Here is a 53,767-nt window from a genome sequence, read left to right as displayed (position 1 = left end):
AAACACATCGTCATTCCAGCACGCTTCTCAAGTTCGCGTTTGCCAGGTAAACCATTGTTGCTTATTCATAATCGCCCTATGATTTTACGTGTAGTAGATCAGGCAAAAAAAGTCGAAGGTTTTGATGATTTGTGCGTGGCAACAGATGATGAACGTATTGCTGAGATCTGCCGCGCAGATGGAATTGATGTAGTTCTTACCAGTGCTGATCATCCTTCAGGTACAGACCGTTTAAGTGAGGTGGCTCGCATTAAGGGCTGGGATGCAGATGATATTATTGTAAATGTTCAAGGTGATGAACCTTTATTACCAGCTCAACTTGTTCAGCAAGTTGCAAAACTTTTGGTTGATAAACCCAATTGTTCAATGTCTACATTGTGTGAGCCGATTCATACTTTAGATGAGTTCCAGCGTGACAGTATTGTAAAAGTAGTCATGTCTAAACAAAATGAAGCTTTATATTTTAGTCGGGCTACCATTCCTTATGATCGAGATGGGGCTAAGCATGATGAACAGACTTTACATTCACAAGCATTTCGCCATTTAGGTTTATATGCTTATCGAGTGAACTTATTGCAAGAATATGTAACATGGGATATGGGGAAGCTTGAAAAGCTAGAGAGCCTTGAACAATTGCGTGTTTTGGAAAATGGTCATCGAATTGCAATTGCTGTAGCCGAAGCCAATTTGCCACCAGGTGTGGATACTCAAGCTGATCTTGATCGCTTAAATAATATGCCTGTTGAATCTTTTGAATAAGCGTTAATTTTTAATGAATCCGAATGTAACTTCAAAGGTTTATCCTTGGCAGCAAACAACATGGGAGACTTTAACAACAAGGTTTCCCAATATTGGACACGGCTTACTATTTTACGGCAAGCAAGGGTGTGGAAAGCATGCTTTCGCAAAACATTTTTTGGCTTGGGTCCTTTGTTTAAATAAGCAGCCGCAGGGCCCTTGTGGTGAGTGCAGCAGTTGCCAATGGTTAAAATCAGATACTCATCCCAATTATGTCCATATCACAACGGATGAAGAAAATAAAAAGCAGAATGCAAAAATCAAAATTGAAAAGATTCGTGACCTACTGCCTTTTGTGCAACAAACTGGAGAAGGTTGGCGCGTTATTCTGATTGAGCCTGCTGAAGCGCTTAACTTGGCGTCATCAAATGCTTTGCTAAAGACATTAGAAGAACCAGGTGAACGTGTTGTTTTAATTTTATTGGCAGATCACTATCTTAAATTACCAGCTACTATTCGTAGCCGATTGCAACATTTTGCTTTAGATCGTATCTCATATGAGCAAGCTACATCATACTTGAATGCGCATTTATCTGAACTTGCCGAAGTACAGCCTGATTTATTGCTTGCCTTATCTAATGATATGCCTTTACAAGCAATGGAAATTGCTAAAAGTGACTGGTTTGTGAAAAGACAGATTTTCTTAAATGATTGGCTTAAAATTGTTGCTCAAAAAAATATGCCTCTATTTTTCTCGGGAAAGTGGCAAAAAGAGTTAAGTTTTAATGATTTTATCGTACTTTTTGAATACTTGTTGGGTGATTTAATTTGTATCAAGCTTAATCAACCACAAAAAAATACTGATATAGATTTTGAGCAGTTAAGTCCATATTATGATTTAGAAAGCTTATTTAATATTTATAATGAATTGCAACAGGCAAAAAAACTTGTTGAACAAAATGTTCAAACTCAACTTATTATAGATCAATTATTTGTAACATTAATGAATATTTAAGGGGAAAATTATGCAAACGCAAATGGGGGGGATTATTCAGGTAAATATTCCTGATAGAGCTACTTTGCAAGCAAGTTATATGGGATATGTGCAAGGTGGAGGCCTTTTTGTGCCGTCAAAACAAAAGGTGAAAATGGGACAAGAAATTTTCATTTTGGCTACTTTACCTGAGCAGTCTCAGAAAATTCCTTTAACTGGTAAAGTGATTTGGATATCACATAAGCAAAGTGGATTTAAACCTCAGGGTTTTGCTATTCAATTAAGCGGAGATAAGGGAATTTACTATAAAACTGAGGCAGAACGAGTTTTGGCTGGTAGTATGTCTCTAGATCGTCCAAGTTATACCATGTAATTAGATAGGAAATAAAAGTGTTTGTTGATACGCATTGCCATTTAACGATGTTAGATTTGACACCTTATAACGGTGATCTGGATCTTGCGCTTGCAGCAGCGCGAGCCGAAGGGGTGTCCAAATTTATGGCAATTTCCGTTGATCTTGATGACCATATTGCACTAGCTGAAATTGCAAATAAACATGCAGATGTTGGTTATACGGTAGGTGTACATCCTTGTGAGGATGTAGACACAATGGCACGTGCAACAACAGAACATTTGATTGAATTGGCTCAATCAAAAAAAGTATGGGCTTTAGGTGAAACTGGACTAGATTATTATCACAGTACAGATTTTATTGAGGAGCAAAAGACATGTTTTGCAAGACATATCCAAGCTTCAAAAATTGTAAAAAAACCAGTTGTCGTTCATACCCGATCAGCAAAGCATGATACGGTAGATATTATCCGCGCTGAACACTCAACACATGGGATTCTGCATTGTTTTACTGAGGATTGGGAAACTGCTAAAGCTGTACTGGATTGTGGTTATTACATTTCTTTTTCCGGTATTGTGTCATTTAAAAATGCACAGGATTTAAGGGATGTAGCTAAACAGGTTCCACTAGATCGCCTTTTAATTGAAACAGATAGCCCGTATTTAGCACCCGTTCCATATCGTGGTAAAACAAATGAACCAAAATATGTGCCTTATGTAGCCAAAGCGCTCAGTGATGTATATGATAAATCGGTTGAGGAAATTGCAATGATCACCTCACAAAATTTTGAGAACTTGCTAAAAGCGATTTAGGTCATAGAAACTATATAAGAGAGTAATTGCGTGAAGATGGATCGTCAGGCTCAGTTCCGAGCAAGAGAAGTATTAATATTTCAGGTTGCGGAACAATTATTGCTAGAAAATGGCGAAGCCGGAATGACACTTGATGTCTTGGCTGCTGAGCTTGATCTAGCAAAAGGAACTTTGTACAAACACTTTCAAAGTAAAGATGAGTTGTACATGCTGTTGATCATTCGTAATGAGCGTATGTTACTTGAAATGGTTCAAGATACTGAAAAGGCCTTTCCGGAACATTTAGCCTTTTTCATGTTGCATCATTTGCATCATCCTGAGCGAACAGTTTTATTTCATCAAATTGAGGAAAAACTCTCAATCACTGCTCAAGGCGTACATCATCTTTTTCACGAACTTTATCAGGTACGTAAACAGAGATTGCGAATTATCATTCGCATGACAGACCATTATTTAGAATCTATTCAAAGCAATATGCCTACGCGAGATTATCTTGCTTCTATTTGGTCATTAACTCATGGTGCAGCAGCTATTCTCAATTCAAGTTTTTATCAACGATATTTAGGTTCAAGAGACACTTTAAGAGTGGCTTATATTGATCAGGCTTTGGCCCTACCTAAACAAGCTGTTGAGCAATATGCTTAGGTCGATATGAAATCCCAATCATCACTTAAATCCCAAAAAGGTTTTACTCTCATAGAAGTGATGGTGGTGATTGTTATTATGACGATTATGACCTCTTTAGTTGTACTCAATATAGGTGGGGTTGACCAAAAGAAAGCGATGCAAGCAAGAGAGTTATTTTTGCTTGATATGCATAAAATTGGTAAAGAGTCGCTTGATCAGTCTCGTGTTTTAGCTTTATCTACTCTGAGTGAAACAGATGTTTCACCATTTTCTTATGAATTGTATGAGTATCATGACCAGAGTAAATTACAGGTCCAAGATTTAAAAAATCGCTGGCAGAAATATTCTGAGTTTAATACACGCCACTTACCTAAACATGTATCGTTCACAATACAACCTTTAGATGAGCAAAACTATTCAAAAGCTACAAATAGCGATTTAATTGGAGGGCAGGCTCCACAGTTAATCTGGTTCGGTAACGGTGAAGCTAAAACTGTGAAAATACAGTTTTACTTTGAACAAAAACCAATTGGTTCAGAAATACAAATTGATCATTTGGGTAAAATAAATGAAATCTAAAGGCTTTACTCTATTAGAAGTAATGGTTGCTTTAGCAATTTTTGCAGTGGCGGCTGTCGCGTTAACTAAAGTAGCCATGCAATATACTCAATCTACCTCAAATGCAATTCTTAGAACAAAAGCGCAGTTTGTGGCAATGAATGAAGTTGCTTTAATGGAGATAAATCAGGAATGGCTTGAAGGTACTCAAAGTAAGCAAATTACTTCTCAAGGCGAAACTTGGCAGATTGACAAATCTGCACAATCTACAATTAGCCCGAATGTTCAGAAAGTAGATTTACAAATTAGCTTATATGATTCTGATAAGGGCAAAGTTCAAAATGGTATTACTCACTTGGTATTTTTTAATTACCCAATGAAAGCAAAATAATGATAAAGAATAAAAGTTTTCGCTCTCCAAACTCAGCTTCACGTCTTGCGGTACGATCGGAGCAGATGATGAGGGGTTACTCCGAGCAAAGCTCTTCGTCTTGCGCTCAGACAAAGCGTTGCTTTAAAGACTCTCACACTCGAAACACAGTTTCTCATCTTGCGGCACGATCGAGCAGTGCTCGATTAACTCGTGCCTCAGGATTTACTTTAGTTGAGCTTTTAGTTTCAATTGCAATTTTTGCTATTTTATCTTTGTTGGGGTGGAAGGTTTTTGACTATTTATTAAAAGTTCGTGATCGTAATACTCAACATGAAGTGCAGTTATTTGAATTACAAGATGCTTATCAACAAGTTTTGCGTGATACATTGCAAATTATACCTTTATCAGCCAATCAAGGCGGGCAATTACGTCCAGCTTTAGAAGTTGATAATCAAGTTCTTCGCTTTAGTAAGGCGGGTGTTACTGATCCATTAAAGCAAGGATTATCACCTTTTGAGCGTATCGAATATCGATATGATCCTGATCAAAAAAAGCTTTATCGTCTTAAATATAGTAACTTAAATACTTCAAATAGAGAGCAACCTTTATCCAGTACGCTGTTGAGCCAAGTTGAACAATTTCAAATTATGGTGTTGACACCTCAAGAAGTGACAAAGTGGCCAGAAGTTAATATTGATCCCACAAAACCTGATGAATTTAGGAAGTTGCCAAAAGGAATAAAAATGCAACTCACGGTTGCAGGTGTAAGTTATGAGTGGATTTATAGCTTAAACCAAGGTGACTTATCGCTCTCCAAACAGGGTGGTCAATAAATGTTACTCTATAAAAAAAATCAGCAAGGTGTAGCGTTACTCACAATTTTGATAATGGTTGCTTTGGCTACAATTTTAGCTGCCTCAATTGCAAAGCATCAAACTAATACAATGGAAAATACGGGTTATTTGATGCGTCAAAATCAGTCGTTACTCTATGCAAAAAGTGCAGAAGCTTTTTTTTCTGAATTATTAATTCAAGATGCAAACAATGCTGGTGGCATCGATCATTTAAAGGAAAGTTGGGCTCAGCCAATGCCACCTTTCCCAATAGAAGATGGAATTGTATCGGGGCGCTTACTAGATGAGTCAGGAAAATTTAATCTAAACAATTTAACGACCAATGAAGGCAAGGTAAACGAAGCTGCTAAAAATTGGTTTGAGCGATTGCTTGTGCGTGTAGGATTGCCAGCAGAGTTAAGTCAAGCAGTTATTGATTGGCAAGACCCAGATGATGAACCATCTGGACCTATGGGGGCAGAAAGTAATTATTATGAAGGTCTTGATCCTGGTTATTTAGTTTCAAATGCTAAATTTCATCGTATAGAAGAGTTGAAATTGGTAAGAGGTTTTGAAGGTAAGAAATATGATTTAATTGCACCATACATTTCTGCATTACCTGAAAATACAAAAGTGAATATTAATACCGCAGCACCATTAGTATTAGCGAGTATTGATCAAAAATTAGATTTAGGGACTATAGAAAAAGAACTTCAATTACGCCAACAGAATTTAAAGTTCTTTCAAAATATTGATGAATTATGGCAATTGAATGCTTTTTCAACAGTTGATCCACAAAAGAAAACTGAGGTTAGTAGCCTTTTAGATGTGAAGTCGAACTTTTTTCAAGCACAAATTGAGGTTGTGTTGAATAATAGAAAAAGACAGATTACAAGTGCCTTGATGCGGAGTGATAAGCAGGTTTATGTATATTCTAGAAATATGGCACCATTTAACTAATTGAAAATTTATGATTTATTTGCTTTGGATGTTTTTTGAAGTTTGTAATTATAAATTTTTCTCAGGTTAAGCGTTAAAGTAAATATAAACTTTCTATATGTGTATCTCCAATGTTTCTTCATAAGTCTTATCATACTTTTTGCTAATTGTTTCTAATTGAAAAGTGGTGCGAAATTTTCGTCTTTTGCTTTATAATAATGTTCTTAGAAGGAATGATCGATTTGGCACATGTTAATTCGTAAGTTATTTAAGTTTGAAAATGCACATGTTGTACGTAACTGTACATCGGATCGTTGTAAGCGATCAATTCATGGACATAGCTATAAAGTTGAGTTATTGCTTAAAGCTTCGAAATTAGATCATGGGCAAATGGTTTATGATTTTGGACTCCTAAAGGGAGTAATAAAAGACCTGTTCGATAGCTTTGATCATGCAATCTGTTTTTGGGAAAAAGATGATTCTCAATATATTGATGCATGCCAGACTTTTAGTGCTCGTTGGATTTCTTTACCTGTTTCACCGTCGGCCGAACAGTTTTCACGTATTTTCTTTTATTTAGCTCAGCAAGTTTTACAATCAACAGTCACTCAAAATGGGGAAGGTGACGTTGAGGTATATTCTGTTATTGTTCATGAGACTGATACTGGATATGCTCAGAGCTTTATTGAAGATATTCAAAACGAACAAATGGGTATTTTAAGTCTTGATGGAATTGTTTTTTCAGAACAAATTCAGATAGAGTGGGCAAATCCACAAATGTATGAAGACTTGAAAAAAGGGGTTAAATTTAATAATCCTCAAGTTGATTTGCAAGTCGAAGTATAAATCGAATTACTTATTTTATTTGTAGAATTGAAAATTGATCTAGGATGACATTAATGCAATTAACTGAGCAACAGCAAGATAAACTCAGTAAAGTTCAATTAGAAGAAAGTTGGAAAAGATCTTTAGCACCTTTTCTATTAAGTCCTCAGATGGATAGTTTGCGCGATTTCTTATTTCAACAGAAACAAGCTCAGAAAATAATATATCCGCCTAGTAAACAGATCTTTAATGCTTTAAATACCACACCATTCGCTAATGTAAAAGTTGTGATTTTAGGGCAAGACCCATATCACGGGCCAAACCAAGCGAATGGATTAAGCTTCTCTGTTCAAAAAGGTATTGCATTACCACCATCTTTGCGCAATATTTTTCATGAACTACATACAGATTTGGGTATTCCGGCTCCTCGCCATGGTGACTTAACAAAATGGGCTAAACAAGGCGTACTTTTACTCAACAGTGTGCTTACGGTTGAGGCTGGACAGCCGACTTCACATCAAAAGCAGGGTTGGGAAGCCTTTACTGATGAAGTTATTGATGTTCTAAATGAACATAGACAACATATAGTATTTATTTTGTGGGGTGCTTATGCACAGCGCAAAGGACAACGTATAAATAGAGATAAACACTTGGTTTTAACAGCCGCACATCCATCACCTCTTGCTGCAAATAGAGGAGGGTTTTTTGGATGCAAAGTGTTTTCAAAAACAAATCAATATTTGAAACAACATGGCATTGAGCCCATAGACTGGCAATTGGACGCATGATGAACTCTCCCAATGTAAATAACTATCACCCGGACTTGGTGGTTGAAGAAGCAAAAAACGGCTGGCGTATAGTACGTTTGAATCGCCCTAAATCGTTACATGCTTTAGACGAATCAATCGTAACGGCATTATTGCGTGTATTTGAAGATTTCCGTCACGATGAACAGGTTAAAGCAATTTGGTTAGACTCAACTACACCAAAAGCTTTTTGTGCAGGTGGTGATGTTCGAAAATTACGCCAACTTGTTATAAATCAAGAAGTCGATACCGCGAATAAGTTTTTTCAGCAAGAATATGCTTTAGATCTACTTTTACATAATTATGCTAAACCGGTCGTAGTTTGGGGAGAAGGTTATGTAATGGGCGGTGGTTTAGGCTTGTTTATGGCTGCACCATTCCGTCTAGTGACGCCGTATTCACGTTTAGCAATGCCTGAAATTAATATTGGTTTATATCCTGACGTTGGTGCGAGCCGTTTCTTGGCAGATCGTGGTCCAATTGGTTTGTTTACGGGTTTAACTGGTTCAATCATGACTGCTGCTGGAGCATATAGCATCGGTTGGGCAACACATATTTGTGAAGCACAGCGTGATAATGTTCTGCAAAAAGTTTTAAATATTAATTGGGCTCATTATCCTGCAGGAGATTTTCGAGCAATTGATGATACTTTAAATAGCTTGCACCGTCCTGTTGCGGCAGGCCCATTGCAGAACTCACTTGATGTAATTCATAGTGTTTGCCGTGGTTTTAATTTTGAACAGGACTATCAAGCTATTGTTAGCTTGCGTGATGCGAGCAGTGATTGGTTACGCCAAGCGAGTGAAAACTTGCAAAAAGGATCTCCTAGTACTGCGGCAATTACTTGGTTATTGTGGCAATGGGGTAAACAAATTCACTCATGGGATGAAGTCTTTGATCTAGAGGCTCAGATTTCTGAGTGGAAAATACGTCATCCTGACTTTGTGGAAGGTGTTCGCGCACGCTTGGTTGATAAGGATTTATCACCTGAATGGAAACCATGTGACGATCTAAGCTTGAGAGGTATATTGGCTGATTGTCCACCAGTAACTTCAATTGATAGCTGGAATGCCTTACTTAGACAACACGGTGTGATCACCTAAAATAAATGACTGAATATAGTGATGAATACTGGATGCAGCTTGCTTACGAGCAAGCTGAATTGGCTGCTCAGCAGGGGGAGATTCCTGTTGGAGCGGTTCTGGTGAGCCAAAATCGAGTAATTGGATCTGGTTATAATGCTCCAATTACTTTATTAGATCCAACTGCACATGCAGAAATTCAAGCTATTCGTGCAGCGTGTTCCTCTCTAGAAAACTATCGATTACCTGAAGACACAACTTTATATGTCACTCTTGAGCCATGTACTATGTGTGTAGGTGCACTTGTACATGCAAGAATTAAACATGTGGTTTTTGGTACACCAGAACCTAAAGCAGGTTCTTTGGTGAGTGCACGTCAGTTATTACAACAAGGCTATTATAATCATAGGTTTACATTTCAGAATGGCTGTCTACAAGAAAAATGTGCTCAACAACTTAGCCACTTTTTTAAACAAAGACGTGAGCAGAAGAAACAAGAGAAACAACAAAAAACGTCCTTAAATGATTAAAAATTAACTTACTCTTATGGCAAACTAACGCGGTTTTAATGCCATGATTCCATGTAATAAGGACGATCCAATGCGTAATGTAATTACCGTAAAAAAAGAATTTAATGCTCCTCTTACTGATGTATTTAACTTGCTCTCTAAGCATTCAACTTACAATACTGCTTTTGCACCTTTACAAGTTGTACGTGTTAAAGACTCCGCAGATTCTAAAAGACCTGATGGTTTAGGCTCAATTCGACGTATGGGATTTGGTCCAATTAAGCCAATTAAAGAAGAAATTACATTGTTGGAAGAAAATAAAAGTATTGAGTATAAATTAATAGATAATCCTTTGATTAAACATCATTTAGGCAGAATCGAGTTTTCTGAGATTACCCCATACATTACATTAGTTACATACCGCATTGAGTTAACGGCAAAAGCGCCAGTGGTCAGTAAATTAATCCTTGCACAGCTAAAACTAGCCATTACACTAGGCTTTTCGAGATTAGCTAAAGCATTTGCTTCTTAGTGAGAGTTCAATGACAGTTCAAATTATTACTATTGATGGTCCGAGTGGTTCGGGTAAAGGAACATTAGCTGCAAAACTTGCAGAACATTATCAATATCATTTACTCGATTCGGGTGCCTTATATCGTTTATTAGGGTTGTCATTACATAAACACGATTTATTAGAGAAATTAGACAGTCAGCTTGATGAATGCATCCAATATGCACGTCAACTGGACATTAAATTCGAAACGTCTACCTCAGGGATTTTGGTCTTCTTGGATGGCGAAGATGTATCTCAAACAATCCGTACAGAACGAGTTGGTGAGTACGCATCAAAAGTTGCAGTGGTTCCAGAGCTTAGACAGGCACTATTTGAAAGACAAAGAGCTTTTGCGCAAAGTCCCGGTTTAGTTGCAGATGGCCGTGATATGGCAACATCTATTTTTCCGGAAGCTAAAGCCAAAATTTATCTGACAGCTTCAGCTGAGTCACGCGCTGAGCGAAGAGTAAAACAGTTGCAGGGTATGGGGCTAGATGCTAAAATAAACGACATTTTAGCTAATATACAGGCACGAGACAAAAGAGATATGGAGCGAGAAGTTGCTCCGCTCAAGCCAGCCAAAGATGCTTATATCATTGATAGTTCGGAATTAACGATCGATCAGGTATTTAAGTTAATGGTTGATTATGTCGATAGCCGTACTATTTAGTAAATAGAATTATCAGTTGAAGCATAGCTTGATCAGTCTATAAAGACTATGTTGATACTTAACTAAACCGGCCTTGTCTGATCCAAGACCGCTGAATTTATCAGGTATATCATGACCGAATCTTTTGCAGCCCTCTTTGAAGAAAGTGAATTAAACCTCAACGTTGAAAAGGGTGCAGTCATCCAAGGTGTTGTTGTAAACATCGATAGCGACTGGGTAACTGTTGACACTGGCCTAAAGTCTGAAGGCATTGTTGACCGTGCTGAATTTTTAAATGAACAACGTGAACTTGAAGTTCAGGTTGGTGATACTGTTGACGTAGTTGTTGAAGCTCTTGACAACGGTATGGGTCAAACAGTTTTATCACGTGAAAAAGCTAAGCGTGCTGAAACTTGGACTAAACTTGAAAAAATCTTTGAAGATGGCGAAATCGTTACTGGTGTTATCTCTGGTAAAGTTAAAGGCGGTTTCACTGTTGACATCGGTCCTGTTCGTGCATTCTTACCAGGTTCATTAGTTGACACTCGTCCTATCCGTGACACTACTCACCTTGAAGGTAAAGAGTTAGAGTTCAAAGTAATCAAACTTGATGCTAAACGTAATAACGTTGTTGTATCTCGTCGTGCTGTTATGGAAGCTGAATCTTCTGCTGACCGTGAAGCATTACTTGCTCAACTTGAAGAAGGTCAAACAGTTACAGGTACAATCAAAAACCTTACTGATTACGGTGCATTCGTTGATCTTGGCGGTATTGATGGTCTTCTACATATCACAGATATGGCTTGGAAGCGTATCAAGCACCCTTCAGAAGTTGTTGAAGTTGGTCAAGAAGTTACTGTTAAAGTACTTAAATTTGACCGTGAACGTAACCGCGTATCTTTAGGCCTTAAACAATTAGGCGAAGATCCATGGTTAGCGATCATGAGCCGTTACCCTAAAGGTTCTATCGTTAAAGCTCGCGTAACTAACTTAACGGACTACGGTTGTTTCGCTGAAATCGCTGAAGGCGTTGAAGGTTTAGTTCACGTTTCTGAAATGGACCACACTAACAAAAACATCCACCCATCTAAAGTTGTTCAGATTGGTGATGAAGTTGATGTTATGGTTCTTGAAGTTGATGAAGAACGTCGTCGTATTAGCCTTGGTATCAAACAAACTCGTGCTAACCCATGGGAAGAGTTTGCTAAAGCTCATGAGAAAGGCGAAAAAGTATCTGGTACTATCAAGTCTATCACTGACTTTGGTATCTTCATTGGCTTGAACGGTGGTATCGACGGTTTAGTACACTTGTCTGATATTTCTTGGAACGAGCAAGGTGAAGAAGCTATTCGTCGTTACAAGAAAGGTGACACTGTTGAAGCTGTTATCTTGTCTGTAGACGCTGAAGGTAACCGTATCAGCCTTGGTATCAAGCAATTGAACAGCGATCCGTTCAATGACTTCTTAGCTGCTAACGAACGTGGTGCTTTAGTTAAAGGTACTGTAACTGCAGTTGATGCTCGTGGCGCAACTGTTAAGTTAGCTGACGAAGTTGAAGCAACTCTTAAAGCTTCTGAAATCAATCGCGACCGCGTAGAAGATGCGACTAAATTCTTAGAAGTTGGTCAAGAAGTTGAAGCGAAGATCATTAACGTTGATCGTAAATCTCGCTCTATCAACTTGTCTATCAAAGCGAAAGACGAAGCTGAAGAGAAAGAAGCAGTTGCTAGCTTGCGTACAGCAACAACAAGTCAAGACAATGGTCCTAAGACTATTGGTGACTTGATCAAAGCACAAATGAAGTAATAAGTTAACAAAGTACAGTTTCATGTAACGGAATTGTACTTTTTATACAAATTACTGTAAACGGTAGCCTAGTATTCAACATACTGCGCTACCGTTTTGTATTTAAACAGGTTATTATCGAACGACATAGAGTAGCAATAAATAACGAGGTCGTAGATGACTACTGAAGCTCTTAATAAGTCTGATTTGATTGAACGCATTGCGCTAAAAAACCCACACTTAGCTGAACCTTTGGTGGAAGAGGCGGTTAAAATTATGATTGATCAAATGATAGAAGCACTATCAACTGATAATCGAATTGAAATCCGTGGTTTTGGTAGCTTTGCTTTACACCACCGTGATCCAAGAGTTGGTCGCAATCCTAAAACAGGAAAATCAGTTGAAGTTGCAGCTAAAGCTGTTCCACATTTTAAACCCGGAAAAGCCCTTCGTGATGCAGTAAACGAATCTGGGAAATAAATAAAATTTATAAGTCGGGGTGTCTATGCGTTATATTTTAATTGCATTGCTTATTGTTGTATTTGGCTATTCTTTAGCACTTGTTTTGCAGAATCCAACAGAACTTTCTGTTGATTTGTTATTTACTCAAGTTCCAGCTATGCGTTTAGGCTTATTATTGCTACTCACATTAGTACTAGGAACTGTGGTTGGTCTTTTATTAGGTGTGCAAGTTTTCAGGGTATTCCAAAAAAGTTGGGAAATTAAACGCCTGCGTAAAGATATTGACCATTTAAGAAAAGAACAAATCCAAAGTGCTCAATTAGCGGCAGCTGAAGCAGCTGCAAATGTAAGACATGAAAAAACCGTTGTAGATATTTATCCGCAAGATAAAAACTCTACTCCGCTATAATCCCCATACTACTCTTTATTAATGAGTAAAGAGTAGTATCTTTCTAAATTTTATCTCTTCTTTTATTCTTCTAAATATAAACGCTTTTGTTCTTATCGCTTTAATTTTAGAAAGCAGTTCTCTACATTCCTTTATTCCTTCATGAGTTGTCTATTATAATAATGCTGATTTTATATGATGGAAGAAAGTCTCTTGAGTATCATTGTTGCGTTAGATGCAAAAAGCCAATATGACGCTTTAAAAATTGTTGAACAGCTTGATCCTGCTTTATGTCGTGTAAAAGTGGGTAAAGAGCTTTTTACTCATGAAGGCCCATCTGTTGTAAAAAAACTGCAAGAACAAAATTTTGAAGTTTTTCTTGATCTTAAATTTCATGATATTCCTAATACTACAGCCCAAGCAGTATGTGCAGCAGCTGATTTAGGAGTATGGATGGTAAATGTTCATGCGTCAGGTGGACGTAAAATGATGGAAACCTGTGTGGAGCGTTTAAAAGCAGGTAACTATCAAACCCAACTTATTGCTGTGACAGTACTCACATCAATGGGACGTGAAGATCTAAGAGATATTGGTCTAGATATTGAACCTGTTGAACATGTAAAGCGCTTAGCTAAATTAACTCAGGAAAGTGGCTTGGATGGTGTAGTTTGTTCAGCTCAGGAAGCTAAGATTCTTCGTGAATTAATTGGGCAAGACTTCTCTTTAGTAACACCAGGTATTCGTCCAGAGGGTTCTAATGCAGACGACCAAAAACGTATTGTAACTCCGAAGCAAGCTATGCTTGATGGTTCCACACATCTGGTTATTGGTCGACCGATTACTAAAGCAGAAAACCCAACAGAAATGTTGAAATCTATTCTGGCTTCAATTGCCTAAAAATTTAGAAATAAGCTAATTAATAGCGGCGCGAGTAGGCTTAATAATAAGCCACTCATCATGGCATGTGGTACATAATGTGTACCGCATGACTGTTTTACCATGGCTAAGGTAGCATCCATTGACGTTGCGCCAGCACTTGAGATAGCCGGGCGTGGAAAACGCCATCCCATCGTATACATTAGAAAAATAGCAACGATTTCCCTAAATAAATCAGTTAATAAGGCAATTCCACCTAGTTCTGCCGAGTGTAATTGTGTAAATAAAATCCCTGACATTGAATACCAGCCATAACCTTGTGCTAAAGCTAAAGTTTCATTAAGTGTAAAATGTTTGTGAAGTAAATAGTAATTCAAAAAGCCCGCTATACATGACCCTATAAAAGCAGCTAACGGTACAATTAAAATCTTCCAGCTTAACCAAGTGCGGTTAAAGTGGGTAAAGGCAAGTTCAATACCAATTAAGAAAATAAAAAGTAATAATAAATACCAGCTATTAAATGCGATATGTGAGGTGAATTGAGTAATGATAGCGCCGAATAAAACACCGACACCTAATGCAAAAAAAGCCTTCGCAATATTCTTTAAAGCATTTACAAAAAGTTGTAGAGAGATTTTTCCTTTGATGCTTTGTTTATCAAAAATTGTATAAGCTAATAAACACGTAAAGAACGAACCAAAAGATGTTGTAAGCGCAATGATAATAGCGGGTGGAAGTATGGTAGAAGGATTCTCGATTTGATCAAGTGCTAAGGTTAATTCCAAAGCGACACTCGCTAAGAGAATATAAGAAAAATAGGGCAGTATTTTAAATATAAAGTGTCGGATATTTAGAGATAGTTTGGGTGCTAGGAAATAACCGGAAGCAAGTGCTAAAAAGATTTGAATAATGAGATAAAAAGATTGCATATAATAGGTAGATTGTTATTAACCTACCTATTATGTCTTGAACATTTTAAGCTGCATAGCTCTGTGAGCTTTTATTTAAAAGTAAGTAGTCATTGGGCTTAACTTTACGAGTTTCTAACCAATACTTCCATGTGTAAGTTGGCCATAGTGAAAAGTTTCTACCATCGGTAGATTGATACCAGCTACTACACCCACCAGCTTGCCATACAGTTCCTTGAAGCTGCTTTTGAACACGTTCGTTAAAAGCATCTTGAACATCTGGTTTGATCTCAATTGCTTTTTGACCAGACTCTTCTACTAACTGAATAAGCTGTAAAATGTAATTTACTTGAGATTCAATCATAAAAATAATCGAATTATGGCCTAGAACTGTATTAGGACCTACCAATTGGAATAGGTTAGGAAAGTTTTTGGTCATAATGCCGTAATAGCTTTCAGCACCATCTTTCCATGCTTGTTTTAACTCGATTTGATTACGTCCGATACATGTGAAATGTTTTAAATAAATACGTGGGTCAGTAATAAAACCTGTACCGTAAATTAAACAATCAATAGGGCGTTCTCGTCCATCTTTGGTAACAATACTGTTTTCTTTAATCTCTTGAATACTATCAGTGACTAGCTCAACATTTTTTCGGTTAAAAGTAGGAAAGTATTTATTTGAGATAAGAATACGTTTACATCCCATAACGAAATCAGGTGTAAGTTTTTTTGCTAAATCTTTATCTTTAACTTGAAAACGTATGAATGCTTCTGCCAATTTTTGGCCATACTTCATGATTTGAGGTTGAACAATGGGTACAACGCGAGATTCATTACTCCAGTAAAGTCGACTACGATGAAGCTGGCGATAAATATTAGAAGATTTGAATAATGCTTTACTTAAGCTTGAATATTTACGCTCATCTCGTGGTATTACCCATGCGGCTGTTCTTTGAAATACATAGAGCTGTTTAACATCTTTGGCTATTTCAGGAATATATTGAATTGCGCTACCACCTGTACCAATAGATGCGACTGACTTTCCGTTTAAGTCATAGTCATGTGCCCATTGTGAGGAATGAAATACTTTTCCTTTGAATTTCTCTATCCCCTTGATAGGAGGAATTTGTGGGATGTGTAGGGGGCCAGATGCAAAAACTATAAATTGCGCTTCTATAGAAGGTTGGTTGTTAAAATCTAGAGTCCACACATGACGTGTTTCATCATATTCGACATGAGTTACGTCATGGTTAAACTTGCAGTAATCTTTAATTTTATATTTCTGTGTAATGTCTTGAATATAATTAAAGATCTCTGGCCCCTCAGCATAGCGTTTTGTCCAATCTGTTTTTGGTGCAAAAGATAATGAATACATATGAGATTGAACATCACATGCTGCACCTGGATAACGATTTTCTCGCCAAGTTCCGCCGACATCGTTTGATTTTTCTAAAATAACAAAATCTTGCTGTTGATTTTGTAGTAAACGGATTGCCATTGCTAGGCCACCAAAGCCAGCACCAATAATAGCGATTTTAGTTTTTTGAATAGCATCTTGCTTTGTGTTTAGCATTGGAAACCCTGCATAAGCTGAAAAGAGGATTGCTCGCAAGACTAACGCTTTTTAATCAGTTTAAACATGATTGTAACGACGTGAAAATTGATAGATTCGGCAATTAATTTTCTTGCTTCTTTATAGTAAAACATTTCAGTCTAGGGAAATTGATAGAAGAATGAAACGGTCGATACTTGGTTTAATTTATTTAATTCAAGGAATGCGGAATGCTGGCATTGATGTCGACTCACGTTTGGCTGATATAGGTATTAAAGTTGATGCTTTAGACCCGAGTTCTACAATTCATGATCGCCTTGAATGGGACATTCAACAAATAATTAGTAAAAATGTAGAGCCTGAAAAGGGTTTATTTATTGGACAGCATTATGCTTTAGCCGGTTACGGCCCATTGCTTATGCTACTTGTCACAAGTAATGATATTCAAACTGCTTTAAATAAGGGTATAAAATATCAAAAGCTTACGCATTTATTTGGTAGCTTAGCTTTATACGAAACTGATGAGCGGACGATTTTAAATTATTTGCCTGTTGATTTAAAAACGGAAATTGGGCAGTTACGGGCACAATGTGAAGTCTCTGGAACTTATAAGTTTATTCAAGATATTTATACGATGATGGGATTACAAATGCCTACGATGCGTATAGAACTTCCATTTGAAAAACCTACTGATATAGAAACTTTGTCACGCTATTTTGCATATTATGGCGAAGATGTGCATTTTAATGGTAAATATGCGGCATTTAGCCTAAGTAAGGATGTACTTGAAATTCAAATTCCTTCTGCCGATATCATTACACATCGTATTTATGAATCAAAATGTATTGCAGAAATAACAAGATTAAATCAACAAGATCATCAAACTCCACATATCATACAATGTGTGCAAGATTATCTTGAATTGCAACAAGGAATTATCCCGAGCATGGCGGAAACGGCTTTTGCATTGAAAATGCCTGAAAGGACATTAAGGCATCAACTGCAACAGCTAAATACGAGTTATAAGCAAATTCGTGAACAAATTATCAAGAATAAGGCATTGAAGCTTATGGAATATAGGGAATACTCAATAGAAGTTGTTGCCGAATTACTCGGCTATTCTGAACCAGCGGCATTTAATCATGCATTTAAACGATGGTTTGGACAGAGTCCTCGACAATATGCAAAAGAGTCATCGTCGTAACTCTTGATGCTAAAAGCTAATGTGGTTGAACAAAATGTTCGCTATACTCTCATCAGTTAAAATTGAAATAAAACGATATGTTAAATTTAAAATCTTCTCATAGTACTGCATTCACACCTTCTTCCCCAGCAGAACGCTATGCTGAGGCTTTAGCTTCAGGTCAATTTATGGCAGATGAAGCGCAAGCACAGGCAGTGCAAGAATTAGATCGCGTATGGAAAGAACTTTTAAACCGTTATAAAGCTTCAAAAAAAGCTTTCCGTCGTTTTCGTCGCCAAACTTCACCTAAAGGTGTATATATGTGGGGCGGAGTAGGCCGTGGTAAAACTTGGCTTATGGATCAATTTTACGAGTCTGTGCCATTTCGCCGTAAAACGCGTATGCATTTTCATCATTTCATGCAACATGTTCATAAAGAACTAAATAAGCTTTCGGGCCAACGTAATCCACTTGAAATCGTAGCTGACCAAATCTATAAAGATGCTGTCGTTATTTGTTTTGATGAATTCTTTGTCTCAAACGTAACAGATGCAATGATTTTGAGCGATTTATTCCAAAAATTATTTGTGCGTGGTGTGACATTAATTGCAACATCAAACATTGCACCCGATGGCTTATATAAAAACGGTATTCACCGTGATCGTTTCTTGCCAACCATCGAAATGGTTAAAAAGAACTGTGCTGTTTTAAATGTAGATGCAGGTGTGGATTATCGTTTGCGTGTACTAAAACAAGCTCAATTATTCAAATCGCCATTAACGAATGAAGCACAAAGCTGGATGGCCGAACGTTTTAGTGCATTAACTCATACACAAGCTCATTCTCAAGAGCCGATTGTGATTAATAATCGTGTTGTCGAAACTCTGGGGCATACAGAAGATGTGTTGTGGTGTGAGTTTTCTGAACTCTGCTTTAAACCACGTAGCCCAGCAGATTTCATTGAAATTGCAAATATTTATAATACGGTTCTAGTCAGTAATGTTCCTCATTTGACAGATTTCTTGTCAGAAGGTACTCGTCGCTTTATTTATCTAGTCGATGAATTCTATGATCGTGGAGTGAAATTACTTTTAACGTCTCAAGATAGTATTATTGATATCTATCAAGGTGAAAAATTAGCATTTGAAATTGAACGTACGCGCTCACGTTTGCTAGAAATGCAATCTGATGAATATTTACACTCTGAACATCGTCATATTGATGCTACTAAAACTTCTTAAGAAAGTGGATATGAAAAGCGCTCTAAATTGAGCGCTTTTTATTAAATTTAATCAAATTTCATTTGTTTAATAATTATAAAAAACAATGACTTATAAATTATATTTAATTTGCTTGCAATTCAATTTGCATAGAATTTAAAATCAAGTGCAACAAAAGTGCAGCAAGATTTTAAACAATGGCGACCTTTCAAAAACGCAATGGTAGAGTGACAGCTACCGTTAGAATTAAGCCGCATCCGGCTAAATCAAAAACATTTGATACTTTGCGTGATGCAAAGAAGTGGGCGCAAGAAACAGAAGTAAGATTAAAGAATGAAAAGTTAGAGATTTTCGACCATATTATATTTAAAGATGCCTTAATTGAGTACCGTGATACTGTCTCTATTAATAAACGTGGCTATGAAAAAGAACGAAGAAAAATAAACTTTTTATTAAAAGCCATGTATGTAGATCAGCCGCTCATTCAAGTTAATAAAGACTTCTTAACAGAATGGCGTGAGCAAAGGCTTTTAAATGTTAAAGGTGCCACGATTAGGCGTGAGTTTATTTTGCTGTCAGCTTTTTTCACTTGGTGCATTGAGGTCAAGCGATGGCTATCAGTGAACCCTCTACGTGAAATTAAGTTCCCTTCAGAATCACCGCATCGAGAACGTGTAATTAGTGATGAAGAAATAGAAATTTTATTACCTTTCTTATCTACTGAGATGCGCTATATCTTTTTAATCGCTTTACAAACTGGAATGAGACTTTCAGAAATTTGCAATCTGAAATGGGAAAAAATTAGATTGAGTAAAAGCTATTTAATTTTAGACCTTACAAAAAATGGTCGTGCAAGGGAAGTGCCTTTAAGTTCCCAAGCGGTTGAAATCTTTAAATCCATTGGCCCAAAAAAGCAAGGGTATGTATTTAGTATAACTAGTGATGATGCAACCGATGAATTTCGGGATGCTAAATTAGAAGCGGGTTTAGAAGGTTTTACTTTCCATGATAGTCGCCATACTGCAGCAACAAAAATCGCTTTAAAAATCCCGCTGCTTGATCTGTGTAAAATGTTTGGGTGGAGTAATCCACGGCGTGCGATGATTTACTACAATCCCACTTCTAGTGAGATTGCAGCGCGGCTTTCACAGCCGTAAGCGAATAACGGCCTTTAATATCTTTGAATCTATGTTCTTTGGCTAACTTCTTAAATGAATGGTAGGATAAGCCCGGTATACGTTCACATAATTGCGTAATGTTAAGCAGCTCATCGCCTTGGGCTGCTAAAACTTTAGTTACTGCATTCTCACATGCCTTTTCGATGACCTGAGCCAATTCGGATGCAGGCATAGAAACAAATTTAACTTCTGTCATGCAGCATCTCCTCCCTTATGTTTACAGCTATTCACCAACTCAGTAATTTTTGTTAACCCATAAGCTGTGATTCGCATATGTAAATGAACTTTCTCCTCACCAGTATTTTTATTTATGATTACTGGTGATGGGCGATTGATAAATATTCCTGCCTCTCGTTTTGTTGAGTACGGTTGTAGACGTCCATGCTCTTCTCGATAAATCCATTTTTTATCAATTAATAGACTTATTAGTTTGCGTTCACCGATATTAATAGTTTTTGCACATTCGCGTATAGTGTATGTGCCATCAGTATTAGCTATAGTTTCAAGTGCTTGCGCTTTTGGCTCTAATAACTCAACCTTTGACTTTGCTGCCGCTAACTCTTTTGTTTTTGACTCTAAAATATTGTTTGCAACTTGAAGTGCCTTAGCCATCAATATTTCTGGTGAATTAACTTCTTGTCCAACAATATACCCACCATTTTTACGAATGCTTGGCAATACATCAGAAGTAACCCATTTCTTAAATTGCTTAGCTTCAGGTTTACGGCTTGTTAGAACTAAAGAATAAAGACCAGATTCATTAACTAAATTAGTTGGTCTGTGGTTACCCTCGATAGTATCGAGGGTAACTTCATCATTATCTAATCTACGTGCTGCATCACTTGGATTGCCAATCTCTAAAACATTACAAACATCAGAAAGAACAAACCAAATTTCACCATCCTCTTTTACAATGGTGCGGACTTCGTTTTGATTGAAGTTAAAAACAGATACATTGTTCATCACTTAATCTCCTCAACCTTTTCAGCAATTTCCTCCAGGATTCTCCACCCATCCAATCTGTGAAGCGGTTCCTGTACTCCACTGGCATCACATTGCTGCTGAACTATCTTTTCAATTGCCACTACAACTTCTCTAGTTCTTGGTACAACAATGTGATTCTCTGGCACCGTCTGAGCTTTGGCTTTTTCTAGCTCTGCATCACGATGCTTTGCACATCTAAGCCAAGCATCCCAACGGCTATTCATGTTGCTTATTTCTTTCTGAGCAATTTCAGAAGGATTGTTTGATCTAGTCATAAACAGTTCATGCTCATGACTAAAAATAATGTCTCTTCTTCCTTTGTAATATTGGAAGGTATCCAGAAAAGCCTCTCTTTCCTTATTCAAATCAATCATTCACGCCACCATTCTATAAATACGTTTAACTTCATGATCCAGCTCATCCATTGCAGAGCGACCTTCTTTGAAATATTTCAAAAGCATTAGCTTGTATCGCTCTTGAGCTGCTTTGTTCATCACACCTTCGTTGCTTACTGAAAGGGTGGCTTTATTACCTTTAATCAAGTTCACGCCGAGCGGTGTACCTTTCCCGCGATACCCAGCATTTACGTTGAACACAATGAACTTTTCGAAAAGCTGCATTGGTAGCAGCTTTGGCTCGAAAAGAAACTCTGGAGTAATTTGTTTCGACATTAGAAAGGTTCCTCCAGTAAATAATCTGGTTCGTTTGATGCCGCATTTTCTAATTCAAAGCGGCGTTTCTTAACAAAATCCATGAGTCGTGATTGAATCTGTGGATCTCGTGCAGCCACATCTATTTCCAAAGCATCTAACGTTGTAAGGTCCGGTGCAGTTTGGATCTGAACCATTAGTGAAGGTGGTTCATTTGCAGGTGCCTTAGATTTTTCTAGCTCTTCAAGTCGTTTGTGAGTGGCAAGGAGGAGAGGTTCCATTTGTTTGTCATTCCACGTACGGGTATATCGATAAACAGCATTTACCTCTTCAGGTGTTTTTGATTCTTTTACACGCTGAAGAAGAGCATCTAATGCCTTCTGATATTCAGGATCTACTTTAGGCTCGTTAGTTTCTGGAACTAACAGATCCTCAGATGTGGTGACATTTGTTTGTTCGGTAATAACAATTGTTGGTTGAGTTTCTGCAGAAATAACTTCACTAGGCTTTTCTGCTTTTGATTTTTTGCCTCTCTGTTTTTTGGGTTCCTCACCAAGACGAATAACACTTAATTCATTGTTGATTTCAAAACCGAGTGCTTTTGAAAAAGCTTTTAATTGAAGCTTGGCGTTTTCTGCATCACGTTGAACAAAGCCGCTATTAATAGATTCAATTAATGCGGTGGTTCTAAAATTCACGACGTAAATAGAAGGCGAATATGTAGTAATTACAAAAACATCCTGTCCTTCCTCATATTCATCAATAGTTAATGGCTTTGTGAATGTAATGCCAGCCAGCTCAATAGTTTCGATTTTGATGCAGAATTCAAAACCCGGTTTACCAAAAACAGAAGCGGGGAATTGATCTAAGTCAGAAAAGTCCAACATGTCTCCAATAGGACGACATAGAACAGTTTTACCTTTTTGAAGTGCTGCAAATGCTTCTTGAGCAGTTAAAATATTTTTCATGCTGTCATCCCAGTTTTAGCCAAAGTTTCAATGTCTTGTTTAACTGCTGTTAGCTTTGCCGCTTCAATTTGAATAAGGGCATCTATGCCGAAGTGCTCACAAACTGTTTTTACATCGAGGCCCCGTTCAGCAATAAAGTTTTGAAGTTCATCTCTTTGTTGATCTGAGATACCGTTAAATTCAGGTGGACTAATCCAAGTGCCACGTTGCTTATCAAACGTGCAATTCAATGCTTTAGCCCTCATTAACATTGCTTGGCGCATGTTCTGGTAATACATGTGTTCTTTATCAAGCGACTCGGTTAATTGATTAAGGTCACCTACATGTTCAGCTTCTTCACAGCTTTGTTTCCAGTTTTCTAGTTCTTCTTGGGCTTTAGCTGCTGCAAGTTGTGCAGGCGTTAAGGTGTTAATGTGATCTTTAGCTTGAGTAATCAGGTCAGCCAAGAAAGTAGGGTGTGCTTTAAGATCAGGTACCCATACTTCACCGGTTTCACCGCCTAAAGCACCTGAGTTTTTCGCATGATGTGTAGGCGAAGGTTTGAAATTAATAACGCGGGCATTTTTACCTTCACCAGTAGTAACAGTTGTTAGATAACCCATGACATCTGCGATACGGTAAAGCTCGTTACGGTTTTTACCACCTAGATCTGGGCGGTAAATAATTTGATCACCGTTTTGATCTTCTGATGCGTGTGCAATGAAAACAACATCTTTACCTAAACTGATCAAAGTATTGATGTATTGCTTGAAGGTTTGGTTCGCTAGACCTTGAGCCTTTAACTTTAAAGAACCATCTTTTTGACGGTTATTTGCCGTAAGTAACAGGTGGGTTTTAATGCATTCAAGCATTGCACCCACGGTATCAATGACAACAGTTTTATATGGTGCTAAGTCCTGCGGAGTAAGGTTTGCAACATCACTCCATTGTTGAACCTGTACAACCGCACCACGACGTAATTCACCAGTACGGTGAGCACCACGGTCAAAGTCAAAAGAAATTGCTTTTTCCGCAGTAAAGCCCATCGATGATTTACCTAAACCCGGATCAGCGTATAGGTACACAATAATTGCTTGAACCAATAAAGTTTGGTCAGCAGTAATAATCGGTAGAGCCATTTTTCTTATCCTTATCTTGAGCCAGTGAAGCCGCGCTTAGTTTTATAAGCTTTGCGGTCATAAGTAGGGATGTTTGTTTCACGTAGCTTTATAGCGAGCTGCTTTCTGCGTTGGAAATCAATTTCTTGTGTGAGTTCATTCCAAACTTTTGGATAGTCAGTTTGGAACCTGAACACATTTAATGGTGTCTTAAATCCGTCTTTAACTTTGTAAAGAACTGAGCCATTAGCATTAGATGCGTACACTTGCCAGCCAATGCGAACTGAATACAGCCCTTTATCATCACGGCCTAAATAAGACTTATAGCCGTCAGGGTGATGCTTAACTTTTTGCATGATTAAGCCACTCCCATAGATTCTTGATAGATCCAAATTTTAGGATTGCTATCAAGTTTTGCAGAAAACACACCTGTGCCTTTAGTGCGAATAATCACGCTTAGATCATAACCACACTGTTTTTCGGTAATTTGGTGGCCTTTAATGCCCATGCGCCTAGCCACTTGCCATGTATAAGGTCGATAACCTTCCTTATTGAGTTCGATCACTGTTTCCAAAACGGCTTGTTGGCGTTCAGATAGATTTAGAGTTGAATTAGCCATGATTAAGCCTCCACCAACTTGTTACGTTCGATGAAGCCTTTTAAAAGGCCATTGATGTTTCGGATGTCTTCAAATTCGGTGAAATCGTTATATGACTTACCGTTAATATCAGTGATTTCATTTACTGTGAGTTGAGTAATATCGACAGCGGTGAATTCAGAACCCGGAACGCCGTAACTGTCTGGATGAGCTTCAAAATCAAAGCTAACGTTTAAACGGAAGCTATCTAATTTAATTACAGCAACGCCAGAATGTTTACCTGTGATTTTTGCGGTTAAAACCCCGTAAGTACTTGGTTGGATTTTTGGAGTAAAAGAAGTATAAGAATCTTTTGCTTCAGCTGGTGGTTGAAATTGGCAAGCAACTAAAGTGCCACCTGATAATGCAAGGGCAGCTATACTGCCAATTGCAAATAAGTTGAAAGGATTTGTTTTTACGTTCATAATTGATCTCGCAGTTTGCAAAGCACATCGAATCTGGGGAGAGGCGGTGTGCTTTTTTGTTATTTACGAGATAAAATTATCAAAAGATAATTTAGTTAGCAATAGCAAATGATAAATAAATTTATCATTTTTGATAATTGTATGATTATTAAGGCAATAAAAAAGCCTGATTATTTATCAGGCTGATAATGTAATTTTTTATATTTTTATACTTCTCCGCATCTCCAGCGTACTAAACCTTTAATTTGAATGGCATCTAAATCTTCCTTTTCAATGTGCTCATCTGGAAAGGTTTCTTTGTCGGGATTATCACTAACAATTCTTAAGCCGCCGTTGGTTTTTCTAAAAAGTCTTTTTATTCTTAACTCTTTATTTGCAACAAAAGCGTAAACTTTATCACTAATGACTTGATCAATCGTTTTTACTCGTAGGTCTGTAAGAATAGCATCCGTATGATTGATTGTTGGCTCCATGCTTCTACCATCACCAGTAATAATACCGGTATCTTCATGGCTTAACGAAAGCCCACATTTACGGATAAAACTTTCTTTAAAAACCAGCCCGCCTTTAATCAATTCATCTTCATTTGTATAACCATTACCACATGCAGCTTTAATGTCATACATCGGAATAATTACATAGTCACCTGAATCATCAAGGTTTGAAGCAGGACGAATAACACCATTCTCAATTTTACTTTTACCAAACGGACTTGATTCATCAAGTAGGTCCAGAAAATTTGCCTCTAAATTTAACTCTTTTTCAATCTGCCGCGCTTTCGCCTCGCTAACACCTCGTGAACCTTTTTGATCAGGCTCCATAAGCATTTGAGAGAGATAGGTTTTGTCGATGCCTACAGCAACTGCAAAGTCTTCTTGACGCTCGTAAATTTTGTCAGAAAGTAACTGGTCAATTAGCTTACGCAAGTTCTTACGACGTATTTCTTTAAGATTCATGGACACAACATTCATAAGCCAACTAATTATCAAATGATAACAATAAGGGATAAATTTTGCTAATTATCCTATTGCAATTAAAATTATCAAAAGATAAACTCATGTGATAAATTAATTATCAATGGGTTTATCAATGGAAGTGGAAGTATCAACCAAATCACTTGCTGATTACCTTAATTCTTTGCCTAACAAAGAAGCTAAAGAGAAGTTTGCAAAAAAATGCGGATCAACTCTTGGTTATTTACGTTTAGTCGTAAACAAATTTCGTTTTTGTAGCGCAACTTTGGCAATTGCCTTAGACCGAGAAAGCCACGGAAAAGTTAGTTGCGATGAATTATGCCCAAATGCTGACTTTGACTATGTAAGACGTAGCACAAAACCCAAGCGTACCGCATAGGAACCATTATTCACTTACGCCTTATGTGCGTATACGTGAAATTTAAAGAGGTATTCACATATGAGTGAAATTCACTTAAGCCCAGAGGCTAAAACGGCAATTTACAAAATTGTTCACCAATCGCAAGGAATTTCACCGCAAGAAATTGCAGACGTTCTAGGCGATTCATACAAGAGCGTTCTTAACTACGCAAACCCAAATATGGAAACACATTTCCCAAGTATCAAAAAACTTGAGGCAATGATTCAGTTTACACGCAACCCAGCTTTAGTTAAGGCATGGGCACACATGCTTGGTTATGTTCTAGTGCCAGCTAATCAAGTGGATGAGAAAGGCCATGAAGTCAGCATTGTTGAAACCTTGCTACATATAAATATTAACAATGGCCAAACCAATCAACAGGTCCACAAAGTTTTAGAGGATGGAGTTGTTACACCTGCGGAATTAGCAGATACAGAAGAAATCTTAGAAGAAATGGAAAACCACATTCGCCAACTTCGAGAGGCGCTTAAGTCGGAAGCTGCAACTTATATTTCTAAGGTAAAGAAAGAAAAAGCCTGATCTGGTCCATCAGGCTAGTTAATTCAATTACTTGCTAGAGGAATCGAATATGCAAAATAATTTATCAGAACAGCCAACCGAACTCAACTCGCAAGATTTTTTAGTAGGCGATGTGGTTGTGCTTACACCGCAAGGCTCCAAAGATTACCTGCTTGAAATCATTGACTACAAGTACACGAATGATTTGTTCCGAGTAAAGGTTATCTCCTCTGGTGCTTGTGGACCAATCCATAAAAGCCAGATTCGCCACGCAACAGTTGCTGAACTTAACGCCAAACGCCGGCTAACAAGCGCTGAGCAAGCATTAGCGGAGGTGTCATGAACAGCTTTACACAGCAAATCAAAGATTCTCGTCAGCAAAGTGAAATCCAATCTTTTTACGAGCCTGCATTGCGAGTGCTTGGGCACCTATTTGAGGTGAAAAAGCAAAATTTACGTAACAAAGGTTATGACGAAAATAATGCGGCGGTAACCAAAGTTGAATTTTCAGAGGCTATGGCTCGTCAATTTCGCATAACGCAGTGGTTAGCACAACAGATTGTAACCAGCTTAACCAAAGCGTGTTTGGTTGATTCGTTTGGTGGCTATGTTAAGCCAAAGGATGGTGAAAAGTGAGATATGCAGCAAGAAGAAAACAGGATATTTCCGTTTCCACCACACCGCTAGAGGTGGTAATTCCACTGGAACAACCAGTAAAGATCTATTCGGCTAAAGAATTAGCAGCTATGCCACTTTCAGTTATGAATGCCGCAATTGAGGCTCAGGAAAGATTTTATCAACTTGAAGAATTAACCCATATGGGGGGGCAGGCTATAGCAGTTCGCCGTCTCATGGAGGATGGGCACAAACTAATTCAGGTGAAAGAAAAGTCTCGTATTCGCTACAAAATCAACAACGAATTTATTCCTCCAAGAATTATTCGTCAGTTGGAAATGCGCGGTCTTGTAAAATTAGGAGCAGTCACTGATGTATAAATATCTCCACCATATCAGCGACTTTATGGTTGCTACAGCGCACCTTAGCCCAGTTGAAGAGTGCTTTTATCGCCGTGCTCTCGATTTTTATTATTTGAATGAAAAACCATTACCCAAAGAAACCCAGTCGGTTTTTCGTCGGTTACGTGCAAATACCCAAGAAGAAAGGGATGCAGTATTAATTGTGCTGCAAGAGTTTTTTGTGGAAGAGGAAGACGGGTTTCACAACAAACGTTGTGATTCAGAAATCGCCGCTTATCAAAAAGTAGGGGATAAAAATCGTGAAAATGGTAAGAAAGGTGGGCGTCCACGTAAGGAAAAACCAAAAGAAAACCAAAGTGAAGGCGACTCGGTTAATTCTGAAAACCCACAAAAACCCAGTGGGTTAATTTTGGGTTCTGAAAGTGAAAGCCAAAAAAACCTTAACCATAAACCGTTAACCGATAACCAATATATAGATAGTAGTAGTAATGCGCGTGAAGAAAATTCGCAATTTACACCAATCCAATTTGCTCAGTATCAGATCGATGATCACAAGCGTTACTCAATGCGTGAATTCATTTCTGAATACAGCGAGTTTCAATACGATTTCATCTCACTTGCTCAACAAAGATTTGTTTCTGTACCTGAAATCGACTTGAGAACCATGATTCAAAATTTCGGTGACTGGTACTTTGCAAACGAATCAAGCTCGTTGAATACACCAAGCATCTGGTTGGTTAAGTGGTTCTCTTGGGTTCAAAACAACGAGAAACAAGTTGCTGCTAACCGCAAGAAGCAAGAGCAAATCACTTCAGTTGGGCAAAAAACACAAGAGCCGGGTTACTTCGCAAATCTTTTTGAAGAACAAAACCAGTCTCAAATCGTGGATGTAACCCCTTCAAAAAAGTTTCTAGTGAGTGAGGAGGTAGGTCATGCATGAGATTACCTTGAACGAAGTGCGTCAATTAATCGCTTCTCTTCGCACTGTTTACGCTGCTCAGTTCAATAAGCAATTTCCAGCAACAGGCGAAAGCGCAATTCCTCTGTCAGTGGTTGAGCAAATCGCACTTAAAACACTGGTTGGCGTTCAACAAAACCAATTTAACAACGCACTTGGTCGTTTACTTACAGCAGGTGGACGCTTTATGCCGTCATTTGCCGAGTTTCGCACCTGGTGTATCGGTGAAAGTTGGATGTCTCCAGAAGAAGCTTGGTCTCGCGCATGTAAGTTTACAACTGACCGTTCCGTGGTTATTACCCAAATCACTAAGTACGCCTTAGACGAGGTTAGGTATTTGATCGAAGCCGGCCAAATGCGAGCAGCTCAAGATAATTTCTTCGGGACCTACAACGTGATGGTTGCTAAAGCTCAGTTAAAAGGCCGTCAGCAAGAGTTTTACACTCCACCGCTACAACTAGAACACAAAGAACCTAAACACGTTCCTGTGAGCAATGACGAGGCTCAAAAGCATCTCAAATCATTGATGGAAAGATTAAAAATCAATGGTCGTAAACCTGCACCAGTTCAAAAACTTGAGGCAAAAGAAAAAGAGCCTGAGCTTATAAAAGAGTTGGGCCCTGATCCTTTCGATAATCCACACGAATACGCAGAGATGTGCCGTCGGGAGGGTATGCCAATTCCTAGAAATATTCAGCGATTGATTGATGGGGTGAATGTATGAATTCCATGACAAAAAATAAGTTATTTGGATTAGCTGATGATCGAACTGATGTATGGGCTACGCCGCAAGATTTTTTCGAAAAATTGGATCGAGTATTTAACTTTGATTTAGACGTTTGTGCTCTGCCTGAAAACGCTAAATGTGAACGTTATTTTACACCTGAAATTGATGGTCTAAAGCAAGAGTGGACTGGGACATGCTGGATGAATCCACCTTACGGCAAAGAAATCATCGATTGGGTTGCTAAGGCAGCGGAAACAGCAAGTAAAGGGCATACGGTAGTTGCACTCGTTCCAGTAAGAACTGATGCCCGATGGTTTCAAGATTACTGCTTAGGAAGAGAAATTCATTTTATTCGTGGACGCCTAAAGTTTGGTGGTTCTAAAACGAATGCACCTTTTGGTTGCTGTGTTGTGGTGTTTAGACCAAGCCTGATAGACGTCAGTTGGGAGAAATCAGCATGACTAAATTCGAGATTTTAAGCTGTGGCTTACTCATTTCGTGTGTAACAGCAGTACTTTGCGGTGCGGTGGTTTTGTGGTGGTTGGCGCGTAAAGAACATATTAAGAAAGGAATTCACCAATGAAACTAACTAAACAGCAACGTGCTGAGCTAAAACAAAAGTTTGGTGGACATTGCGCTTACTGTGGTGAGTTGCTTGGCGATAAATGGCATGCAGACCATATCGAAGCAGTGAGACGAGATTTAATTCATGTTGGTGGCGGTAAGTTAATTACGGGTGAAATGACTAGACCGCAAAACGACACTTTAGAAAACATGAACCCTGCATGTGTTCCTTGCAATACAAACAAATCGTCTATGCCGCTGGAAGGGTGGCGAAAAATGCTTACACATTACCGTGATGTGCAGTTACTACGCGATAGCACACATGCCCGCCATTTACTTCGTTTTGGTTTGATTGAAATTAAGACAAAACCTGTGACGTTCTTCTTTGAGAATTATAAAGGAGCCAGTCATGAATAAACCATTAGAAACTTTTGATATAGACGCAGCAAAGGCTCGCTACGAAAAATTACGAGGCCGATATAACCGGAGTGGGCTATCTAATACTGATTACAACGAGCTACTTCAATTAGAAAAGGCACTTGACCAAGCGAAGAAGTTTAATGCGGAGGGCGCAAAAAATGGACAGTAGATGGATTGAAGCGCAACGCCGTGAAATGGAAAAGCTTATTTCACCAGAGCTAATCAAGTCGAGGGATTTAGCACGTCAAAGTTACTTCGATCATATGGAAAAAGAAATGGCTGACCACGTATCACGCTCAATTGAACCACTCAGCGGTAAAAAGCAAAGCACTCTGGTTGAACTAAGGGAGTCAATTGAAAAACTGGCTCAGAAGTATAAACAAGATGCTCATTCTTCCAGCCTTTTTGGAGATCTGGATAAATCACGTGTTTATAACGGCATTGCCAATCAATTGGACCAGTTACTTAAGGGTTAAGTGTAATGAGCAAAGTTTTAATTGGAATTGATACTGGAGTAAATACCGGCTTTGCAGTGGCATTTGACCAGGGTAATGGTGGCCAACTACAAGATGTTGAATCTCTAACAATTACTCAGGCTATGAGCAAAGTTTTAGAGCTGGTAGAGGGTCATGGCAAAGAAAATCTAATGTTGTTTATTGAGGATGCCCGTTTGCGTACATGGTTTGGTAATGCAGATGCGCGACAAGATCGCAGTGGTGCCGGAGTTCGTGAAGGGATCGGATCCGTGAAGAGGGATGCTCAGATTTGGGAGGATTGGTGCAAAGAACAAGGCTTGAAATACAAGATGATTCACCCTGCAGCTAACAAAACCAAAACTGATGCTAAGTATTTTTCAAAACTAACAGGGTGGGCAAAGAGAACTAATGAACATGCACGGGATGCAGCAATGCTTGTATTCGGGCGATATGCAAAATTTTGATGTGAAAAAGGTTTTAACAAGTTGTTTTTTATTAAAGGTAAAGGGTAAGTAGGAAGGCGATTATGCTAGTTGAAAAGTTTGATTTTATTGAGTTACTTCGCCTTGCTATTGCTCAAAGCGAAGGTAAAGGGAAAATTACTAAGCATGTTGTTTTGGGAGAAATTGCCTTATTGCCTGCAGGTGCAAAAAAATGGGCAGAATTACTGCTTGAACGTATTGATTTTGAGCGCATTGCAGAAATCACAGAAACAAAGAAAATTTATGAGACCAGGATAATTAATGGTAAGGAATCAAAAAAGCGTATTGGTGAAATACCGGGTAAAGTTGAAATAAAAAAAGGGGAGATTAACTCAGCTGATTTTTTCCGCGTTAGAAACGTACTAGCGGGTAAGATCCATCGTGAAATGATCAAAAAGAACTTTAAGCCAAATAATTGTCAGGGCGATTTATCAAATGTGGCCAAAGGTATTGCTGAGGTTGTTTTGCGTGGGCGATTATTTACAAAGGCAATGTGTGGCCATTGCCAGGGATTAGGCAAATTGGAGTTATTTAATGAAAAGGGATATCCAAGCGGATCTAAGTTTTGTGATAAATGCAGTGGTACGGGGAAACGCCCATATACATTGCATGAAAAAATTACGATCGCAAAATTAAAAGTGTCTAAGTCTGGTTATTCTGAGCGATATGAACCATATGAATTAATTGCTGAAGCATGTATCGAAAATTGGGAAAACACCATTAGAACTAGCCTGGCTAGATCGTTTCATTTTGAACCAGAAGAAATATCATTAGCTTGACTTAAACAGAACGGTTGAGTATAAGTATTTCTAAAATGGGCGCTTTATACATGGATCGCCTGAAAAACTTAATAAAAGCTCACTAATTTTAGTGGGCTTTTTGCGTATCTGGAGCACTGGAAATGGGAAATACCTGGCATGCTGACCAAGAAAAACCAGAATTACGGCCAGATGAAAAACCTTTAAATTGCCCATTTTGTGGATCTGATTCAATTTGTACAGATTCTTCACATTATGGAAAACCAGATGAAGACGGCTCTATAGCATGGGATGCTTTCACATGGTGTCATGATTGTGGATCAAAAGGCCCTAGTGCTTGGGCGATGATCGCTTGGGATGAAAGTTTTCATTACGACACTGTTTATGAAGAAAGATCAGTTGTTAATTATGCTATTCGCCAGTGGAATACACGCAAATAAGTTTTATTAATCTCGAGAGAGGTGTTTTATAAGCACACCTCTCTTTTAGCCGGACGGATTACGGCGCATGAAGCCCTGCCAAATACTAGTTATTGGCGGGGCTTTTATTTTTCGGGGGATATATGACAGATATTGTTGAAGCGAAAAAGAATCTTGATAAATACTCAGAAGAATTAAACCGCTATCAGAATTTGTCACGCACTGGGTTAAGCCGTGATGAGATGCTTGTTATCGACAACATCATTCTTCGCCTGAAAAACCAGATTAATAATTTACGGTCCATGTTAAATGCGTGACGCCAAACGATTAGCCGAAGTACGCAAGCTGCCATGCATGAGATGTGGTGCACCAGCACCAAGCCAAGCCGCGCATTCTAATTCTAGTAAAGACGGCAAGGGCAGATCTATTAAGGCTTGCGACTCAAAAACAGTTTCATTGTGTTTTTCCTGCCATCATTTATTTGATACCTACCAACTGGGAAACAGACAGGAAAGCGAAGAGCTATTTAATAAATGGCTTAAGCGAACCAACGCAATGCTTGAGTCAGAACAAGATTTATTTTGAATTATAAATAACCCAAACAAAACCATTAAAAGCGGTGTGTTTAATTGGGTTTAGTCCTGAGCCGAAAGGCTCTTTTTTTGTGCCTAGAAAAAGGAAGCGAGAAATGAAAACGAAATTCTTGGCTATTGGCTTGATGTGTACCATGGCAATGGTTGGTTGTTCTCGTGATGCTCAAGTAGCTTCTAAGAATCTTTCTTATGCAGCTGACAACTTTGAGTTGGATCGTAGAATTGTTTTTTATAATGGGATCACTGGTGACTACATCCTTACAATCGAAGGCAAGTGCTCTTTTGATGCAGTAAGTGAAAAGAAAGTGGATGTAACTTGTAAGACAGGTGATTCTGAATTTAAAAAGCATTCATTGGGTATATCTGACAATGTAACTTATTTTTCTGAACAACTAACAAGTAAAGGTGTTAGTGCGTACCACTACAAGGTAGCTTTTAAACCACAATCAATAGTTCCTGATGTTGATCTGAAAGTGAATTAATTCCCTCGAATTCGATGGAATTAATTTTGGAGGGAATATGGAACCAGCAACATTCCCAATCAATAGTTATTCTGGAATTGTTCAGGTAATTAACTATCTGAACAATAACCACTCCAAAGCAGCCGCAGAAGGCAAACCTTTAGTCGTTAGAATCAATCAGAAAGAAGACGATAGAAGCGCCGCACAAAACCGGCTTTACTGGGCTTGGCTTGAGCAGATCAAGCAAAAGACCGGTAACTCAAAGGATGACCTTCATTTACTTTTTAAGAAAAAGTTTCTTGCCCGGATCTATGTTGAAGGTCGGCAAGAGACTGCAGAAAAGTACATGGCTTTGCAGAACTTTAAAGATGTTATTCAAGCATTCGATGGACCTAAGCGCCGTCAACTTGAAAAGGATTACCAAGTTTTGGTCAATACCTTCATTAAAGACCACCTGCAAAGCAAGAAGGCCACCATTAAAGAATTCACCAAATATCTGGATAAGATCAACATCTATGCACATAGAGACTTGGGCGTGATGTTGATTATCCCGGATGACCTTAAGTGGTGTTATCAAAATGAGCAATGATTCAAATTTGCAAGACGTGGTGCTTAAGCTGATAGAGCAGACAAATAAGCTTATAGACCATAACAATAAGTTGACTGAACAAAACAATAAGCTTATCGAACAGAATAGCTTAATCATTCAAATCAATGCTGAACAGTCTGCACAACTATCAGAAGTCTTGGCAATGTTTGAAGATGATGAACCAGCGCCAAAGTCTAAATCATTGGATGGGTGAGCACGATGATTCCAAAGAACATTATTAATAATCGATTGGGTTTTCATGAATTGGGCCGTGAGTCTGATAAGCCCTTCATAGCAATTGAGCTGGAAGGTCCAGCAGTTCTACGGAAGCAGATGGAACTCAATTTAGTTAAGTTGATCCAAGAGTATCAACGTAAAGGCTTAGACATGAAATACATCAACATTGATTTACTTAATGGTGTTGATGCGCGAGTAACCTTAAATGAAACTCCAAACATTCAAGAACAAGTTGCAGACGCTACAGGCACCCGCACAAAGCCAGAAGAACTCTAAACAAAACAATTGGGGTTCTGGTCGTGGTGGCCGTCCGTGGCGCCGTCTTAAAGCTAAGATCCATTTACGTGATGAGTGGACCTGTCAATGTTGTGGAATCGTCACTAAAGACTTAGAGCTTGACCATATTGTGAATGTGGCAAGAGGTGGAACGGATGATGAATCCAACCTCCAGTCTCTTTGTGTTCCATGCCATAAGAAGAAAACCCAACAGGAGAGCCGGCAATGAAATGCATAACAATTGAGCGCACAGTTGATGCTTGGCATGTTGAGGCGCTTTTAATAAGAGCAAAAGAAGATTTTTCAACATTGCCTGCATGGGTAAAAAAGATGCACCAAGAAAACAAGTTTCTTATTGGTGGCAGTTCCATTCGTGTTCACACTAGAGACTACATAGAAGAGCTGGATAAGCAGCATGTTTTATTTCGTCACGATAATGGTGATGTGGAAGCTCTGCTTATAGATCAATTCTATAGACTCTATAAAGATCCTATATGCGGGTAAGGATTGCTAAATGATTACTAATGATTTTGCTAAAGGTGATGTGGTTGCTTTGCAGGGTGCTTGGACTGACCTTATGACAGTTGAAAAGGTAGAGTGTGGGAAGGTTTATTTCACATCGGGTGACTATGCAGATTCAAGCAAGGTCCGGTATGCAGAACCTGAAGAGATAGAAGCGGGTTGTAAGCTTTATTAAATATATTTAGGATGCACCAAAATGATGCACAAAAATCCAGCAGGCAGGGGGGAGGTCAAAAGTTCCAAGCCCTTCGCCGTTGGACACCGCCCCCCATCTCATTTATAAAAAAAATTCCCTTTCAGAAAAAGTTAAAGCAAAAAGTTAAAATCAAGTTAAAGGTAGAGCAATGGCATTAACAGAGAAAATGGAAAAATTTGCTCTTGCCATTGTTGACGGCAAGACAAATAAAGAAGCAGCAATTTCAGCAGGTTACGCGGAAAAAACTGCATCCGCCGCAGGTGCTAGGTTAGCAAAAGATCCTGAAATTATTGTCTATATTGAAATGTTAAAGGCCCAAAAAGAAGGGCGCTCTTTAACATCTGATTCACCAAAAGTTAAACCTAAAGATACGCCCGAAAATAGTGGTGAAGATGAAAACCCTATTGAGGAATTTCAATTTGAAGGTGATGACCCTTTAGATTTTTTAATTAAGGTCATGAACTTCAATGGCAACAAGCTGCCACTAAGAATGCAGGCAGCAATTGCAGCATTGCCATACAAGCACGGCAAGGTTGCAGAAAAGGGCAAGAAAGAAACCAAAGCAGAAACTGCAAGAGAAGGTAGTAAATCAGGAAAGTTTGCAACTTTAGATAATCAATTGATGAGCTAAATTATGTCTTCAATGTCACCTATCTGGACTACAGCTTGCCCAGACTGGGCGACTCGTATTGTTTCTAAACAATCGTTAATGCCGTGTAAGCCATTATTCCCCAAAGTGGCTGACGTAGCGGAGCGTATCTTTAAAGAGTTAATTCTTGTTGATGTGATGGGTAGCCCTAAGATGGGCGATGTCACATTGGAATGGGTAATCGAGTTTGTTCGTGCAATCTTTGGCGCATATGATCCAAGCACTAAGCGTAGATTAATACGTGAGTTCTTTCTTCTGATTTCAAAGAAGAATACAAAGTCTACAATTGCCGCCGGCATCATGCTTACTGCATTAATTCTTAATGATAGACAGTCTGCCGAACTGATTATCTTGGCTCCAACCAAAGAAGTTGCTGATAACTCCTTTAATCCAATCCGAGATTTCATTCGCGCCGATGAGGAACTAAGTGAACGATTCAATGTGTCTGAGCACACAAAGACAGTTACGCATCTAGGTACCGGAGCAACACTTAAAGTTATTGCAGCAGAATCTAACGCCGCGGCTGGTAAGAAAGCTTCAATTATTTTGATTGATGAGGTCTGGCTCTTTGGTAAGCGTGCAAATGCTGAATCAATGTTTCGTGAGGCAAAAGGTGGTCTGACTTCACGACCAGAAGGTTGTGTAATTTACCTCTCTACGATGTCAGATGAAGTGCCATGTGGTGTATTTAAACAGCTTTTAGATTATGCCCGTGATGTGCGTGACGGCATTAAAGAGGATAAAAGCTTTCTGCCACTTATTTATGAATTCCCTAAGCATCTAGTGGAAGCTGGCGAACATTTAAAACCAGAAAACTTCTATATAACCAATCCAAACTTAGGTGCTTCGGTTGATCATGAATATCTGATTTCGGAATTTAACAAAGTTAAAGATGCTGGTGAAGAATCTCTTAGAGACTTCTTGGCCAAACATTTAAACATCGAAATTGGCATGAATTTACGTGCAAATCGATGGGCTGGTGCAGAGTTCTGGAATCAACAAAAACATGTTTTCGGCTTAGACCAACTAATTGAACAGTCAGATGTCATTACGATTGGTATCGATGGCGGTGGGTTAGATGATTTGCTTGGATTCGCGGTTTTAGGGCGTCTTAAAAAAGATCCCCGCGTCTGGTGGCTTTGGAATCATGCATGGGCAAATAAAGTTGCTTTGGAGCGCCGAAAAGAAAACATCCCAAAGTACCAAGACTTTGAAAAAGAGGGAAGTCTGACTGTAGTTGAGAAAGTTGGCGAAGATATCGACCAATTAGCACTGATTGCAAAGCAAGTTTATGACAGTGGCAAGCTTGACAAGATTGGACTGGATCCGCAAGGTCTGGGCGGTCTTTTGGATGGCTTATTGGGTGTAGGTATTCCACAAGAGCAACTTGTTGGTGTACCGCAAGGTCATAGGTTGATGGGGTACATCATGACTGCTGAACGGAAACTGGCGGAGGGCAATCTTTGGCATGCTGGGCAGCAACTTATGACTTGGTGTGCTGGCAATGCGCGAGTTGTGATGATTGGTAATGGGATGCGAATCACCAAGCAAGAATCAGGGGTTGGGAAAATTGACCCTTTGATTGCAACATTTAATGCCGTGGCTCTAATGACTATGAACCCGATTGCCAAGAATTTAGACATTGACGAATACTTAGAGGATGTCGTGATAGCATGAGTACCACACAAGAGCCGGGGTTTTGGTCCCGCTTCTGGTCACGATTGACTGGAAATACACAATTAAAAAAAGGCGATTCGTCTTATCCATTTGATAGTTATTTATCACCCGGTGGATCAGTTGTCACACCCGAAACAGCTTTAAAACTTTCAGCAGTTTGGGCTTGTGTAAAATTAAGAGCTGAAACTATTTCAACTCTACCTTTGCAGCTATATGACAACAATAAACGTCTTGCTACTGATCATTACCTTTATCGTCTTTTGCATGATTCACCCAATGCCGATATGTGTGCAAGTGAGTTTTGGCAAGTGCAAGTTGCTTGTGTTGACCTATGGGGAAATGCATACAACCTTATTACAAAAGACTCAAGCGGAAAAGTAATTGCTCTTGAGCCACTTTTCCCGAGTGGTATGGTTGTAAAGCGTAATGATTTGGGAGCGATTGACTTTCATTACACTGAAAAAGGTATTGAAACGATTTATTCAGAAGACCAAATTTTGCATTTTAAGGGTTTTACTCTTGATGGACTCGTCGGTTTATCTGCTATTCAATTTTTTGCTCAAACCATAGGCATGCAGTTTGATGCAAATAATCAAGCACAGGACTGGTTTAAAAATGGCTTAAAGGTTGGCGGTTTTTTGGAGACTGGAGAGCAAACCTTAACTAAAGAGCAACGTGAACGGCTAAGAAATCACTTAAGCGAATTTAGTAAGCCGGAGAATGCAGGCAAGTACATGGTGCTTGAGGCTGGAATGAAACTTTCTGGCTCAAATAGTATTCGAATCAACCCAGTTGATGCTCAGTTACTTGAATCTCGGTATTTCGGAATTGAAGAAATATGTCGTGCTTTTGGTGTTCCACCTCAGTTGATTGGGCATACAAATAAAGCAAGCTCTTGGGCTTCTAGCCTTGAGCAGACAAATCGAGGTTTTTTGACATATTCACTTAATCCTCAATTGGTCCGATATGAACAAACAATCACAAAGAGATTGTTTTTACCAAGTGAAAAATACAAATACAGACCGAAATTTGCCGTTGAAGGCTTATTGCGGGCCGATAGCGCTACTCGCTCAGGGTTCTACACAAACATGATTCAAAACGGTGTTATGACGCGTAATGAAGTACGTGATTTAGAAGACTTGGCGCCTTTACCGGGTGGCGATGAGCTAATGGTTCAAATGCAAATGGTCGGATTGAAAGATCAGGGGAAAACCAGTGGATAGACTTAAACTAACTTTAGAAATCAAAGCCACCCAAGAGGGTGGCTTTTTTTCTGGCTACTTAGCTGCTTTTGACAACCTTGATTCTCATGGGGACATCATCCGCAAAGGTGCATTTGCCAAAACTCTTCAAGAGTGGAAGGCAAAAGGCAAGTACCCAGCAATCTTTTGGGATCACAACCCATCTGAACCAATCGGAATTTTTACCGAAATGCGTGAAGACGAAAAAGGGTTGTACGTAGAAGGTCGTCTCTTAATTGACGATGTGCCGCGAGCTAAAGCTACTTATGCGCTGATGAAGGTTGGCGCGATTGATGGCATGTCCATTGGCTATATCACCAAGTCTTATAGACGCGATCCAGACTCACTAATCCGCGAACTGCTGGAACTGGAGTTAGTGGAGGGTTCAATTGTTGCCTTTCCTTCCAATCCAGAAACCCTAATCAGTTCCGTCAAATCCAAATTACAAGATGGCGAGCTGCCATCCCTACCAGAATTTGAAAAGTTCCTGAGAGAGTCAGGATTTTCAAAAACGCAAGCCACTGTCATCGCTAGTAAGGGCTTGCGTCATCTTTTGAGCGAGTCAGAGGGTGAAAACGAAAAAGCGAAATCAATTTCAAATGCCTTAAATATTTTACGAGGAATCAGCAATGACTGAAAAAACTTTAGAACAACTCGCTCAAGAGTTCCAAAAACACGTTGATACAGTTAAAGAAATCGCCGAAGAGTTCAAAGGCAAATATGAGAAAAATGAACAACTTTCTCAAAGTGCCAAAGATAAGGCTGATGAAGCTTTAACGGCCATGAATGAAATGAAAAATAAAGTGGCTGAGATTGAGCAAAAAGCCGCTCGCCGTGGTAATGGTGATGTTGAAACCAAAAAACAAACCATGGGTGGTGAGTTTGTTGAAACTACAGAATACAAAAATGCTGCAGAGGCGCAGTATCGTGGTATTCAACGTGTTGAGTTAAAAAACACAATTGGCACAACAGAAGTTGGAAAAATCATTCCAGCTACCAATCTTGGCCTGCAATTACCAAATCAAATGCGTCTTACAATCCGCGATATTTTGGCAGGTGGCAGCATGAGTGGCAATGTTCTTGAATATGTCCAAATGCAAGACTTTACCAATAATGCGGCAGTTGTTGCCGAAGGTGCACCAAAGCCAGAATCCGAAATTACATTTACTGATAAAGACGCGAAAGCAGTAGTAATTGCTCACTGGTTAAAAGTAACTACTCAAATGTTAAGCGACGCACCAGCATTGCAGTCATTCATTGACAACATTTTGCGCCATGGTCTTGACATCAAGCTTGAAAAGCAAATTCTTGCTGGTGATGGAACCAATGGCAATATGCTTGGCTTAATCCCTCAAGCGACTGCTTATGCTCCGCCTGCAGGTGCTCCAGCAACGCCAAATATGTTTGATGTATTGCGTTTTGCAATGCTTCAAGTTGTATTGGCCGATGACTTTGCAAACGGCCATGTACTCAACCCAATTGACTGGGCGTTGATGGAAACGCAAAAAGATGCAAACGGCAACTACATCATCGGGAATCCGCAATCACAAGCGGTTCCAACATTATGGGGCTTGCCTGTAGTTCAAACCGCTGCAATGGATGCAGGTAAATTCTTAACAGGTGCATTCAACACTGCAGCTCAATACTTTGAGCGCTGGGGTGCTGCTGTGCAAATCGGTATGCAGGGCGATGATTTCACATCAAATAAACGTACCTTACTTGCTGAAACCCGTGGAGCATTAGCTGTTTATAAGCCTAAATCGCTTGTATATGGCTCTTATACTCCTGCTACGGGTGGTTAATTCGTTTTGGGGTGGTGTTCGTCACCATCCCTTTTAGAGAGGCCAAAATGAAAGAATATGAAGTTTTACGCCCACACTTTGGAGATAAAGACTACAAAGAGGGCGATATTCGAACCGCAGATCCAAATGTGGTAAGGCATTTGGTAGAAAATAAAGTTTTACGTGAATACCAAACAAAAGTTGATCCACCAAAACCAGCTACAAGACGGAATAATTCAAAATGATCACACTTGAAAGAGCCAAGTTGCAATGTCGAGTTGATCACGATGATGAGGATGTGCTTTTTCTTGAATGGATAGCTCAAGCTGATGAAGAAATAGCGATCGACATCGACCGAAAAATTATTTCAAATGAGTCAGAAAGAACTTCTGAAACGGACATTGTGGACTGCAAGAAGTTAGATAATGCCCGGTTGATATTTATTGAGTATAAGTACAGCCGAAGTCTAGAAGGAAAACCTCAAGCATATTGGGATATTTTGCAGCCTATTAGAGAAATGGGGGTCTAATATGCCCAGCATTACTCCAAAACTAAAGCACCGCATCACTATTCAGAAAGCAATTCAAACCCAAGACCAAAACACAGGAAAATTAATCACCTCATGGTCTAATTTTGCAACAATTTGGGCGGAAGTTACTGACCTTTCAACAAGGGATGTTATTGCGGCCAAAGCAGCCAATAGCTCGATACAGGCCCGTGCTAAGGTGCGATATAGCAGCACAACAAAACAAGTTGATAGCACAATGCGGGTACTTTTTGATGGGTACTTTTACAAGATTGATGGTAACCCTATGCGAGATCCCGACTCACGCCGTGAGTATTTAACCATCAACTTATCTACAGGCGAAAAAGCATGGAATGGGTAAATTATGTCAACACCAATTCATGGCTTGGAGCCTGCATTAAGACGAATGCGGGCAATTGGTAATGACAAGACTGTAAAACGTATTGCCCGTAAAGCGATGCGGCAGGCAATGAACATTGCAAGAGATGCAGCTCGTCAAAAAGCTAAACGTTTAGATGATCCCACCACTCCTGAAAAAATCTGGAAAGAAATTGTTGTTCAAAATGGCCGGAGTAGAAATAAAAACACTTTGGTTATGCGCGTGGGAGTGCGTGGTGGTGCACGTATCCCATATACAAACAATGCTCAAAATAGACGTGCTGGGCGTGTTGGTCAAACTTATCAAACTGATGGCCGAGTCTTTTACTGGCGATTCCTTGAGTTGGGTACAAGTAGACAACCCGCAACACCATTTTTAAGACCAGCGCTTTACGAAAACATTGAACAGATAACAGATAAGTTTGTTCAAGTGTTTAATTTTGAACTCAGTGTGGTTTTAGGTGCAGCTTAATGATTGATGTTCCAATTTTTAAATTAGCCAGAGCAGATCCAGCGGTTAAGGCTCTACTTGAAAGCGATGGAATTTTGCGAGTCTGGAAGTTTGGAAGTGCTCCAGATGAGCCACAAGCGCCATATGTGACATGGCAAACAATTTCTGGTGATTCAAATAGCAACCTTGATTCACGTCCTGTTTCAGATAATGCAATTATTCAAATTGACGTATACGCAACTGATGAGGATGTTGTTGATCAGGTTGCGAAAGCAATTCGCTTTGCAATTGAACTTGATTGTTATGTGGTTCGTTATGGTGAGGCAGATAAGGACCCCGTAACAGGCATGCCTCACTATTCTTTTGATGTTAGCTGGATCGTAAACCGCTAATAAAACTTAAACCATATTTTCACTTAGCACCCATTTCGGGTGCTTTTTTTATGCCTAAAATTAAGGAGCGCTCTTAATGGCTAATGTTAAAACTCAAGGTACACAGTTATTCACTGTGATCGATGGGCAAGTTGTCCGATTTATCTGTGTGAAGAAAATCGGATTTGGTCAAGACACGTTCGGTAAAATTGATGTGACTTGCCTTGATGCTGAAACTAAAGAATATATTCGCGGGATGCGTGATCCGGGCGAAGGTGCTTTTGATATTGACTATGATGACACAAACACAAGTCATGACAAATTAGCTGAGATTGCAGAAAGTGGTGAAAAGCTTGATTGGTATGTTGGCTCTAGTCATTCAAAAACTCCACCAACATATGATGCAACCACAGGTATTGATTTACCAGAGGACCGCATGTGGTGGTCTTTTAAGGGTTATTTAAATGATGCAGCACCAAATGATGTTGAAGTTGATGCAGCGCTAGGTTATTCATACACACTAGTGCGTACTTCAAAAGTAACTCGAACTAAACGCACGGTGACACCATAATGACTAAAGTAAATATTAAAGCATTTAAAAAGGTCACTAAAATTGGTGCACCAGTTGAAAGAACAGTCAAATGGGTTGTAGAGGTCACAGAGGAAAATATTGATTTTCTTACCGCTCAACTCAAGCGCGAATTAACTCTTGGTGAAAAAGCGGAAGTTGAAGGTCAAGTTTTTATTAAAAAACTATCCTTTAACGATCTTCATGAAATTTCTAAAGCGTATGATTGGGAAATTAATGAAGACAATATTGCTGACTCAAAGCTTAAGTCGGTAAGTGTAAAACGCATGCAAGCAGGCCATTTGCTTGGATCAGTTTGTGAAGATGCGAAAGGCACACCGTTCTTTAGTTCTGTTCAAGACGTTCTTGATTCTGAAATCCCTTTCATTGAATCTCTTTATGCAGTGGCAGATGAAGTGAATAACTTCATGGGAAAGTCACGGAAGAAGAACTTGACGAATACGAATTCTGGTGCGAGCTCTCCCTCGCAATCGGAATCACTATCGAAGAAGCCAAGCAAAAAATAAGCTTAAAAGAGCTTAGTATTTGGAGGGCCTACCGTACGAGACGAGGCTCTCTTTTTCTTGGTCGCCGTATTGAGCAAGCAATTGGTAATTTGGCAGCAGTTTATATCAGGAGTCACTCAAAAAATCCTGAGCAAATAGATGCACTCAATTTTATGCCTCATGAATACAAACAAGAGCTTAGTTTGGCCGACTATCTGGAACAATTAGCAGACGAATAAGTTGGCTTCAAGAAGTCAACTTATCCATAAATGACATTAATATTTTCATTTGCTAGATTGGCACTGTGTTATCTATAAATGCAGAAGTTATGAAAATATATATATTCGCCTTTTTGGTGGTTTTTCCAAGCTTAGTGTTTGCGCAGGAAAGATCGATTGATGAAAGATGTAATGGTTATGCCGATACTGTAACCAAATTGCTTGTAAATAGGTATGACCATGAAACTCAAGATGAGCAATTGGAGTTGCTCAACGAGATTGATGATAAAGAATATAGGGACAACTTAATCAATATGCTTAAGTATATCTATACATTGCCTTTACACTCCAATGAAAAAGACATTGGAATTCAGTATTTAAATCAATACATTGCGTCATATAGGATTTGTATTCAGCAATATGCTGATAAATAGTTAATTTAGATAAAAACCCCGCTAAGCGGGGTTTTTTTATTGCCGGGAGAAAAGTAAATGGCTGCTGGTTCATTAGGTCGTTTAACACTTGATCTGGTTGCAAAGGTTGGTTCATTTGTTGAGGGAATGAGTCAGGCAGAAAGAAAGGCAAAACAAGCTTCTGACAATATAAAGAAGTCTTTTAAAAGCTTTGGTGATCAGATACAAGATGCAATTGGTGGTACTCAATTAGGATCCGCTATTGATGGCATTACAGGTAAACTCGGTGCTTTGCGTGGTGGGATCTTAGTGGCAGGCGCTGCACTTGCAGGGATGGCGGTTGGTGGTACAGTTTTAGCGGCTGGAGCACTAGGACAAATGGCTATTGATCTAGCAAAAGCAGACGCACAGCTTAACCAATTATCCCGCAGGGCGGTAACATCTGCTGAAAACTTTCAAATCGTAGCTGGTGCCGCAAGCGCCTTTGGTGTTGAGCAAGAAAAACTAAGTGACATTTTAGCTGATACCTCAGAAAAATTGGGCGAGTACACCTCCACAAAAGGTGGCGGTGCAAAAGATTTTTTTGAGATGTTGGCAAATAACACAAAAATGTCAGCCAAAGAAATTGATGATTTTGCCAAAAAACTATCAACAATGGATACCGTTGACGCATTGGGGCAGATCACAACAAAACTTGATGACATGGGGGCAACTGCTGCTGAAAAACGCTTTGTGTTAGAGTCATTGGCAAGTGATTTAGGTGATTTAGCTCCATTATTTGCAAACAACTCTGAATTAATTAAAGAGTATGGCGATCAGTTACGCGAGGCTGGCGTTATTCGCACGCAAGAGAGTATCGATAAATCACTTCTTTTAAATGCTCAAACTCAAGCATTAGGCACGCAATTTCAGGGATTCAAAAACCAGCTAGCAAGTCAGATGACTCCAGTGTTGAGTAATTTAATTCAATATTTTGTGGATGGTGCTGTAAAGAGTGGAAGTTTTGGCAGTGTCTTAAGTGCGGTTGGTACGGTGGCTAAAGTGGTCGGCATTGCTATTGTTGGGGTTGCAAGTGCAATTTCGGTGGTTATTCAATCTATTAGTGGTTTTGCGAGTCTAATTGATCATGTGGGCAATGTAGCTGCTAGGCTGGATGCGGCAACTACAATTAGAGAGCAAATTAACGTCCTTAAATCCGGTTTTGGTGAAGGTAAAGATATTTGGAATAGTTACGCTGCTGGTATTGATAAAACTATCAAAAGCACCATGGCTTTTGTGGGTAATGTTCAAAATGGAACGATGCCGACTTTAACAGGGTTGTCTGCTGCTCAGTTAAAAGTCAATCAAGCTAATTTGGCAAACTCAAAAAGCACGATTACGGATACTGAAACCGCCAAAGAAAATGCTAAAGCCAAAGAGGAGCAGGCGAAAGCGGCCGCAAAAGCCGCAAAAGCTCAACAAGAGCTAAATAAAATGGTAGGGGCATCTGCTTTAAGTGGTTTGCGTATTAAAGGATCTGAATCTATTGCTGGTGGTCAGGTTAGAGCATACACAGCAAACTTTGCTCAGATGACGCAATCAGCGCTGGGTAAAGGCCTAAATAGATTTACTGCATTCAATGACCTTTACCATAAAGGGACTAATAGCAAACATGCTACTGGTAATGCATTTGACTTTACGCTAGAAGATGCGAAAAAGTCTAGTGAGGCAGTTTCTCAGCTTGAACAGATGGCAAAAAGATATGGCTTTGTAGTCAGGGTTCTTGATGAATATAGAAATCCTTCAAAGCGTGCAACTGGTGGTCATATTCATGTTTCTGTGCTTGGCTACAAAGGCACAGCAGATGCATTAAAAGATGCAAATGCAGAGCTTGATATCGTCCAGAAGGCAAATGACGAAGCCACAAAAATTCAGGAAGAGCGACAAAAACAGCAGCTTGCTATCACTGCTAAATATGCCACACCAGAGCAAAAGATGGCTTTGGATAATGCAGTAGCTATCAAACAAATCAAATTAGCTTTTGCAGGGGATTCTGAATCACTTGAAAAATATCTTAAGCTTCAAAAAGAAGCTTATGCTAAAGACTTAAATGAGTTCAGAAAAAAGGAAGATGAAAAGAAGCAAATTGCACTTGATTCTATCACCAACCCGTTTGGCAATATGATTGGCGTTCAAGTTTCTGCTTTGTCTAACTCAAAATTAAGTCCAATGGGTTTGGCTCAATTTAATCAAAATACTCAGCAACAAGATGGATATTCGCAACTAGGTGATGAACTTAGTGCTGGTGCTAATGCAATAAACTCTAACGAGTATATGAGCCAGAAGGAAAAGAACGATGCCTTGCTTTCTTTACATCAACAGTATCTTGAGGCTAAAAAGGCTTTAGATATTCAATATGCCAAGGAGGATGAAAACCTCAAGAACCAAAGTAATGCAGCGTCAATTGCTGGATATGGTGCCATGTTTGGAATGATGGGATCAATGTTAGATAACTTTGGTGCAAAGTCATCCGTTGCTTATAAAGCAGCTTTTGCATTACAAAAGGGGTTTGTGCTTGCTAGTGCGATCCTCAATGCAAAGGGTGCGATAATGGCTGCTTGGAATGATCCATCCAACACTACAATTTGGCAAAAAATGGCAGCGGCTGCTGCCACAGCAGTTCAAACAAATGAACTTATGACTGCAATTCAGGGTGTTGCGCTTACGGGTATGGCCCACAACGGTATAGACAATATCCCGCGTGAAGGTACATGGCTTTTAGATGGTGGTGAACGTGTACTAAACCCTCAACAGAACAAAGATTTGACGAATTATTTAAATAATCGTCAAAACGGGTCTAATGAGGGCAATGTGCAAATTAGTCAGCAAATTACGTTTGCTGATGGAGCCGCAAGCGTCAATACACAAGGGCAAAAGCAAATTGCTGAATCTCTGAATAATGCAATGAACGATTGGGCTAGACGAGAAAGCCGTCAAGGCGGTGTCTTGTTTAATCTTGTGAGACGTTAATTACCCAAGTTTAACCACTTAAAACCAAATAAACCCACTCGAATGAGTGGGTTTTTAATGGGAGTACAAAAGTGAAAAAGTACATTATGACTTTTCTGTTTGCTTTATTGATTGCTGTAGTTTTCTACATAAGTGCAAATTTAATTGATTTTAATCTAATTGAATATGCAACGGGTTTCGTCTTTGGATTGTCATTCACCCTCATTTTTCAAAAGGAATCTAAGAGTACTAAAATTGCTGACTTAATGGACAAGCAATTAAAAGAATGGGGAGTTCGTGAAAGTAGGCGGGCAGGTTTATTCGCTCCAGATCAAGATACGAAGGATCTAGAAAGTTGCAAAAAACGTTTTAAAGATAGTCCGGTAAGTATGAAAGTTGAGTGGTCAAAAAATCATGAGCAACCTTAAATTCACTTTCAAGTGCGACTTAGATGGCAATAGTAATACTCAGCGCTTTAATACGTTATCAAGCAAATTTGGTGATGGGTATGAACAAAACATTGCTGTAGGTATCAATAACCGATCTGGTGAATGGACTTATCAAAGAACCGCTTATAAAGCTGAAATTATGCAAATCAAAGCATTCTTTGACCAGCACAATGGCGCGGACTCATTTCTGTGGGATTCACCTTTAGATGGTGAAGTTAGAGTTAAAGCTGGAGAATATCAACCCCGTTGTTTAGGTGGTGATGTTTGGCAAATCTCCACCACCTTCACCCAAGTTTTTTACCCTTAATTTAAACCCCTTTAAAGCCCCTATTTAGGGGCTTTTTTTATGCGAGTAAGAAAATGACAATTCAAACAGTAAATCTAGGTTCAGCTCCGACTGGCGCAGGCGGTGATACATTCCGCTCAACTGGCGCAAAAATAAATGAAAACTTTACGAATAACAACCATGCAGCTAGTCGTTATGTAGGTACTGCTGCTGGGAATGTGATGGAGGTTGGCGCTTTTGGGTTGGGGGGTGCGATTCTCGCAGGAGCCTCCCCTTTAAGCAGCCTAAGGGGGCAGAGTAATAGAATTTTATGGCAAGTAACAGCAGCAGATATGTCTAATGCTGGAGACTATCCTAGCAGTGTGCCTCAATCAATACTAAACCTTTCGGCTGGCGGTTCGAATGATCACCATATTCAGCTTTCTTTGGGAGCTGACGCTCAAATGTACCTTCGAGCGGTGCAGTGGGGAAGTGACATTTACACGCCCTGGGCAAGTTTCAGAACCAGTAGAAATACAGCAATCGATTCAAACGGCTTTATTAAAGCTGCTTCACCGATCGTAAAACTATTTGCAGATAAAATTGAACTTAATGATGAGGCCGCTGAACAGCCACTTTCTTTCGAAAAGTTGGGTATGGGTCATTATCTTGTCAAAGGTTCTTCAGGTTTTGCGAATGAAGGCTGGTGGATTGAAATTCCTACCGACACTCATGGCAATAAGATTTGTGCAGTTGAATATCAGACCTTGGAAAATGGTGATCTTGAAATTAAGACATTCAAGAAAAAGCTAAATGATGAAGGCGATATTGTTGCGAATCTTGATGCACCAATCGATATTCCGAACAATGCAAATGGTGAGCCGCGTTGGATTGATATTCGATTAAACACAGTTAAACGAAAAATTATTAGAAAGGTGCCACGCACAGAAAAACAACCTCGCATGGTTCAGCAAATCAAATATTCGATGCAGCCTACGTTCATGACCCGTTTAACTGAACTTATTGATGATGACGGTAAAGTTGTAATGGTAGATGGAAAACCATTCCAGAAAAAAGAAACTTATCTTGTTACTGATTCTACTGGAATGGCAACACTCACAAAGCAACCTGTAATTAATGAAAATGGTGAACCAGTATTCGAATGGGTGCAAGCAGTTGATAGCGAAGGTAATCCCGTTTTTGACGATGTTCAAGTTGTGGACAAAGATGGAAATCCAATCTATGACGAGGTGACTTATGACCCTGAATAGTGATTTTCAGAAGCTATATGTCGATGGGTTAATTCACTTGTATGAACTAGATGCCAGCAGTTTAGGTGCTGGCATTTTACGTTTTCATGGTCATATTTCTTATGAAGACTGGGAAAAAATTTACTCATCCATCGGATCTGAAGGATTAATCGGTGCAGATACCGGCAGCATTGGAAAGATTTTTGATACCGGTGATCAGAAAGTATGGAACCGAAATATTATCTGGCAAGGTCAAGTTTTTGAGCCGATGGCTTTGGAAGTTTCGGGACTTGAACTTAGTTCAACTGGTAAAGCTTCAGCGCCAACTTTAACAATGGCAAATAACATTAACGGAATTCAGCATGCTGTTTCTGCTTACTGTTTGCAGTTTAAAGATTTTGCAGGGGCGAAGCTGAAAGTTATTACTACGCTTGCGAAGTATTTGGATGCTGAAAATTTCACTTCTGGCAATCCTTCAGCATCAAACGAGTCTAAAGAACAAACTTGGTTTATAGAGCAGAAAACATCGGAAAATGCCCAGCAGGTTACTTTTGAACTTTCAAATCCAATTGATTTTGAAGGTTTGAAAATTCCTGTACGTCAAATTACTTCTTATTGTAGTTGGGAATATCGCGGGGAAGAGTGTGGTTACACCGGGGCTGCAATGTTTACTGAGAAAGATGAGCCAACCGACAACCCTGCTTTAGATCGTTGCTCGTACAGATTGTCTGGTTGTGAATGTCGATTTAGTAAAAACAAGCCTTTACCTTTTGGCGGATTCCCAGCTTCAAGCATGTTGTGAGGTCTTATGAAACTGACAGCAAAAATTAAAAAAGCAATCATGGCCCATGCTGATGCATGTTACCCGCATGAAAGCTGTGGGGTGATTGTCGAAAAGCAATATATTCCTTGTCGCAATATCGCTGAACAATCTGATCAGTTTGAAATACATCCCGAAGACTTGGCAAGTGCTGAAGATCAAGGCGAAATCTTAGCTTATGTGCACTCTCATCCAGATGGAACAACAAAAGCTTCGGAACTTGATCTGATTCAAATTGAATTACATCAAAAGCCGTGGGTAATTTGTTCGTATCCGGATCTTGATTTTCAAGTTTATGAGCCATTTGGTTATCGCGCCCCCTTGGTGGGGCGTAATTATTTTCATGGCTGGCAAGATTGTTATGCGCTTGTACGTGATTTTTATAGTCGTGAATTGGGTGTAGAACTGATGGATTTCGAGCGTAAAGATGCATGGTGGGAAGATAAAGATCATCCATCACTTTACCTTGAGAATTATGAAAAAGCGGGCTTCTATGAAGTTGATACACCGCAGTATGGCGATATGCTTGTTTGTCGTGTTGGGCGTACCGAGCATCCTAATCATGCGGTAGTCTGGCTAGGAGATAATGGAGTTTTAAAATCAGAACAAACTGAAACTTGTATCGGATCTACTCTAATTTTACATCATCCATATAACCGAAAGTCAGTACGTGAAATTTATGGCCAACAGTGGAAAGATCGCACGGTAAAATTTTTGAGGCATAGAGATGTTAAAAACAATTAAGTTGTACGGCATCTTGGGCCAAAAGTTTGGTCGTGAATTTAAGCTCGATGTCGCAAATACGCGTGAAGCCATGCGTGCTTTATCAGTTCAGATCGCTGGCTTTGAACACTTCATGACACATGCCCATGAACAAGGGTTGGCTTTTGCAATTTTTCTTAAAGGCAAAGGTTCAGGCAATAAGCGTGGCAAGAAGCGCCCAGCAATTTACGATCATGAAACAAAGCGCTTAATCACTGGTGACAATATCGGTGAAGAGCAGCTTGATATGTCTACTGAAGCCGACATTATTCACATTGTCCCGCGTGTAATGGGAGCTGGTGGTAATAGTGGAGTCTTACAATTAGTTCTTGGAGTAGTTCTGATTGTTGCAGGTGTGATGACTGGCGGTACGTCTTCAGCTTACGGTGTTGCATTAATTGGCGCTGGTGCAGGCATGGCTATGGGAGGTGTTGCTTCTATGCTCATGCCGAAAGCCCAAACTACTCAAAATCAAAATCAAGACGGGAACCGGGCAAACTTTGGTTTTGGTAGTGCGGTTACAACAGCCGCTCAAGGTTATCCAGTACCGATTCTCTATGGTAGACGTGAAGTCGGCGGCTTCGTTTTAAGTGCTGGTCAATATCCAGAAGATCAGATGTAATTTTTAAGTTAGTTATAGGCGCTTTTTGGCGCCTTTTTTATTGCGTGGGATTTGATATGACAGTGATGGTAAAAGGCGCAAAAAAGGGAAACCAGCAACCAAGACAACCAGTAGTTGCACCAGACTCCGCACAATCTAAAACTTATATAAAAGAGTTGATTGGTCTAGCGGAGGGTGAAGTCGAGGGATTAGCAAACGGCTATCAATCAATTTTGCTTGAAGATACTCCGTTGCAAGATGAAAACGGCAACAAGAACTTTGAAAACGTTACTGTTAATTTTAGATCCGGAACAAACGATCAAGAATACATTGAAGGCTTCCCGGCAGTTGAAAATGAAATCCCGATTGACGTAGAGCTTAAATCATCTACACCATGGGTGCGCTCTTTTAACAACCTAGATCTTGATGCAGTACGTTTACGTTTACGTTGGGGTCCACTACGCAACCAAGACCCAACAACGGGTGATGTTACTGGCTATACCATTGAATACGCGGTGGACTTGCAAACTGATGGCGGAGCATGGTCAGAAGTATTAAGAGCAAAAATTTCAGATAAAACATCTGATAATTATGAGCGTCCACATCGTATTGACTTACCCAAAGCCGATTCAGGCTGGCTCGTTCGTGTTCGCCGAATTACTCCCAACTCAACATCCGAATATATCAGCGACAAAATGTATGTTAAGGCTGTCACTGAAGTTATAGACGCTAAATTACGCTATCCAAATACAGCATTAGTTTCACTGCAATACGATGCTGAAACATTCGGTGGATCAGTCGCAAAATTAGCGGTTGATTTGAAGGGTGTAAAAATCAAAGTCCCAACGAACTACAACCCTGAAACCCGCGAATACATTGGGTTTTGGGATGGCACTTTTAAACGCGCATATTCAAACAACCCTGCATGGATTTACTATGATCTTTGCACATCTAAGCGGTATGGAATTGGTGAGCGAATTACAGATGGAATGCTTGATAAATGGTCTTTATACCGTTTAGCCCAATACTGTGATGAGTTGGTACCAGACGGGTTGGGCGGTCAAGAACCACGTTTCACATGTAACATTTATCTTCAGAGCGCTGAAGATGCTTATAGCATTCTTACAAAATTAGCTGGTGTTTTTCGAGCTATTACTTATTGGGATGGGGATAGCATTGTTTGTGATGCTGATATTCCACAAGATACCTATTTCACATATACCCGTGCAAATATTATCGGGGAGCCGGATCATAATGGTACACGTGCCCGTGATAGACATAATGCAGTAAAAGTAGCTTGGGATAACCCAGCCAATCACTATAAGACTGAATATGAATTTGTGCGTGATGAGAAAGCCATTTCTGAAATGAAACAGGTGCGCTTACTTGAACTTGATGCGTGGGGGTGCACATCGCGTGGGCAAGCACAACGAGCAGGCTTGTGGGCTTTAAAGTCTGAACAACTTGAAACACGTACTGTGACTTTTAAAGTTGGATTAGACGGCCATATTCCTTTGCCGGGTAAAGTGATTGAATTTGCAGATCCTATTTTTGCTGGAAGAGCAAACGGTGGTCGCATTTCTGCAATTTCAGCAGATCGAAAAAGCATTACTCTTGACCGTGATGATGTGGTCGCAGTAGCGGGTGATAGACTCATCATTAATGGAGAAAACGGGAAAGCTCAAACTCGTATTGTCCAAGCAATTACAGGCCGCGTCATAACTGTTTCTGTAGCTTTTGATGAAATTGCACCTCAAAACGTATGGGTTATTGATGCTCAAGATTTGGCAACGCTTAAATTTAGGGTTTTGTCAGTAGTTCAAAGTGATTCACATCAATTTACTATTACAGCGCTTGAGTACAATCCGAAAAAGTTTGATGCAATTGATCATGGCGCTCATTATATCGATGTGCCAATTTCAATTGTTAATCCCAATATTCAAGAACCAGTTTCAAATATTGTTATTACAAGCGAAGATCGGGTGGATCAAGGTATTAATGTTGCCACCATGGTTGTGTCTTGGACGCAAGCAAAAGGTGCGGTTAAGTATCTGGTTGAATGGCGGAAAGATGATGGTAGCTGGATTAAGCTGCCAGTTACCGGCAATAACTCAATTGAGTTGCCGGGTATTTATGCTGGCAACTATCAAGCAAAAGTTACAGCGGTTAATGCTTCGGATATTTCCTCTTTACCAACTTATTCAGTTGTCACTAAGCTTAATGGCAAGCAAGGTTTGCCACCAGCTTTAGCATTCATCCAAGCAACAGGTATTTTGTTTGGTATGCGCCTAAATTGGGGTTTTCCTGCAACTGGCGCACTTGATACGGCTTATACTGAA

At 39.3% G+C, this 53,767-nt stretch carries 79 protein-coding genes (1 of these 79 cut by a window edge); 67 read left to right on the top strand and 12 right to left on the bottom strand.

The window, feature by feature from the left end; translation table 11 throughout:
* From kdsB to pyrF, 19 genes are all read left to right on the top strand, one after another.
* Positions 1-759: the 3' portion of a 3-deoxy-manno-octulosonate cytidylyltransferase gene (gene kdsB / locus RFW85_RS17170; protein ID WP_086264559.1), read on the top strand. 3 nt of this gene lie to the left of the window's left edge; 759 of the gene's 762 nt are visible here — the last part of the coding sequence; the start codon falls outside the window, past its left edge; its stop codon occupies positions 757-759.
* A 13-nt stretch (positions 760-772) separates the two neighbouring features.
* Positions 773-1,753: a DNA polymerase III subunit delta' gene (locus RFW85_RS17165; RefSeq protein WP_309171732.1), complete on the top strand. Its 981-nt coding sequence runs from the start codon at positions 773-775 to the stop codon at positions 1,751-1,753.
* 10 nt (positions 1,754-1,763) lie between these two features.
* Positions 1,764-2,105, top strand: coding sequence for a PilZ domain-containing protein (locus tag RFW85_RS17160; protein WP_086264561.1), 342 nt, complete (start codon positions 1,764-1,766; stop codon positions 2,103-2,105).
* A 17-nt stretch (positions 2,106-2,122) separates the two neighbouring features.
* Positions 2,123-2,896 carry a TatD family hydrolase gene (locus tag RFW85_RS17155; RefSeq protein ID WP_309171731.1) on the top strand — a complete coding sequence of 258 codons (774 nt, stop codon included), beginning with the start codon at positions 2,123-2,125 and terminating at the stop codon, positions 2,894-2,896.
* Positions 2,897-2,932: 36 nt separating this feature from the next.
* Complete coding sequence (locus RFW85_RS17150; RefSeq protein ID WP_014206595.1) at positions 2,933-3,541, top strand: TetR/AcrR family transcriptional regulator; 609 nt, start codon at positions 2,933-2,935, stop codon at positions 3,539-3,541.
* A gap of 6 nt (positions 3,542-3,547) precedes the next feature.
* On the top strand, positions 3,548-4,102 hold the full coding sequence (locus RFW85_RS17145; RefSeq protein ID WP_170247716.1) for a type II secretion system protein: 555 nt from the start codon (positions 3,548-3,550) through the stop codon (positions 4,100-4,102).
* The gene (gene gspI, locus RFW85_RS17140; protein WP_017482272.1) at positions 4,092-4,472 is read left to right on the top strand and encodes a type II secretion system minor pseudopilin GspI; all 381 of its coding nucleotides are present in this window, start codon (positions 4,092-4,094) and stop codon (positions 4,470-4,472) included. The genes RFW85_RS17145 and gspI overlap by 11 nt, the downstream gene beginning before the upstream one ends.
* Positions 4,472-5,287 (top strand): type II secretion system minor pseudopilin GspJ, encoded by an 816-nt coding sequence (gene gspJ, locus RFW85_RS17135; RefSeq protein ID WP_170247715.1) that lies wholly within the window; start codon positions 4,472-4,474, stop codon positions 5,285-5,287. Before gspI ends, gspJ begins: the two co-directional genes overlap by 1 nt.
* On the top strand, positions 5,288-6,247 hold the full coding sequence (gene gspK, locus RFW85_RS17130) for a type II secretion system minor pseudopilin GspK (protein ID WP_170247714.1): 960 nt from the start codon (positions 5,288-5,290) through the stop codon (positions 6,245-6,247). It begins immediately after the preceding gene.
* Positions 6,248-6,475: 228 nt separating this feature from the next.
* Entirely contained in the window at positions 6,476-7,072 is a 597-nt protein-coding gene (locus RFW85_RS17125) for a 6-carboxytetrahydropterin synthase (RefSeq protein WP_016145101.1), read from the top strand.
* Positions 7,073-7,125: 53 nt separating this feature from the next.
* A complete protein-coding gene (ung, locus tag RFW85_RS17120) occupies positions 7,126-7,839 on the top strand; it encodes a uracil-DNA glycosylase (RefSeq protein WP_170247713.1) in 714 nt (237 codons plus the stop codon).
* Entirely contained in the window at positions 7,836-8,960 is a 1,125-nt protein-coding gene (locus RFW85_RS17115; protein ID WP_170247712.1) for an enoyl-CoA hydratase/isomerase family protein, read from the top strand. Before ung ends, RFW85_RS17115 begins: the two co-directional genes overlap by 4 nt.
* 5 nt (positions 8,961-8,965) lie before the next feature.
* On the top strand, positions 8,966-9,469 hold the full coding sequence (gene tadA, locus RFW85_RS17110; RefSeq protein ID WP_002121378.1) for a tRNA adenosine(34) deaminase TadA: 504 nt from the start codon (positions 8,966-8,968) through the stop codon (positions 9,467-9,469).
* A gap of 70 nt (positions 9,470-9,539) precedes the next feature.
* Positions 9,540-9,980: an SRPBCC family protein gene (locus RFW85_RS17105; RefSeq protein ID WP_170247919.1), complete on the top strand. Its 441-nt coding sequence runs from the start codon at positions 9,540-9,542 to the stop codon at positions 9,978-9,980.
* 10 nt (positions 9,981-9,990) lie between these two features.
* Entirely contained in the window at positions 9,991-10,671 is a 681-nt protein-coding gene (gene cmk, locus RFW85_RS17100; RefSeq protein WP_170247711.1) for a (d)CMP kinase, read from the top strand.
* A 111-nt stretch (positions 10,672-10,782) separates the two neighbouring features.
* Positions 10,783-12,456: a 30S ribosomal protein S1 gene (rpsA, locus tag RFW85_RS17095; RefSeq protein ID WP_002121348.1), complete on the top strand. Its 1,674-nt coding sequence runs from the start codon at positions 10,783-10,785 to the stop codon at positions 12,454-12,456.
* A 156-nt stretch (positions 12,457-12,612) separates the two neighbouring features.
* Positions 12,613-12,915, top strand: a complete 303-nt coding sequence (locus tag RFW85_RS17090; RefSeq protein WP_002121337.1) for an integration host factor subunit beta — start codon at positions 12,613-12,615, stop codon at positions 12,913-12,915.
* A gap of 25 nt (positions 12,916-12,940) precedes the next feature.
* A complete protein-coding gene (locus RFW85_RS17085; RefSeq protein WP_033849878.1) occupies positions 12,941-13,306 on the top strand; it encodes a lipopolysaccharide assembly protein LapA domain-containing protein in 366 nt (121 codons plus the stop codon).
* Positions 13,307-13,483: 177 nt separating this feature from the next.
* Complete coding sequence (gene pyrF, locus RFW85_RS17080; protein WP_170247918.1) at positions 13,484-14,182, top strand: orotidine-5'-phosphate decarboxylase; 699 nt, start codon at positions 13,484-13,486, stop codon at positions 14,180-14,182.
* On the opposite strand, the gene RFW85_RS17075 is transcribed toward pyrF, so the two are convergent.
* Together RFW85_RS17075 and RFW85_RS17070 are read right to left on the bottom strand one after the other, a co-directional pair.
* Entirely contained in the window at positions 14,179-15,090 is a 912-nt protein-coding gene (locus tag RFW85_RS17075) for a lysine exporter LysO family protein (RefSeq protein ID WP_170247710.1), read from the bottom strand. The genes pyrF and RFW85_RS17075 overlap by 4 nt on opposite strands.
* A gap of 46 nt (positions 15,091-15,136) precedes the next feature.
* A complete protein-coding gene (locus tag RFW85_RS17070) occupies positions 15,137-16,684 on the bottom strand; it encodes an NAD(P)/FAD-dependent oxidoreductase (protein WP_170248489.1) in 1,548 nt (515 codons plus the stop codon).
* Between the two features lie 121 nt (positions 16,685-16,805).
* On the opposite strand from RFW85_RS17070, the gene RFW85_RS17065 reads away from it, so the two are divergent.
* The 3 genes from RFW85_RS17065 to RFW85_RS17055 all read left to right on the top strand — a co-directional run bounded on the left by RFW85_RS17065 (position 16,806) and on the right by RFW85_RS17055 (position 20,184).
* On the top strand, positions 16,806-17,828 hold the full coding sequence (locus RFW85_RS17065) for an AraC family transcriptional regulator (RefSeq protein ID WP_216076539.1): 1,023 nt from the start codon (positions 16,806-16,808) through the stop codon (positions 17,826-17,828).
* Positions 17,829-17,905: 77 nt separating this feature from the next.
* On the top strand, positions 17,906-19,048 hold the full coding sequence (zapE, locus tag RFW85_RS17060) for a cell division protein ZapE (protein ID WP_002117902.1): 1,143 nt from the start codon (positions 17,906-17,908) through the stop codon (positions 19,046-19,048).
* A gap of 176 nt (positions 19,049-19,224) precedes the next feature.
* Positions 19,225-20,184, top strand: a complete 960-nt coding sequence (locus RFW85_RS17055; protein ID WP_000190203.1) for a tyrosine-type recombinase/integrase — start codon at positions 19,225-19,227, stop codon at positions 20,182-20,184.
* Here RFW85_RS17055 and RFW85_RS17050 read toward each other — a convergent pair.
* The 10 genes from RFW85_RS17050 to RFW85_RS17005 form a co-directional block, all read right to left on the bottom strand.
* A complete protein-coding gene (locus RFW85_RS17050; RefSeq protein ID WP_000141159.1) occupies positions 20,150-20,401 on the bottom strand; it encodes a hypothetical protein in 252 nt (83 codons plus the stop codon). The two genes, RFW85_RS17055 and RFW85_RS17050, sit on opposite strands and share 35 nt — an antisense overlap.
* The gene (locus tag RFW85_RS17045) at positions 20,398-21,168 is read right to left on the bottom strand and encodes a BRO family protein (RefSeq protein WP_033844705.1); all 771 of its coding nucleotides are present in this window, start codon (positions 21,166-21,168) and stop codon (positions 20,398-20,400) included. Before RFW85_RS17045 ends, RFW85_RS17050 begins: the two co-directional genes overlap by 4 nt.
* Positions 21,168-21,563, bottom strand: coding sequence for a hypothetical protein (locus RFW85_RS17040; RefSeq protein ID WP_309171730.1), 396 nt, complete (start codon positions 21,561-21,563; stop codon positions 21,168-21,170). Before RFW85_RS17040 ends, RFW85_RS17045 begins: the two co-directional genes overlap by 1 nt.
* On the bottom strand, positions 21,564-21,860 hold the full coding sequence (locus tag RFW85_RS17035) for a hypothetical protein (RefSeq protein WP_032031551.1): 297 nt from the start codon (positions 21,858-21,860) through the stop codon (positions 21,564-21,566). It abuts the gene before it with no gap.
* Positions 21,860-22,807 carry a hypothetical protein gene (locus RFW85_RS17030; protein ID WP_309171729.1) on the bottom strand — a complete coding sequence of 316 codons (948 nt, stop codon included), beginning with the start codon at positions 22,805-22,807 and terminating at the stop codon, positions 21,860-21,862. The genes RFW85_RS17035 and RFW85_RS17030 overlap by 1 nt, the downstream gene beginning before the upstream one ends.
* On the bottom strand, positions 22,804-23,925 hold the full coding sequence (locus tag RFW85_RS17025) for an ATP-binding protein (protein ID WP_309171728.1): 1,122 nt from the start codon (positions 23,923-23,925) through the stop codon (positions 22,804-22,806). The genes RFW85_RS17030 and RFW85_RS17025 overlap by 4 nt, the downstream gene beginning before the upstream one ends.
* Positions 23,926-23,936: 11 nt before the next feature.
* Positions 23,937-24,260 (bottom strand): hypothetical protein, encoded by a 324-nt coding sequence (locus RFW85_RS17020; protein WP_057082099.1) that lies wholly within the window; start codon positions 24,258-24,260, stop codon positions 23,937-23,939.
* Positions 24,261-24,262: 2 nt separating this feature from the next.
* Positions 24,263-24,523, bottom strand: coding sequence for a hypothetical protein (locus tag RFW85_RS17015; protein ID WP_019767489.1), 261 nt, complete (start codon positions 24,521-24,523; stop codon positions 24,263-24,265).
* 2 nt (positions 24,524-24,525) lie between these two features.
* Positions 24,526-24,966: a hypothetical protein gene (locus RFW85_RS17010; protein ID WP_086222011.1), complete on the bottom strand. Its 441-nt coding sequence runs from the start codon at positions 24,964-24,966 to the stop codon at positions 24,526-24,528.
* A 206-nt stretch (positions 24,967-25,172) separates the two neighbouring features.
* Entirely contained in the window at positions 25,173-25,922 is a 750-nt protein-coding gene (locus RFW85_RS17005; RefSeq protein ID WP_032018627.1) for an XRE family transcriptional regulator, read from the bottom strand.
* Positions 25,923-26,055: 133 nt separating this feature from the next.
* Between RFW85_RS17005 and RFW85_RS17000 the strand changes: the two genes are divergently transcribed.
* From RFW85_RS17000 to RFW85_RS16780, 45 genes are all read left to right on the top strand, one after another.
* Complete coding sequence (locus RFW85_RS17000) at positions 26,056-26,319, top strand: transcriptional regulator (protein WP_019767546.1); 264 nt, start codon at positions 26,056-26,058, stop codon at positions 26,317-26,319.
* A gap of 60 nt (positions 26,320-26,379) precedes the next feature.
* The gene (locus tag RFW85_RS16995) at positions 26,380-26,880 is read left to right on the top strand and encodes a phage regulatory CII family protein (RefSeq protein ID WP_019767547.1); all 501 of its coding nucleotides are present in this window, start codon (positions 26,380-26,382) and stop codon (positions 26,878-26,880) included.
* Positions 26,881-26,929: 49 nt separating this feature from the next.
* Positions 26,930-27,202 (top strand): hypothetical protein, encoded by a 273-nt coding sequence (locus tag RFW85_RS16990; protein WP_001180657.1) that lies wholly within the window; start codon positions 26,930-26,932, stop codon positions 27,200-27,202.
* Complete coding sequence (locus RFW85_RS16985) at positions 27,199-27,495, top strand: hypothetical protein (protein ID WP_001084141.1); 297 nt, start codon at positions 27,199-27,201, stop codon at positions 27,493-27,495. The genes RFW85_RS16990 and RFW85_RS16985 overlap by 4 nt, the downstream gene beginning before the upstream one ends.
* Positions 27,492-27,854 carry a hypothetical protein gene (locus RFW85_RS16980; RefSeq protein ID WP_001267985.1) on the top strand — a complete coding sequence of 121 codons (363 nt, stop codon included), beginning with the start codon at positions 27,492-27,494 and terminating at the stop codon, positions 27,852-27,854. The genes RFW85_RS16985 and RFW85_RS16980 overlap by 4 nt, the downstream gene beginning before the upstream one ends.
* Positions 27,847-28,776: a YdaU family protein gene (locus tag RFW85_RS16975; RefSeq protein WP_000280082.1), complete on the top strand. Its 930-nt coding sequence runs from the start codon at positions 27,847-27,849 to the stop codon at positions 28,774-28,776. The genes RFW85_RS16980 and RFW85_RS16975 overlap by 8 nt, the downstream gene beginning before the upstream one ends.
* A complete protein-coding gene (locus RFW85_RS16970) occupies positions 28,769-29,518 on the top strand; it encodes a hypothetical protein (protein ID WP_000544513.1) in 750 nt (249 codons plus the stop codon). The genes RFW85_RS16975 and RFW85_RS16970 overlap by 8 nt, the downstream gene beginning before the upstream one ends.
* Positions 29,515-29,982: a DNA N-6-adenine-methyltransferase gene (locus tag RFW85_RS16965; RefSeq protein WP_001087504.1), complete on the top strand. Its 468-nt coding sequence runs from the start codon at positions 29,515-29,517 to the stop codon at positions 29,980-29,982. Before RFW85_RS16970 ends, RFW85_RS16965 begins: the two co-directional genes overlap by 4 nt.
* A complete protein-coding gene (locus tag RFW85_RS16960; RefSeq protein WP_024436720.1) occupies positions 29,979-30,104 on the top strand; it encodes a putative phage replication protein in 126 nt (41 codons plus the stop codon). Before RFW85_RS16965 ends, RFW85_RS16960 begins: the two co-directional genes overlap by 4 nt.
* Positions 30,101-30,502, top strand: a complete 402-nt coding sequence (locus tag RFW85_RS16955) for an HNH endonuclease (protein WP_000778996.1) — start codon at positions 30,101-30,103, stop codon at positions 30,500-30,502. The genes RFW85_RS16960 and RFW85_RS16955 overlap by 4 nt, the downstream gene beginning before the upstream one ends.
* Entirely contained in the window at positions 30,495-30,674 is a 180-nt protein-coding gene (locus tag RFW85_RS16950; RefSeq protein ID WP_001039748.1) for a hypothetical protein, read from the top strand. The genes RFW85_RS16955 and RFW85_RS16950 overlap by 8 nt, the downstream gene beginning before the upstream one ends.
* Positions 30,664-30,981, top strand: a complete 318-nt coding sequence (locus RFW85_RS16945) for a hypothetical protein (RefSeq protein WP_002115758.1) — start codon at positions 30,664-30,666, stop codon at positions 30,979-30,981. The genes RFW85_RS16950 and RFW85_RS16945 overlap by 11 nt, the downstream gene beginning before the upstream one ends.
* Before the next feature lie 5 nt (positions 30,982-30,986).
* A complete protein-coding gene (locus tag RFW85_RS16940) occupies positions 30,987-31,445 on the top strand; it encodes a hypothetical protein (protein ID WP_002115761.1) in 459 nt (152 codons plus the stop codon).
* Between the two features lie 62 nt (positions 31,446-31,507).
* Entirely contained in the window at positions 31,508-32,242 is a 735-nt protein-coding gene (locus RFW85_RS16935; protein WP_000959671.1) for a hypothetical protein, read from the top strand.
* Between the two features lie 122 nt (positions 32,243-32,364).
* Positions 32,365-32,661, top strand: coding sequence for a Lar family restriction alleviation protein (locus tag RFW85_RS16930; RefSeq protein WP_000528643.1), 297 nt, complete (start codon positions 32,365-32,367; stop codon positions 32,659-32,661).
* Between the two features lie 122 nt (positions 32,662-32,783).
* Entirely contained in the window at positions 32,784-32,957 is a 174-nt protein-coding gene (locus tag RFW85_RS16925) for a hypothetical protein (protein ID WP_166436875.1), read from the top strand.
* A 371-nt stretch (positions 32,958-33,328) separates the two neighbouring features.
* Positions 33,329-33,715 (top strand): hypothetical protein, encoded by a 387-nt coding sequence (locus tag RFW85_RS16920; protein ID WP_000850037.1) that lies wholly within the window; start codon positions 33,329-33,331, stop codon positions 33,713-33,715.
* Positions 33,716-33,752: 37 nt separating this feature from the next.
* Positions 33,753-34,283 carry a hypothetical protein gene (locus tag RFW85_RS16915; RefSeq protein WP_000433061.1) on the top strand — a complete coding sequence of 177 codons (531 nt, stop codon included), beginning with the start codon at positions 33,753-33,755 and terminating at the stop codon, positions 34,281-34,283.
* A complete protein-coding gene (locus RFW85_RS16910) occupies positions 34,273-34,497 on the top strand; it encodes a hypothetical protein (RefSeq protein ID WP_046127756.1) in 225 nt (74 codons plus the stop codon). The genes RFW85_RS16915 and RFW85_RS16910 overlap by 11 nt, the downstream gene beginning before the upstream one ends.
* 5 nt (positions 34,498-34,502) lie before the next feature.
* Positions 34,503-34,796, top strand: a complete 294-nt coding sequence (locus tag RFW85_RS16905) for a hypothetical protein (protein WP_309171727.1) — start codon at positions 34,503-34,505, stop codon at positions 34,794-34,796.
* Entirely contained in the window at positions 34,726-35,025 is a 300-nt protein-coding gene (locus RFW85_RS16900; protein ID WP_031980908.1) for an HNH endonuclease, read from the top strand. The genes RFW85_RS16905 and RFW85_RS16900 overlap by 71 nt, the downstream gene beginning before the upstream one ends.
* A complete protein-coding gene (locus tag RFW85_RS16895; protein WP_000649784.1) occupies positions 35,022-35,300 on the top strand; it encodes a hypothetical protein in 279 nt (92 codons plus the stop codon). The genes RFW85_RS16900 and RFW85_RS16895 overlap by 4 nt, the downstream gene beginning before the upstream one ends.
* Before the next feature lie 10 nt (positions 35,301-35,310).
* Entirely contained in the window at positions 35,311-35,493 is a 183-nt protein-coding gene (locus tag RFW85_RS16890) for a hypothetical protein (protein ID WP_006581799.1), read from the top strand.
* A gap of 169 nt (positions 35,494-35,662) precedes the next feature.
* Complete coding sequence (locus RFW85_RS16885; RefSeq protein WP_001219089.1) at positions 35,663-36,145, top strand: terminase small subunit; 483 nt, start codon at positions 35,663-35,665, stop codon at positions 36,143-36,145.
* A 3-nt stretch (positions 36,146-36,148) separates the two neighbouring features.
* Positions 36,149-37,840 carry a terminase large subunit gene (locus RFW85_RS16880; RefSeq protein WP_272329428.1) on the top strand — a complete coding sequence of 564 codons (1,692 nt, stop codon included), beginning with the start codon at positions 36,149-36,151 and terminating at the stop codon, positions 37,838-37,840.
* A complete protein-coding gene (locus tag RFW85_RS16875) occupies positions 37,837-39,063 on the top strand; it encodes a phage portal protein (protein WP_156193736.1) in 1,227 nt (408 codons plus the stop codon). The genes RFW85_RS16880 and RFW85_RS16875 overlap by 4 nt, the downstream gene beginning before the upstream one ends.
* Positions 39,056-39,718 (top strand): HK97 family phage prohead protease, encoded by a 663-nt coding sequence (locus RFW85_RS16870; protein WP_000375470.1) that lies wholly within the window; start codon positions 39,056-39,058, stop codon positions 39,716-39,718. The genes RFW85_RS16875 and RFW85_RS16870 overlap by 8 nt, the downstream gene beginning before the upstream one ends.
* Entirely contained in the window at positions 39,711-40,883 is a 1,173-nt protein-coding gene (locus RFW85_RS16865) for a phage major capsid protein (protein WP_284085558.1), read from the top strand. The genes RFW85_RS16870 and RFW85_RS16865 overlap by 8 nt, the downstream gene beginning before the upstream one ends.
* A gap of 47 nt (positions 40,884-40,930) precedes the next feature.
* Complete coding sequence (locus RFW85_RS16860) at positions 40,931-41,107, top strand: hypothetical protein (protein WP_000666093.1); 177 nt, start codon at positions 40,931-40,933, stop codon at positions 41,105-41,107.
* Positions 41,104-41,391, top strand: a complete 288-nt coding sequence (locus tag RFW85_RS16855; RefSeq protein WP_000631203.1) for a head-tail connector protein — start codon at positions 41,104-41,106, stop codon at positions 41,389-41,391. The genes RFW85_RS16860 and RFW85_RS16855 overlap by 4 nt, the downstream gene beginning before the upstream one ends.
* A gap of 1 nt (position 41,392) precedes the next feature.
* Entirely contained in the window at positions 41,393-41,749 is a 357-nt protein-coding gene (locus tag RFW85_RS16850) for a phage head closure protein (RefSeq protein ID WP_001139338.1), read from the top strand.
* Between the two features lie 3 nt (positions 41,750-41,752).
* Positions 41,753-42,238: an HK97-gp10 family putative phage morphogenesis protein gene (locus RFW85_RS16845; protein WP_284085557.1), complete on the top strand. Its 486-nt coding sequence runs from the start codon at positions 41,753-41,755 to the stop codon at positions 42,236-42,238.
* Positions 42,238-42,609, top strand: coding sequence for a DUF3168 domain-containing protein (locus tag RFW85_RS16840; RefSeq protein ID WP_000568017.1), 372 nt, complete (start codon positions 42,238-42,240; stop codon positions 42,607-42,609). The genes RFW85_RS16845 and RFW85_RS16840 overlap by 1 nt, the downstream gene beginning before the upstream one ends.
* Positions 42,610-42,685: 76 nt before the next feature.
* Positions 42,686-43,159 (top strand): phage tail tube protein, encoded by a 474-nt coding sequence (locus RFW85_RS16835; protein WP_262117896.1) that lies wholly within the window; start codon positions 42,686-42,688, stop codon positions 43,157-43,159.
* Positions 43,159-43,683 carry a phage tail assembly chaperone family protein, TAC gene (locus tag RFW85_RS16830; protein WP_262117895.1) on the top strand — a complete coding sequence of 175 codons (525 nt, stop codon included), beginning with the start codon at positions 43,159-43,161 and terminating at the stop codon, positions 43,681-43,683. The genes RFW85_RS16835 and RFW85_RS16830 overlap by 1 nt, the downstream gene beginning before the upstream one ends.
* A 17-nt stretch (positions 43,684-43,700) precedes the next feature.
* A complete protein-coding gene (locus tag RFW85_RS16825; RefSeq protein ID WP_262117932.1) occupies positions 43,701-43,901 on the top strand; it encodes a hypothetical protein in 201 nt (66 codons plus the stop codon).
* An 89-nt stretch (positions 43,902-43,990) separates the two neighbouring features.
* Positions 43,991-44,314, top strand: coding sequence for a hypothetical protein (locus tag RFW85_RS16820; RefSeq protein ID WP_272264248.1), 324 nt, complete (start codon positions 43,991-43,993; stop codon positions 44,312-44,314).
* 57 nt (positions 44,315-44,371) lie between these two features.
* Positions 44,372-47,302, top strand: coding sequence for a hypothetical protein (locus tag RFW85_RS16815; protein WP_284085555.1), 2,931 nt, complete (start codon positions 44,372-44,374; stop codon positions 47,300-47,302).
* Positions 47,303-47,373: 71 nt separating this feature from the next.
* On the top strand, positions 47,374-47,709 hold the full coding sequence (locus RFW85_RS16810; protein WP_309171726.1) for a hypothetical protein: 336 nt from the start codon (positions 47,374-47,376) through the stop codon (positions 47,707-47,709).
* Positions 47,696-48,037, top strand: a complete 342-nt coding sequence (locus RFW85_RS16805) for a phage tail protein (RefSeq protein ID WP_309171725.1) — start codon at positions 47,696-47,698, stop codon at positions 48,035-48,037. The genes RFW85_RS16810 and RFW85_RS16805 overlap by 14 nt, the downstream gene beginning before the upstream one ends.
* A gap of 53 nt (positions 48,038-48,090) precedes the next feature.
* The gene (locus RFW85_RS16800; RefSeq protein ID WP_309171724.1) at positions 48,091-49,266 is read left to right on the top strand and encodes a hypothetical protein; all 1,176 of its coding nucleotides are present in this window, start codon (positions 48,091-48,093) and stop codon (positions 49,264-49,266) included.
* Positions 49,253-50,047: a phage minor tail protein L gene (locus RFW85_RS16795; protein WP_309171723.1), complete on the top strand. Its 795-nt coding sequence runs from the start codon at positions 49,253-49,255 to the stop codon at positions 50,045-50,047. Before RFW85_RS16800 ends, RFW85_RS16795 begins: the two co-directional genes overlap by 14 nt.
* A gap of 6 nt (positions 50,048-50,053) precedes the next feature.
* A complete protein-coding gene (locus tag RFW85_RS16790; RefSeq protein ID WP_309171722.1) occupies positions 50,054-50,809 on the top strand; it encodes a C40 family peptidase in 756 nt (251 codons plus the stop codon).
* A complete protein-coding gene (locus RFW85_RS16785) occupies positions 50,793-51,449 on the top strand; it encodes a tail assembly protein (RefSeq protein WP_024437006.1) in 657 nt (218 codons plus the stop codon). The genes RFW85_RS16790 and RFW85_RS16785 overlap by 17 nt, the downstream gene beginning before the upstream one ends.
* 56 nt (positions 51,450-51,505) lie before the next feature.
* Positions 51,506-53,767 (top strand): phage tail protein (locus tag RFW85_RS16780; protein WP_309171721.1); only part of this gene is annotated, 2,262 nt, incomplete at its 3' end.

It is taken from the genome of Acinetobacter sp. 12966 (genome assembly GCF_031196995.1).
In the GTDB taxonomy this organism is placed as follows: domain Bacteria; phylum Pseudomonadota; class Gammaproteobacteria; order Pseudomonadales; family Moraxellaceae; genus Acinetobacter; species Acinetobacter geminorum.
This window is presented reverse-complemented; position numbering and strand designations above follow the sequence as displayed.

Bases quoted from the DNA above. Each gene is read 5' to 3' on its own strand.
- RFW85_RS17165 (WP_309171732.1), top strand. From the start codon at position 773: ATGAATCCGAATGTAACTTCAAAGGTTTATCCTTGGCAGCAAACAACA.
- RFW85_RS17160 (WP_086264561.1), top strand. From the start codon at position 1,764: ATGCAAACGCAAATGGGGGGGATTATTCAGGTAAATATTCCTGATAGA.
- RFW85_RS17150 (WP_014206595.1), top strand. From the start codon at position 2,933: ATGGATCGTCAGGCTCAGTTCCGAGCAAGAGAAGTATTAATATTTCAG.
- RFW85_RS17145 (WP_170247716.1), top strand. From the start codon at position 3,548: ATGAAATCCCAATCATCACTTAAATCCCAAAAAGGTTTTACTCTCATA.
- gspI (WP_017482272.1), top strand. From the start codon at position 4,092: ATGAAATCTAAAGGCTTTACTCTATTAGAAGTAATGGTTGCTTTAGCA.
- gspJ (WP_170247715.1), top strand. From the start codon at position 4,472: ATGATAAAGAATAAAAGTTTTCGCTCTCCAAACTCAGCTTCACGTCTT.
- gspK (WP_170247714.1), top strand. From the start codon at position 5,288: ATGTTACTCTATAAAAAAAATCAGCAAGGTGTAGCGTTACTCACAATT.
- RFW85_RS17125 (WP_016145101.1), top strand. From the start codon at position 6,476: ATGTTAATTCGTAAGTTATTTAAGTTTGAAAATGCACATGTTGTACGT.
- ung (WP_170247713.1), top strand. From the start codon at position 7,126: ATGCAATTAACTGAGCAACAGCAAGATAAACTCAGTAAAGTTCAATTA.
- RFW85_RS17115 (WP_170247712.1), top strand. From the start codon at position 7,836: ATGATGAACTCTCCCAATGTAAATAACTATCACCCGGACTTGGTGGTT.
- tadA (WP_002121378.1), top strand. From the start codon at position 8,966: ATGACTGAATATAGTGATGAATACTGGATGCAGCTTGCTTACGAGCAA.
- RFW85_RS17105 (WP_170247919.1), top strand. From the start codon at position 9,540: ATGCGTAATGTAATTACCGTAAAAAAAGAATTTAATGCTCCTCTTACT.
- cmk (WP_170247711.1), top strand. From the start codon at position 9,991: ATGACAGTTCAAATTATTACTATTGATGGTCCGAGTGGTTCGGGTAAA.
- rpsA (WP_002121348.1), top strand. From the start codon at position 10,783: ATGACCGAATCTTTTGCAGCCCTCTTTGAAGAAAGTGAATTAAACCTC.
- RFW85_RS17090 (WP_002121337.1), top strand. From the start codon at position 12,613: ATGACTACTGAAGCTCTTAATAAGTCTGATTTGATTGAACGCATTGCG.
- RFW85_RS17085 (WP_033849878.1), top strand. From the start codon at position 12,941: ATGCGTTATATTTTAATTGCATTGCTTATTGTTGTATTTGGCTATTCT.
- pyrF (WP_170247918.1), top strand. From the start codon at position 13,484: ATGGAAGAAAGTCTCTTGAGTATCATTGTTGCGTTAGATGCAAAAAGC.
- RFW85_RS17075 (WP_170247710.1), bottom strand. From the start codon at position 15,090: ATGCAATCTTTTTATCTCATTATTCAAATCTTTTTAGCACTTGCTTCC.
- RFW85_RS17065 (WP_216076539.1), top strand. From the start codon at position 16,806: ATGAAACGGTCGATACTTGGTTTAATTTATTTAATTCAAGGAATGCGG.
- zapE (WP_002117902.1), top strand. From the start codon at position 17,906: ATGTTAAATTTAAAATCTTCTCATAGTACTGCATTCACACCTTCTTCC.
- RFW85_RS17055 (WP_000190203.1), top strand. From the start codon at position 19,225: ATGGCGACCTTTCAAAAACGCAATGGTAGAGTGACAGCTACCGTTAGA.
- RFW85_RS17050 (WP_000141159.1), bottom strand. From the start codon at position 20,401: ATGACAGAAGTTAAATTTGTTTCTATGCCTGCATCCGAATTGGCTCAG.
- RFW85_RS17045 (WP_033844705.1), bottom strand. From the start codon at position 21,168: ATGAACAATGTATCTGTTTTTAACTTCAATCAAAACGAAGTCCGCACC.
- RFW85_RS17040 (WP_309171730.1), bottom strand. From the start codon at position 21,563: ATGATTGATTTGAATAAGGAAAGAGAGGCTTTTCTGGATACCTTCCAA.
- RFW85_RS17035 (WP_032031551.1), bottom strand. From the start codon at position 21,860: ATGTCGAAACAAATTACTCCAGAGTTTCTTTTCGAGCCAAAGCTGCTA.
- RFW85_RS17030 (WP_309171729.1), bottom strand. From the start codon at position 22,807: ATGAAAAATATTTTAACTGCTCAAGAAGCATTTGCAGCACTTCAAAAA.
- RFW85_RS17025 (WP_309171728.1), bottom strand. From the start codon at position 23,925: ATGGCTCTACCGATTATTACTGCTGACCAAACTTTATTGGTTCAAGCA.
- RFW85_RS17020 (WP_057082099.1), bottom strand. From the start codon at position 24,260: ATGCAAAAAGTTAAGCATCACCCTGACGGCTATAAGTCTTATTTAGGC.
- RFW85_RS17015 (WP_019767489.1), bottom strand. From the start codon at position 24,523: ATGGCTAATTCAACTCTAAATCTATCTGAACGCCAACAAGCCGTTTTG.
- RFW85_RS17010 (WP_086222011.1), bottom strand. From the start codon at position 24,966: ATGAACGTAAAAACAAATCCTTTCAACTTATTTGCAATTGGCAGTATA.
- RFW85_RS17005 (WP_032018627.1), bottom strand. From the start codon at position 25,922: ATGAATCTTAAAGAAATACGTCGTAAGAACTTGCGTAAGCTAATTGAC.
- RFW85_RS17000 (WP_019767546.1), top strand. From the start codon at position 26,056: ATGGAAGTGGAAGTATCAACCAAATCACTTGCTGATTACCTTAATTCT.
- RFW85_RS16995 (WP_019767547.1), top strand. From the start codon at position 26,380: ATGAGTGAAATTCACTTAAGCCCAGAGGCTAAAACGGCAATTTACAAA.
- RFW85_RS16990 (WP_001180657.1), top strand. From the start codon at position 26,930: ATGCAAAATAATTTATCAGAACAGCCAACCGAACTCAACTCGCAAGAT.
- RFW85_RS16985 (WP_001084141.1), top strand. From the start codon at position 27,199: ATGAACAGCTTTACACAGCAAATCAAAGATTCTCGTCAGCAAAGTGAA.
- RFW85_RS16975 (WP_000280082.1), top strand. From the start codon at position 27,847: ATGTATAAATATCTCCACCATATCAGCGACTTTATGGTTGCTACAGCG.
- RFW85_RS16970 (WP_000544513.1), top strand. From the start codon at position 28,769: ATGCATGAGATTACCTTGAACGAAGTGCGTCAATTAATCGCTTCTCTT.
- RFW85_RS16965 (WP_001087504.1), top strand. From the start codon at position 29,515: ATGAATTCCATGACAAAAAATAAGTTATTTGGATTAGCTGATGATCGA.
- RFW85_RS16960 (WP_024436720.1), top strand. From the start codon at position 29,979: ATGACTAAATTCGAGATTTTAAGCTGTGGCTTACTCATTTCGTGTGTA.
- RFW85_RS16955 (WP_000778996.1), top strand. From the start codon at position 30,101: ATGAAACTAACTAAACAGCAACGTGCTGAGCTAAAACAAAAGTTTGGT.
- RFW85_RS16950 (WP_001039748.1), top strand. From the start codon at position 30,495: ATGAATAAACCATTAGAAACTTTTGATATAGACGCAGCAAAGGCTCGC.
- RFW85_RS16945 (WP_002115758.1), top strand. From the start codon at position 30,664: ATGGACAGTAGATGGATTGAAGCGCAACGCCGTGAAATGGAAAAGCTT.
- RFW85_RS16940 (WP_002115761.1), top strand. From the start codon at position 30,987: ATGAGCAAAGTTTTAATTGGAATTGATACTGGAGTAAATACCGGCTTT.
- RFW85_RS16935 (WP_000959671.1), top strand. From the start codon at position 31,508: ATGCTAGTTGAAAAGTTTGATTTTATTGAGTTACTTCGCCTTGCTATT.
- RFW85_RS16930 (WP_000528643.1), top strand. From the start codon at position 32,365: ATGGGAAATACCTGGCATGCTGACCAAGAAAAACCAGAATTACGGCCA.
- RFW85_RS16925 (WP_166436875.1), top strand. From the start codon at position 32,784: ATGACAGATATTGTTGAAGCGAAAAAGAATCTTGATAAATACTCAGAA.
- RFW85_RS16920 (WP_000850037.1), top strand. From the start codon at position 33,329: ATGAAAACGAAATTCTTGGCTATTGGCTTGATGTGTACCATGGCAATG.
- RFW85_RS16915 (WP_000433061.1), top strand. From the start codon at position 33,753: ATGGAACCAGCAACATTCCCAATCAATAGTTATTCTGGAATTGTTCAG.
- RFW85_RS16910 (WP_046127756.1), top strand. From the start codon at position 34,273: ATGAGCAATGATTCAAATTTGCAAGACGTGGTGCTTAAGCTGATAGAG.
- RFW85_RS16905 (WP_309171727.1), top strand. From the start codon at position 34,503: ATGATTCCAAAGAACATTATTAATAATCGATTGGGTTTTCATGAATTG.
- RFW85_RS16900 (WP_031980908.1), top strand. From the start codon at position 34,726: ATGAAACTCCAAACATTCAAGAACAAGTTGCAGACGCTACAGGCACCC.
- RFW85_RS16895 (WP_000649784.1), top strand. From the start codon at position 35,022: ATGAAATGCATAACAATTGAGCGCACAGTTGATGCTTGGCATGTTGAG.
- RFW85_RS16890 (WP_006581799.1), top strand. From the start codon at position 35,311: ATGATTACTAATGATTTTGCTAAAGGTGATGTGGTTGCTTTGCAGGGT.
- RFW85_RS16885 (WP_001219089.1), top strand. From the start codon at position 35,663: ATGGCATTAACAGAGAAAATGGAAAAATTTGCTCTTGCCATTGTTGAC.
- RFW85_RS16880 (WP_272329428.1), top strand. From the start codon at position 36,149: ATGTCTTCAATGTCACCTATCTGGACTACAGCTTGCCCAGACTGGGCG.
- RFW85_RS16875 (WP_156193736.1), top strand. From the start codon at position 37,837: ATGAGTACCACACAAGAGCCGGGGTTTTGGTCCCGCTTCTGGTCACGA.
- RFW85_RS16865 (WP_284085558.1), top strand. From the start codon at position 39,711: ATGACTGAAAAAACTTTAGAACAACTCGCTCAAGAGTTCCAAAAACAC.
- RFW85_RS16860 (WP_000666093.1), top strand. From the start codon at position 40,931: ATGAAAGAATATGAAGTTTTACGCCCACACTTTGGAGATAAAGACTAC.
- RFW85_RS16855 (WP_000631203.1), top strand. From the start codon at position 41,104: ATGATCACACTTGAAAGAGCCAAGTTGCAATGTCGAGTTGATCACGAT.
- RFW85_RS16850 (WP_001139338.1), top strand. From the start codon at position 41,393: ATGCCCAGCATTACTCCAAAACTAAAGCACCGCATCACTATTCAGAAA.
- RFW85_RS16845 (WP_284085557.1), top strand. From the start codon at position 41,753: ATGTCAACACCAATTCATGGCTTGGAGCCTGCATTAAGACGAATGCGG.
- RFW85_RS16840 (WP_000568017.1), top strand. From the start codon at position 42,238: ATGATTGATGTTCCAATTTTTAAATTAGCCAGAGCAGATCCAGCGGTT.
- RFW85_RS16835 (WP_262117896.1), top strand. From the start codon at position 42,686: ATGGCTAATGTTAAAACTCAAGGTACACAGTTATTCACTGTGATCGAT.
- RFW85_RS16830 (WP_262117895.1), top strand. From the start codon at position 43,159: ATGACTAAAGTAAATATTAAAGCATTTAAAAAGGTCACTAAAATTGGT.
- RFW85_RS16820 (WP_272264248.1), top strand. From the start codon at position 43,991: ATGAAAATATATATATTCGCCTTTTTGGTGGTTTTTCCAAGCTTAGTG.
- RFW85_RS16815 (WP_284085555.1), top strand. From the start codon at position 44,372: ATGGCTGCTGGTTCATTAGGTCGTTTAACACTTGATCTGGTTGCAAAG.
- RFW85_RS16805 (WP_309171725.1), top strand. From the start codon at position 47,696: ATGAGCAACCTTAAATTCACTTTCAAGTGCGACTTAGATGGCAATAGT.
- RFW85_RS16800 (WP_309171724.1), top strand. From the start codon at position 48,091: ATGACAATTCAAACAGTAAATCTAGGTTCAGCTCCGACTGGCGCAGGC.
- RFW85_RS16795 (WP_309171723.1), top strand. From the start codon at position 49,253: ATGACCCTGAATAGTGATTTTCAGAAGCTATATGTCGATGGGTTAATT.
- RFW85_RS16790 (WP_309171722.1), top strand. From the start codon at position 50,054: ATGAAACTGACAGCAAAAATTAAAAAAGCAATCATGGCCCATGCTGAT.
- RFW85_RS16785 (WP_024437006.1), top strand. From the start codon at position 50,793: ATGTTAAAAACAATTAAGTTGTACGGCATCTTGGGCCAAAAGTTTGGT.